Annotated in this window: 48 protein-coding genes, 2 pseudogenes and 1 riboswitch (1 of these 51 only partly in view); of the genes and pseudogenes, 22 read left to right on the top strand and 28 right to left on the bottom strand. The window is 70.4% G+C overall.

What is annotated here, in order from left to right:
• Positions 1-425: 425 nt before the first annotated feature.
• Together ACFYWI_RS35255 and ACFYWI_RS35260 are read right to left on the bottom strand one after the other, a co-directional pair.
• Complete coding sequence (locus tag ACFYWI_RS35255) at positions 426-662, bottom strand: hypothetical protein (RefSeq protein WP_389239868.1); 237 nt, start codon at positions 660-662, stop codon at positions 426-428.
• Positions 663-1,232: 570 nt separating this feature from the next.
• A complete protein-coding gene (locus ACFYWI_RS35260; protein WP_389239869.1) occupies positions 1,233-2,696 on the bottom strand; it encodes an IS4 family transposase in 1,464 nt (487 codons plus the stop codon).
• A gap of 658 nt (positions 2,697-3,354) precedes the next feature.
• Here ACFYWI_RS35260 and ACFYWI_RS35265 point away from each other — a divergent pair.
• On the top strand, positions 3,355-4,152 hold the full coding sequence (locus ACFYWI_RS35265; RefSeq protein ID WP_389239870.1) for a hypothetical protein: 798 nt from the start codon (positions 3,355-3,357) through the stop codon (positions 4,150-4,152).
• Positions 4,153-4,614: 462 nt separating this feature from the next.
• Here the strand turns inward: ACFYWI_RS35265 and ACFYWI_RS35270 are convergent.
• Positions 4,615-4,773 (bottom strand): annotated as a pseudogene (locus tag ACFYWI_RS35270) (site-specific integrase); the annotation flags it as partial.
• A 187-nt stretch (positions 4,774-4,960) separates the two neighbouring features.
• Here ACFYWI_RS35270 and ACFYWI_RS35275 point away from each other — a divergent pair.
• Positions 4,961-5,254 carry a hypothetical protein gene (locus ACFYWI_RS35275; protein ID WP_389239918.1) on the top strand — a complete coding sequence of 98 codons (294 nt, stop codon included), beginning with the start codon at positions 4,961-4,963 and terminating at the stop codon, positions 5,252-5,254.
• A gap of 159 nt (positions 5,255-5,413) precedes the next feature.
• Here the strand turns inward: ACFYWI_RS35275 and ACFYWI_RS35280 are convergent, their stop codons facing one another.
• From ACFYWI_RS35280 to ACFYWI_RS35290, 3 genes are all read right to left on the bottom strand, one after another.
• Positions 5,414-6,778 (bottom strand): glutamate decarboxylase, encoded by a 1,365-nt coding sequence (locus ACFYWI_RS35280; protein WP_389239871.1) that lies wholly within the window; start codon positions 6,776-6,778, stop codon positions 5,414-5,416.
• Positions 6,779-7,055: 277 nt separating this feature from the next.
• Entirely contained in the window at positions 7,056-7,265 is a 210-nt protein-coding gene (locus ACFYWI_RS35285) for a hypothetical protein (protein ID WP_389239872.1), read from the bottom strand.
• A gap of 97 nt (positions 7,266-7,362) precedes the next feature.
• Entirely contained in the window at positions 7,363-9,015 is a 1,653-nt protein-coding gene (locus ACFYWI_RS35290) for an alpha/beta hydrolase (protein ID WP_389239873.1), read from the bottom strand.
• Positions 9,016-10,123: 1,108 nt separating this feature from the next.
• Here ACFYWI_RS35290 and ACFYWI_RS35295 point away from each other — a divergent pair.
• On the top strand, positions 10,124-10,957 hold the full coding sequence (locus tag ACFYWI_RS35295; RefSeq protein ID WP_389239874.1) for a ribonuclease BN: 834 nt from the start codon (positions 10,124-10,126) through the stop codon (positions 10,955-10,957).
• 162 nt (positions 10,958-11,119) lie between these two features.
• Here ACFYWI_RS35295 and ACFYWI_RS35300 read toward each other — a convergent pair whose 3' ends face one another.
• The gene (locus tag ACFYWI_RS35300; RefSeq protein WP_389239875.1) at positions 11,120-11,494 is read right to left on the bottom strand and encodes a winged helix-turn-helix transcriptional regulator; all 375 of its coding nucleotides are present in this window, start codon (positions 11,492-11,494) and stop codon (positions 11,120-11,122) included.
• A gap of 96 nt (positions 11,495-11,590) precedes the next feature.
• Here ACFYWI_RS35300 and ACFYWI_RS35305 point away from each other — a divergent pair, with 96 nt between their 5' ends.
• Complete coding sequence (locus ACFYWI_RS35305) at positions 11,591-12,484, top strand: NAD(P)-dependent oxidoreductase (protein WP_389239876.1); 894 nt, start codon at positions 11,591-11,593, stop codon at positions 12,482-12,484.
• 67 nt (positions 12,485-12,551) lie between these two features.
• Here the strand turns inward: ACFYWI_RS35305 and ACFYWI_RS35310 are convergent, their stop codons facing one another.
• Both ACFYWI_RS35310 and ACFYWI_RS35315 read right to left on the bottom strand, forming a co-directional pair.
• A complete protein-coding gene (locus tag ACFYWI_RS35310; RefSeq protein WP_389239877.1) occupies positions 12,552-13,613 on the bottom strand; it encodes a fatty acid desaturase family protein in 1,062 nt (353 codons plus the stop codon).
• 534 nt (positions 13,614-14,147) lie between these two features.
• Positions 14,148-15,170: an alcohol dehydrogenase gene (locus tag ACFYWI_RS35315; RefSeq protein ID WP_389239878.1), complete on the bottom strand. Its 1,023-nt coding sequence runs from the start codon at positions 15,168-15,170 to the stop codon at positions 14,148-14,150.
• A 721-nt stretch (positions 15,171-15,891) separates the two neighbouring features.
• On the opposite strand from ACFYWI_RS35315, the gene ACFYWI_RS35320 reads away from it, so the two are divergent.
• The gene (locus tag ACFYWI_RS35320; RefSeq protein ID WP_389239879.1) at positions 15,892-16,248 is read left to right on the top strand and encodes a DUF1877 family protein; all 357 of its coding nucleotides are present in this window, start codon (positions 15,892-15,894) and stop codon (positions 16,246-16,248) included.
• 313 nt (positions 16,249-16,561) lie between these two features.
• Here ACFYWI_RS35320 and ACFYWI_RS35325 read toward each other — a convergent pair whose 3' ends face one another.
• Positions 16,562-18,025, bottom strand: a complete 1,464-nt coding sequence (locus tag ACFYWI_RS35325; RefSeq protein ID WP_389239880.1) for an MFS transporter — start codon at positions 18,023-18,025, stop codon at positions 16,562-16,564.
• Between the two features lie 320 nt (positions 18,026-18,345).
• Between ACFYWI_RS35325 and ACFYWI_RS35330 the strand changes: the two genes are divergently transcribed.
• Positions 18,346-18,567, top strand: coding sequence for a hypothetical protein (locus tag ACFYWI_RS35330; protein WP_389239881.1), 222 nt, complete (start codon positions 18,346-18,348; stop codon positions 18,565-18,567).
• A gap of 113 nt (positions 18,568-18,680) precedes the next feature.
• Positions 18,681-19,352 carry a hypothetical protein gene (locus ACFYWI_RS35335; protein WP_389239882.1) on the top strand — a complete coding sequence of 224 codons (672 nt, stop codon included), beginning with the start codon at positions 18,681-18,683 and terminating at the stop codon, positions 19,350-19,352.
• A gap of 127 nt (positions 19,353-19,479) precedes the next feature.
• On the opposite strand, the gene ACFYWI_RS35340 is transcribed toward ACFYWI_RS35335, so the two are convergent.
• Entirely contained in the window at positions 19,480-19,899 is a 420-nt protein-coding gene (locus ACFYWI_RS35340; protein ID WP_389239883.1) for a PPOX class F420-dependent oxidoreductase, read from the bottom strand.
• Positions 19,900-20,496: 597 nt separating this feature from the next.
• Between ACFYWI_RS35340 and ACFYWI_RS35345 the strand changes: the two genes are divergently transcribed.
• Positions 20,497-21,318: an alpha/beta fold hydrolase gene (locus ACFYWI_RS35345; protein ID WP_389239884.1), complete on the top strand. Its 822-nt coding sequence runs from the start codon at positions 20,497-20,499 to the stop codon at positions 21,316-21,318.
• 117 nt (positions 21,319-21,435) lie between these two features.
• Here the strand turns inward: ACFYWI_RS35345 and ACFYWI_RS35350 are convergent.
• Positions 21,436-22,140, bottom strand: a pseudogene (locus ACFYWI_RS35350) (DNA polymerase beta superfamily protein); the annotation flags it as partial.
• A gap of 244 nt (positions 22,141-22,384) precedes the next feature.
• The gene (locus ACFYWI_RS35355; RefSeq protein WP_389239885.1) at positions 22,385-22,810 is read right to left on the bottom strand and encodes an OsmC family peroxiredoxin; all 426 of its coding nucleotides are present in this window, start codon (positions 22,808-22,810) and stop codon (positions 22,385-22,387) included.
• A 499-nt stretch (positions 22,811-23,309) separates the two neighbouring features.
• Here ACFYWI_RS35355 and ACFYWI_RS35360 point away from each other — a divergent pair, with 499 nt between their 5' ends.
• The 4 genes from ACFYWI_RS35360 (at position 23,310) to ACFYWI_RS35375 (ending at position 27,072) form a co-directional block, all read left to right on the top strand.
• Positions 23,310-23,771: an SseB family protein gene (locus tag ACFYWI_RS35360; protein WP_389239886.1), complete on the top strand. Its 462-nt coding sequence runs from the start codon at positions 23,310-23,312 to the stop codon at positions 23,769-23,771.
• 1,209 nt (positions 23,772-24,980) lie between these two features.
• Positions 24,981-25,778: a CAP domain-containing protein gene (locus tag ACFYWI_RS35365; protein ID WP_389239887.1), complete on the top strand. Its 798-nt coding sequence runs from the start codon at positions 24,981-24,983 to the stop codon at positions 25,776-25,778.
• Between the two features lie 338 nt (positions 25,779-26,116).
• Positions 26,117-26,629: a GNAT family N-acetyltransferase gene (locus ACFYWI_RS35370; RefSeq protein ID WP_389239889.1), complete on the top strand. Its 513-nt coding sequence runs from the start codon at positions 26,117-26,119 to the stop codon at positions 26,627-26,629.
• Between the two features lie 146 nt (positions 26,630-26,775).
• The gene (locus ACFYWI_RS35375) at positions 26,776-27,072 is read left to right on the top strand and encodes a hypothetical protein (protein WP_389239890.1); all 297 of its coding nucleotides are present in this window, start codon (positions 26,776-26,778) and stop codon (positions 27,070-27,072) included.
• 138 nt (positions 27,073-27,210) lie between these two features.
• On the opposite strand, the gene cobN is transcribed toward ACFYWI_RS35375, so the two are convergent.
• Positions 27,211-30,810 carry a cobaltochelatase subunit CobN gene (gene cobN, locus ACFYWI_RS35380; RefSeq protein WP_389239891.1) on the bottom strand — a complete coding sequence of 1,200 codons (3,600 nt, stop codon included), beginning with the start codon at positions 30,808-30,810 and terminating at the stop codon, positions 27,211-27,213.
• 54 nt (positions 30,811-30,864) lie between these two features.
• Positions 30,865-30,937: riboswitch (cobalamin riboswitch) on the bottom strand.
• 114 nt (positions 30,938-31,051) lie between these two features.
• Between cobN and cobG the strand changes: the two genes are divergently transcribed.
• From cobG to ACFYWI_RS35395, 3 genes are read left to right on the top strand one after another with little or no spacing between them, the layout of a single operon-like run.
• Positions 31,052-32,584 carry a precorrin-3B synthase gene (gene cobG / locus ACFYWI_RS35385; protein ID WP_389239892.1) on the top strand — a complete coding sequence of 511 codons (1,533 nt, stop codon included), beginning with the start codon at positions 31,052-31,054 and terminating at the stop codon, positions 32,582-32,584.
• 11 nt (positions 32,585-32,595) lie between these two features.
• Positions 32,596-33,222: a precorrin-8X methylmutase gene (locus ACFYWI_RS35390; RefSeq protein ID WP_389239919.1), complete on the top strand. Its 627-nt coding sequence runs from the start codon at positions 32,596-32,598 to the stop codon at positions 33,220-33,222.
• Positions 33,219-34,718, top strand: a complete 1,500-nt coding sequence (locus ACFYWI_RS35395) for a precorrin-2 C(20)-methyltransferase (protein ID WP_389239893.1) — start codon at positions 33,219-33,221, stop codon at positions 34,716-34,718. The genes ACFYWI_RS35390 and ACFYWI_RS35395 overlap by 4 nt, the downstream gene beginning before the upstream one ends.
• Here ACFYWI_RS35395 and ACFYWI_RS35400 read toward each other — a convergent pair.
• A complete protein-coding gene (locus ACFYWI_RS35400; RefSeq protein WP_389239894.1) occupies positions 34,706-35,443 on the bottom strand; it encodes a cobalt-precorrin-6A reductase in 738 nt (245 codons plus the stop codon). The two genes, ACFYWI_RS35395 and ACFYWI_RS35400, sit on opposite strands and share 13 nt — an antisense overlap.
• 12 nt (positions 35,444-35,455) lie before the next feature.
• Between ACFYWI_RS35400 and ACFYWI_RS35405 the strand changes: the two genes are divergently transcribed.
• A complete protein-coding gene (locus tag ACFYWI_RS35405) occupies positions 35,456-36,595 on the top strand; it encodes a cobalt-precorrin-5B (C(1))-methyltransferase (RefSeq protein WP_389239895.1) in 1,140 nt (379 codons plus the stop codon).
• Between the two features lie 235 nt (positions 36,596-36,830).
• Positions 36,831-38,453 carry an alpha/beta hydrolase gene (locus ACFYWI_RS35410; protein ID WP_389239896.1) on the top strand — a complete coding sequence of 541 codons (1,623 nt, stop codon included), beginning with the start codon at positions 36,831-36,833 and terminating at the stop codon, positions 38,451-38,453.
• A gap of 175 nt (positions 38,454-38,628) precedes the next feature.
• Here the strand turns inward: ACFYWI_RS35410 and cobM are convergent, their stop codons facing one another.
• Positions 38,629-39,378, bottom strand: a complete 750-nt coding sequence (cobM, locus tag ACFYWI_RS35415; RefSeq protein WP_389239897.1) for a precorrin-4 C(11)-methyltransferase — start codon at positions 39,376-39,378, stop codon at positions 38,629-38,631.
• Complete coding sequence (cbiE, locus tag ACFYWI_RS35420; protein ID WP_389239898.1) at positions 39,375-40,610, bottom strand: precorrin-6y C5,15-methyltransferase (decarboxylating) subunit CbiE; 1,236 nt, start codon at positions 40,608-40,610, stop codon at positions 39,375-39,377. The genes cobM and cbiE overlap by 4 nt, the downstream gene beginning before the upstream one ends.
• Before the next feature lie 281 nt (positions 40,611-40,891).
• On the opposite strand from cbiE, the gene ACFYWI_RS35425 reads away from it, so the two are divergent.
• Together ACFYWI_RS35425 and ACFYWI_RS35430 are read left to right on the top strand one after the other, a co-directional pair.
• Positions 40,892-42,067: a low temperature requirement protein A gene (locus ACFYWI_RS35425; protein WP_389239899.1), complete on the top strand. Its 1,176-nt coding sequence runs from the start codon at positions 40,892-40,894 to the stop codon at positions 42,065-42,067.
• 329 nt (positions 42,068-42,396) lie between these two features.
• Complete coding sequence (locus ACFYWI_RS35430) at positions 42,397-42,687, top strand: DUF2277 domain-containing protein (RefSeq protein ID WP_389239900.1); 291 nt, start codon at positions 42,397-42,399, stop codon at positions 42,685-42,687.
• On the opposite strand, the gene ACFYWI_RS35435 is transcribed toward ACFYWI_RS35430, so the two are convergent.
• From ACFYWI_RS35435 to ACFYWI_RS35455, 5 genes are all read right to left on the bottom strand, one after another.
• Complete coding sequence (locus ACFYWI_RS35435; protein WP_389239920.1) at positions 42,614-43,342, bottom strand: DedA family protein; 729 nt, start codon at positions 43,340-43,342, stop codon at positions 42,614-42,616. The genes ACFYWI_RS35430 and ACFYWI_RS35435 overlap by 74 nt on opposite strands.
• 228 nt (positions 43,343-43,570) lie before the next feature.
• Positions 43,571-44,032 carry a DoxX family protein gene (locus tag ACFYWI_RS35440; protein WP_389239901.1) on the bottom strand — a complete coding sequence of 154 codons (462 nt, stop codon included), beginning with the start codon at positions 44,030-44,032 and terminating at the stop codon, positions 43,571-43,573.
• A gap of 52 nt (positions 44,033-44,084) precedes the next feature.
• Complete coding sequence (locus ACFYWI_RS35445; protein WP_389239902.1) at positions 44,085-46,070, bottom strand: FAD/NAD(P)-binding protein; 1,986 nt, start codon at positions 46,068-46,070, stop codon at positions 44,085-44,087.
• A 105-nt stretch (positions 46,071-46,175) separates the two neighbouring features.
• Positions 46,176-47,939 carry an alkaline phosphatase D family protein gene (locus ACFYWI_RS35450; RefSeq protein WP_389239903.1) on the bottom strand — a complete coding sequence of 588 codons (1,764 nt, stop codon included), beginning with the start codon at positions 47,937-47,939 and terminating at the stop codon, positions 46,176-46,178.
• An 89-nt stretch (positions 47,940-48,028) separates the two neighbouring features.
• Positions 48,029-48,682, bottom strand: coding sequence for an HNH endonuclease family protein (locus ACFYWI_RS35455; protein ID WP_389239904.1), 654 nt, complete (start codon positions 48,680-48,682; stop codon positions 48,029-48,031).
• A 210-nt stretch (positions 48,683-48,892) separates the two neighbouring features.
• On the opposite strand from ACFYWI_RS35455, the gene ACFYWI_RS35460 reads away from it, so the two are divergent.
• Positions 48,893-49,654, top strand: coding sequence for an ABC transporter permease (locus tag ACFYWI_RS35460; RefSeq protein WP_389239905.1), 762 nt, complete (start codon positions 48,893-48,895; stop codon positions 49,652-49,654).
• Positions 49,655-49,897: 243 nt separating this feature from the next.
• Complete coding sequence (locus tag ACFYWI_RS35465; RefSeq protein WP_389239906.1) at positions 49,898-50,482, top strand: TMEM165/GDT1 family protein; 585 nt, start codon at positions 49,898-49,900, stop codon at positions 50,480-50,482.
• Positions 50,483-50,869: 387 nt separating this feature from the next.
• On the opposite strand, the gene ACFYWI_RS35470 is transcribed toward ACFYWI_RS35465, so the two are convergent.
• Together ACFYWI_RS35470 and ACFYWI_RS35475 are read right to left on the bottom strand one after the other, a co-directional pair.
• Complete coding sequence (locus tag ACFYWI_RS35470; RefSeq protein ID WP_389239907.1) at positions 50,870-51,547, bottom strand: HAD-IA family hydrolase; 678 nt, start codon at positions 51,545-51,547, stop codon at positions 50,870-50,872.
• 162 nt (positions 51,548-51,709) lie between these two features.
• Positions 51,710-52,615, bottom strand: coding sequence for a peptidoglycan-binding protein (locus ACFYWI_RS35475; protein WP_389239908.1), 906 nt, complete (start codon positions 52,613-52,615; stop codon positions 51,710-51,712).
• A 240-nt stretch (positions 52,616-52,855) separates the two neighbouring features.
• On the opposite strand from ACFYWI_RS35475, the gene ACFYWI_RS35480 reads away from it, so the two are divergent.
• The gene (locus ACFYWI_RS35480) at positions 52,856-54,934 is read left to right on the top strand and encodes a DHA2 family efflux MFS transporter permease subunit (protein ID WP_389239909.1); all 2,079 of its coding nucleotides are present in this window, start codon (positions 52,856-52,858) and stop codon (positions 54,932-54,934) included.
• A gap of 9 nt (positions 54,935-54,943) precedes the next feature.
• Here the strand turns inward: ACFYWI_RS35480 and ACFYWI_RS35485 are convergent, their stop codons facing one another.
• The 4 genes from ACFYWI_RS35485 to ACFYWI_RS35500 all read right to left on the bottom strand — a co-directional run.
• Positions 54,944-55,423 (bottom strand): GNAT family N-acetyltransferase, encoded by a 480-nt coding sequence (locus ACFYWI_RS35485; protein ID WP_389239910.1) that lies wholly within the window; start codon positions 55,421-55,423, stop codon positions 54,944-54,946.
• A gap of 58 nt (positions 55,424-55,481) precedes the next feature.
• Complete coding sequence (locus ACFYWI_RS35490; protein ID WP_389239911.1) at positions 55,482-55,814, bottom strand: antibiotic biosynthesis monooxygenase family protein; 333 nt, start codon at positions 55,812-55,814, stop codon at positions 55,482-55,484.
• Positions 55,815-55,969: 155 nt separating this feature from the next.
• Entirely contained in the window at positions 55,970-56,653 is a 684-nt protein-coding gene (locus ACFYWI_RS35495) for an O-methyltransferase (protein WP_389239912.1), read from the bottom strand.
• Positions 56,654-56,705: 52 nt separating this feature from the next.
• A protein-coding gene (locus ACFYWI_RS35500) for a DUF2330 domain-containing protein (RefSeq protein ID WP_389239913.1) crosses the window boundary here: on the bottom strand, positions 56,706-56,919 show its end. 914 nt of this gene lie beyond the right edge of the window; 214 of the gene's 1,128 nt are visible here — the last part of the coding sequence; its start codon lies beyond the right edge, outside the window; it ends in the stop codon at positions 56,706-56,708.

The following is a 56,919-nucleotide window of genomic DNA, read 5'->3' on the forward strand; positions in this document are numbered from 1 at the left end:
AGCTACCTCGCCGGCCTCCACCTCCGCGCCTCAATGATCTGGATCGACGACCTCCTGAAGGCCGCCGACTGATCACAACCCCACACAGGCCCTAGTCCTCGATGTCATGGTGAAGGACACTGGCGCGATTCGACTCTACGAACGGCTTGGTTGGATCAAGCTGGGCGTCACAGCTCACGGCTACGGCGACGGGCAGGAGACTGACGCGGTTTGCTACGCCTCACCAACTACTACGTGACGCCAGCTGCTGGGCCTGCTGAGCCCTCAGAACCCGTTTCTGACGTCGGGTTATGAATCTCTTGGCGGGCTAGGTTCTGGGGGTGGCCGGTTCCGGCGGACGGCGTTGTTGGGAGTGCGGTCGCTGGCTGAGGCCGGGAGTTCGTACGGAGTGAGCAGCCAAGTTTCCCTACAGCTTCGGGTTCTCATCATGCGTGGCTATGAGCAGAGCGTCGGAGACGTCCGAGCAGATGCCCCACGAGCGGCGGAACGATGTCGAGGCGGAACGATCCGAAGTCCAAGTCAAAGAAAAGCTCCTGGCGGGTGACGCGGAGGCGGACCGATGGCTGGACCATCAGCACCTTGACGAGCTCGGGGCGCCCGTCGCCGCGCGGCGCGGTGTCGGTGGGCGGTGTCTCCGGGAGTTGGTCGGGAAGGGCGATCACGTTGATGCCTCCTCGTTGCGCTGGACCGGATCTATTCTCGCTTGTCATGAAAGCGTCAGGCAGGGGGAGCACGGGCAGGAGTGTGACCGTGTTCGGCCAGCAGCTCCTGATGGAGATCGCCGAGCACTGCCGCTGAAATCCTCCACCCTCTGCGTTGCGTCGCAGGGACCAGATCCGCGGCCGCCCCGGCTCACTGGGCCGAAGACGAACAAGCCGCTTGAACAACCCCCAACATCAGAAACGGGTTGTCAGACGGGTTGCCAGCAGTGCGCGGACAGACTTTCCCTACGTTCATCAAGAGCTCGCTCCGCTCGCCGATGCTCCCGGCCTCCTGGAACTGCAAGCAGTCTGATGCAGAGATCAGAGGTGCCGCGCACACCGCGGCGGCGCCGGCCGGACGCCGACGCGCCGCCCTCGCCATGTCTCCGCCAGCGGGGCCGCGCGTCGTCGCCCGCCCGCGCCCACAAGGGGCGAAGACCAGGCCGGGGCTGGGGATGGTGCGACACCACCAGTGAGAACGGGTCGTGGCTGAGGCGGTCGGCTCCGCGGCTTTAGGCCAAGACCGGGAAGTTAGGGTCTGGCGCTGGTCAGGAGCGTGACGTGGCTGGTGACTTTGCTTTTTCGGCCGACGCTGCCTTTGCTCTTGTTGTAGGCGTAGGGCGACAGGGTGCGCTTCACGCAGCGTGGGCTGGCGCGACAACGCCGCTTTGGGGCAGCGAGGTTGCGGACGTGAGTGAGGGCGCCGGTCAGGCGGGTCCAGTCGACGGCGTCAGCGTTGATGACGGTGTGGCGGGCGGTTCTCAGAGCGATGGTGAAGGACAGCCGATCGGGGTCGATGCCTGCGCCGGTGGCCGCGTGGGTGATGGCCATGCGCGTGATCTGGAAGACGGCCAGCATCGCGTAGAGCTCCTGCTCGACGCCGTCGACGGTGTGGGACCGCAGGACACGGTCGGGGCCACGCAGGGTAACTTTCAACCCGTAGTAGGCAGTCTCGATCTCCCAGCGCTGGTGGTAGAGGGCGGCCAGCTCGGCCGCGGGGTGCCTGTTCGGGTCCAGCAGGGTGGTGACCAGACGGACAGTGCTGACGCGGCTGGTGCCGTCCGCGGCGGTGACGGTGATCTGGTAACTGATCACGCGCATGGTGATCGCGGTCAGGTTCGAGGGCTGTTCGGTGACGCGACCGCGATGATGCCACTGGGCGAGCCGGTCGCCGGAGCGGCGGTCGCAGATCAAGGTCAGATGGGTGCCGTCCGGCAGCGGGGTGATGACCGGCAGCAGCCGCCCGGCGGTCACGCGCCAGAGCAGGTCGGCACCGGTGTTCGCAGCGTCCCGGATCGCCTGGTAACCGTCGTAGCCGCGGTCGGCCAGCAGCAGCATGCCCGCTTCCAGGGCGGGCAGCAGGTCGTGGGCCTGCGGGAGTTCCTTGTGCCGCAGCGGCCCGAAGACCGCGTCGATCACGGCCCGGGTCCCGCATTCGACCAGTGCCGTCAACCGCACCTGGGGATAGCCGGCCGGACGCGTGGTGCGCACGCCGTGCCTGGTGAAGTGAGCGACGTTCGCGGGGCTGTCGGCGACCTCCAGGCAGGTTCCGTCCCAGGCCACCAGCCGCAGCCCCCGCCAGAACACGCCCAAAGTGTCAGTGGTGCCGAGCGGTCCGCGCAGCCGGTCGAACAGCAACGCCAACGGCTGCACACCGAGACGGCGTCTGGCCTGCCGCAACGCTGCCGTCGACGGATCGGGCAGCGAAGGTCCGGGCAGCCCGGCGGTCAGCGCCGCCCACACCCCGCGATACCCGCAGTCCGTGAACAGCGCCATAGCCAGAACGAAGTAGACCGTTACCCGGGCCGGCAACAGCCGCACCCGTCGCTCCTTCCGGCCCGCCGCCCGGACCACTTCATCCACCAGCGACGGCGGAACCCACCGCGTCAGCACCCCTAAATGACCCGGCAGCCACACCCGCGACCGATCCCGAACCACGCCGGCGGTGGCACACTGAACAGACAACGGAGCCCCCTCGAACCGTGACCTCGACACTCACAGTTCGCGCCGGGCTCCGTTGCCACGTCAACCAGCCCGACCGCCCTAACTTCCCGGTCTTGGGCTTTACGCAGCCACCATGGGGCGAGCCTCCAAGATCATGGCCCCGATCGGGCAATTGCGGGCAGGCAAGGAGCCAGCCCGATTCGCGGCCAGCGTAAGGGCCCCGATCTCTCGCCCCATGGCAGCTCCCGCCCAAAGCCGCTACGCCGACCTTGTGTCAGGCGTCGGCGCATCGCCGTAGCTTTCGAGGTCCGCTGGCAGATTTGAAACTCTCCCATGCGCTGGCTGGGATACGTGCGCGGGGCGCTCTGAGCCCGCCCAATTTTGCCGGGCGCGCTCCCGGGTGCGAATCAGCGGATGGAAGGCCCTCATCCAGATATGCCGGTTACTCCGATTTGCTGATACTCGCCGTGTGTCGAACAGGCATGACGATCGATCGGCTTCCCACGGAGCAGGCTCGCCCTGCGGTTCGGACAAGGAGTCCCCAACCGATCGAACGAGGAGCGTGTACATGAGTCCTGACAACAGGACAGGTTCCCCGCTGGGGCCTCTGCCCCGTCGAGCCAAGTGGAGGGCCGGCGGCGCGATCGCCTCACTGGCGCTGGTCCTGGCGGCCGGGGTGGTCAGTCCGGTCGCGGCCGTGGCTCCCAGCATGAACGAACGCGTGAGCGCGACGAGCGGCCCGGGCGACAAGTGCAAGGATGGGCCGCGCCGCGGCGACAAGGACAACTGCAAGAAGGGCCCGAAGGGCGCAACCGGAGCAACGGGGCCCACGGGTCCGACGGGCGCGCAGGGTGACCCGGGTCCGACCGGTCCGACCGGTCCGACCGGTCCGACCGGACCGACAGGCCCCACCGGCGCGCAGGGTGACCCGGGTCCGACCGGTCCGACCGGACCGACAGGCCCCACCGGCGCGCAGGGTGACCCGGGTCCGACCGGTCCGACCGGACCGACAGGCCCCACCGGCCCGACGGGTGCGACCGGCGCTGACGCACCCGTCGTTGATGTCGGCGCGAGTGTCTTCGCCTCAAGTAACCAGGACATCCCGACCAACGCCATTACTAAGATCAACTTCGATGGCGTCGCCCACAACTCGGGCATGACGTTCGATGACGCGAACGACAGCCTGGTGGTCAACACTCCCGGGCGCTACCTCCTCAAGGCAAGGCTGGCCTGGCTCTACACCACGTTTACCGGGGGGACTCGCAACCTACGCATCCGGGTCAACGGGGTCGTCCTCGCCTTTGACGCTCAGGACACCACGGTTAATGGCGGGGCCGCTGCAATGTCGCAGGAGGTGTCCACGATTGTTGAACTGAACACCAATGACGTGATCGACCTCGCCGCTGCCCAGAACACCGGAAGCAACGCTGTCTCGGTTCCCGTGTCTGACGGGCCCGGGTTCCCTATCGTATCGCCGCAGCTCCAGGCGGAGTTGCTCGAGCCGTAGACAGCTCCCTCCGGGAGCCGGGCGCGGGTGAGCATGGCCGCGAGGGCCTGGGCGTCGCTTACGCCCAGGCCCTCAAAATTGACATCTACAGCTGACATCAACGGCGGTGGACCACAGCGGTCATGCGCCGCTCCTCGCAGCACGGCCGGCCATGGGAGTACCAGCAATACAGGACATCCGAGCGAACTTACAAGGCAGGTGTCGGCGACGCCGCCGTGCCAGATCCGTGCCAGATTGAGCGGTCAGTCACGGTCAATTGGGGTGTGAGGCGGTGCAGGCATGCGCCGACATGCTCAGCGCTGTTGTACGCCTGTTGACCAGCCAAGACCGGCCTGTGGTCGGCGCCAGGCTTACAAAGCAGATGTCGGCGGTTCGAAACCGTCCGCGCCCACCGGTGAAAAGGCCCCCAGCCGATCAAGGCTGGGGGCCTTTGACATCCATATCTGACATCAACCGGGGCGGTCACTCATGGCCGGGCCGCCTCTTGAGCAGTCGGTACATGTGACTGACAGCTTCGCTCTGCGTGTCCTGGACGACGTGCGTGTAGACGTTCATCGTGGCGGCGATCTGCCTGTGCCCGAGGATCTCCATCACGACGCGGGGAGCGACCCCGGCCGCGGTAGGAGCGGAGATTCATGCGGCTCGCTGGGTTCGCAAAGCTCACGCCACCAGCCCCAGCCCCACGGCGTTCGCGTCCTACCCCGGACCAATCGGCTACGTAGCCGAGGACCGAGTTCGCGTGTGGACGTATCCGGGCGACCAGCCGAAGATCCCGCTCCAGAAGACCAAGTCCGATGTCCGGACTGCTGTGGCGCTCATCGGACTGGGTGATGACGGGGCTGTGCTCCAGGCGATCGGCACACAGGTCGATGGTCTCGTGGTCGCCGCCTTCGGCGCTGGGCACGTCCCCATGGCTTGCGTGGACACGCTTACAGACCCTGCCAAGCGAATGCCGGTGATCCTCGCGGCGCGTACGGGGGCAGGGCCAGTGCTCCGAGACACTTGCCGGACAGCGTTCGCGGACGAGGGGCGACCTGTAGAGGTCAATGAGATGACCTTGGACGCCGCCTCCTATGTGCTGGAGTACGACTTCGACGCCTAGGAAGTCATCTCATTTTGCGAGTCGGCGGTAGCAGATGAGGGTGCAGGCGATGGCTGTGAAAGCGAGCGCAAACCCATGTGAATCCGGGCCCGGGGACATTGCTTCTCGCCAGCAGGGAGCGACTTCGTCGCCCGCCCCTGAGGGTGCCGGTTGCGGGCGTTAGTAGCCGGTGCCGCGCTTGATCTGGGCCCGCTCGACCTCGGTGGTCGCACCCTTGTGGTCCAAGGTGTCGCACGCGTCGGCGATGTCCTGGGTCAGACGCTCGATCTGCTCGCGGCTCAGGGTCTCCTTGACCAGGGCACGCAGGATCTTCACCCGCTCCGCGTTGGGCGGGAGCGTGTACGCCGGCACCATCCAGCCGCGCTCGGCCGAGAGCTGCCAGGCGATGTCGGACTCGTCGTAGGCGTGCTTGCCGGCGAGGCGGAAAGCGACCAGCGGCAGCTGCTCGAGGTCGCTGCCCATTACTTCGAAGCGGCCGCTGCTACGCAGGTTGTCCGCCAACGCGTGGGCGTTCTTCTGCATCGTCTCCATGACGTAGGTGTAGCCCTGACGACCCAACCGCACGAAGTTGTAGTACTGGGCGAGCACCATCGACGCGCCGGTCGAGAAGTTCAGCGTGAACGTCGCGTCGGTCTTGCCCAGGTAGTTCTCGTAGAACACGAGGTCCTTGGCCAGGTCGGACTCCTCGCGGAAGACCAGCCAGCCGATGCCGGGGTAGACCAGGCCGTACTTGTGTCCCGATACGTTGATCGAGCGGACCTGCTCGAGCCGGAAGTCCCATTTCGAGTCCGGATAGAGGAAGGGCCACACGAAGCCGCCGCTGGCGCCGTCGACGTGGATGGGGATGTCGAGGTCCCGCTCCTTGCGGATGCCCCGCAGGAGCTTGTCGATCCCGACGACGTCGTCCTTGTGGCCGGTGAACGTGGTGCCGACGACGGCGACGACACCGATCGTGTTCTCGTCGATGTGGGGCTCCACGTCCTCCGGGCCGATCGTGTACTTGTCCTCGGCAAGCGGCACGATCCGCGGCTCGACGTCGAAGTAGCGGCAGAACTTCTCCCACACGACGTGGACATCGCCGCCGAAGACCAGGTTGGGCCGGTCGACCGACAGGTTGGCCGCCTGGCGACGCTCCCGCCACTTCCACTTCAGTGACAGAGCGCCGAGCATGATCGCCTCGGACGAGCCCTGAGTCCGACATCCGGTGGTCTTGCCCGGTGCGTGGAAGAGGTCGGCGAGCATGCGCACGCAGCGCTGCTCGATCTCGGCGGAGATGGGGTACTCCGCGTGGTCGATGAAGTTGCGGTGGAGGTTCTCGGCGATGATCCGTTGCGCCTCCGGCTCCATCCAGGTGGTGACGAACGTGGCGAGGTTGCGCTGCGGGTCGCCCTCCATGACGAGGTCCTCATCCAGCAGCCTCATGGTGTCCGTCGCGGTCATGCCCTCCTCGGGGAAGGTCTCCGAGGGAGCGGGCTCGGTCAGGAAACGGTTTCCGAACAGGGCCGCGACGTCTCTTTTGATCATGCCGACGATTCAACCGTTTCCCGAGCGGGAGCCATGCTCAGGACCTCGGGTCGGGCTTGGGATTCACGAGAACGGCGCACCTTGATGACTTCTAAATGCGATCACTCCCGTGCCCACGTCCGGGAGCTGCGAGCCACTGCGTAAATGCGCTCGATCTGGTCTCTAGAGAGAGTGGGCGACAGCCCGGATAGCGTCCGGTCCACTTGGTCAGCCGACAGGACTATGACCGGGGGCGTGGCGTTCTTCACGGTGAGCTAGGCAGCGTGGACCACAACAATCACCGGGCGAACAGATACATCGATGCCGCTGTGCCTCCACTGACCTGCCCGCAGTCAAGCTGCGTCGGCGCCTTGCTCATATCAAAGATGGCCGCAAGGTCCACACTCCAGTAGAGGCCCACGGGCACCTCGGCAAGGTCCGCCTGATCGCCGAACCGGCGTTCCGCCTCGTCCAGGAGTACGGAACAGGCCCGGCGAAGGTCGGCCATCCTCAAGACGTGATCGCTCTGCATCATGCGCGCGACGACCCCGGATCGCCTTGACTCATGTCAGGCGAGCGATCTTGGGTCGGTGGGCGCCGAAGCGTCAGCGCTGGGCCGTCCCTGGGCCGTGAAGGGGTGCCAATGGTTCTCGGGGAACGTTGTGAGCGTTGGCGAGTCCACCGCCGCCCGCCGCGATGCCACCGATCGGCTTGGCGGGGGTGAAGGGCGGGGTGTCCTGGCGGCAGGAGGCCCCGACAGGCGGCAGGGCACCAGTGGTGAAGTAGCGCACGGCGTACAGGTTCACGCATGCGCTGGGATTGACCAAGGCGGTGTGGCCGTAGCCGTGGAGGGTCAGCAGGCGCGCGTCGGCCAGTTCGCGGGCCATGGCCTCGGCCGCCTGATAGGAAGTGGCCGGGTCGTAGGTGGGGTTGACGACCAGGACCGGGTGGGCAGTGGGCCGGTTCCACGGACCGGTGTAGCGGTGGGCTGCTGTGGCCGGCCACTGTGCGCACCACTCGTAGTCCCACACCCAGCGACGGCCGAGGTCCCCCGCGCGTGCTGCGCTGAATGCCTCGAGTTCGGCGTAGCGGCTGCGGACACGGGGGTTGGGGCTCTCGGAACAGACGACCGCGGCCTCTTGCTCAAATCCGGGATAGGTCCGGCTTGAAGGGGGTGCGGGCATGCGCGGGACGCGCCCTTGCCACAGCTCCTGCAACATCTCAGCAGCGTCGGTCCACCCCGGGTCGACGAAGTACAGCGCGGTCCGCAAGGCGTCCACGGTCTTGGCGTAGGTCCACTCCTCCACCGGTTGACGTTGGAGCCGTTGCATCAGGACGGCCAGTTTGGCGCGGGTGGCCTGGGGGCTGCCCGCGGAGAACGCGCAGCGGGATGCTGCGGCCTGACCGCACAACTCGAGGAACTGCCCCAGAGTGGCGGCCGACCCCAGATCCGAGCCCATGCGCAGAGAGGTGGTCAGCCGCGGTTCGCTGTTCATGGCACCGCCCGCGTAACCACGAGGGTCGACGTTCCCGTCCAGGAGCAGGCCGCGCACCTTGTCGGGGAAGAGATTGGCGTAGACGGCACCGAGAAACGTGCCGTACGAAATACCCCAGTAGTTCAGCTGCCGATCCCCCACAGCGTTGCGCAACCGGTCCAGATCGCGGGCGCTGTCGGGGGTGGAAACATGCGGCAACAGCGTCGAGGCCCGCTGCCGGCAACCGCTGGCCAGGTCCGCCCTTCCGGCGAACCAGGCTTGCCGTTCCTTCTCCCCCACGGGGAAACCCGCCGGCTGACGTGCCCACCAGGCCGTCGCCTCCTCGGCGTTACGGAAACAGTGCACCGCAGTGCTGCGGCCCACACCCCGAGGATCCCAACTGACGATGTCGAAACGCTGGCGCAGCCCGGCTGGGAACCGTTCGTACCAAGCCGGCAGAGCAGCCGTGCCGGCGCCGCCCGGGCCACCAGGGTTGAAGAACAGCGAACCGATCCTTTCGGACGGGCTGGTGGCTTTGCGCCGGATCACGGCGAGATGGATGGCATCACCCGCCGGATGGCCGTAATCGAGCGGAACGTCGAACGTCGCGCACTCGAATCCCCGCTGCGCCGGTTCGCCGCACGGCCGCCACTCCAGCGCCGATGTCCCGGCGGACCCCCCACGAACGGTCTGCGGTGCGGCGGCGGAGAGGAGTACGTACGGCAGCAGCATCGCCGTGCACCACGCCAGACCGCCTCGTCGTCTCGGTATCAGCCCTGACATCAGGTGTCTCCTCGCGGCAACGTGTCGACCCCGCATGGCCGGAGGCCCGACAGTCTCCCCTCACCCAATATCCCAACGGTCCGGACCGCACCCGCTGGGCACCCGAAAGCGGTACAGAAAGAACGTCGGTCGGCGGGATTGGCCGAGGGCGCCTGAGCCTTCTCGTCAGGGCTCCGACCAGCCGGAGCGCCCACCGTCCTGGGCCGTCTGTGGGCCGTCTGAGGGCGCCCGGCAGCGATCAGCTGTTCGGTGCCTCTGCCGCGTCCCACTCGGGCGATCTCCGGACGGCGATCGTCGGGTTGCGCGACAGGGCGTAGGCCAGTGGGACCATGCGGATCAGCGGCGTCAGGCCTTGCGCGCCACGCACGAGCGGTACGCCATCGCACCTGCCGCGGCCAGGCCCACAACCGTGATCGCGCCGCGCCGGCCGAGACCAGAAGCGTCGCGCTCGCGCCGAACGCCGCGACCAGCGGCCCGCCTCTTGGCACATGTTGATCCTGTTGACGTGGCGGCAGTCTGTCGGTGACTGCCGGGTCGTGGAGAGACTGCTCGACGATGAGCTCATTGACGTGAGGTTCTCCGGCGGTACGGTCGACTTCCGCGGCGCGGAGTTCTCCCGGGGCAGCGTCGGCTTCTCTGATACGGGACGGGCCGCGCCGTCTGGCCGTGTGCCTTCGGGCGGACAACTGCTGTCGGCTGGGCTGAGCGTGTCTCAGGCGTCGTACCCGCCGGTGCCCTGACGGCACACGGACCCTGCGGGCAGGCGCCGACGGAGGCGCGCGTGCCAGATCCGTGCCAGATGAGCGGTCAGTCACGGTCAATCGGAGCATCTGGGAGCGCAGCCCCTCGTCAGCAGACCCGGCGTCGTTCTACCTCTGTTGACCAGTAGGAACCGGTTCGCGGTCGGTCGGTGCCAGGCTTGCAAAGCAGATACCGGGGTTCGAAACCGGCCGCGCCCACCAGTCAGAACGCCCCGCAGCAACTCCCTGCGGGGTCGTTGACGGTAGTAGGAGACGGCATTGGTCAGGTCTGACTGTGGCGCGGTAGATGTGACCAACTGCGCCGTGCCCTCGAGCGGTGCCCGTATCGACCGTGGTAGTCGACAAGCATGCCGATGAAGCCGTCCACCGCCGCGAACCGTTCATCTCTGCTCGGGCGGCTACGCCGAGCGGTCAGCCGTTCGCCAGTCGGGCGCGGATGGCGGCGGAGCAGCGATCTCGAACTGGGGCAGCGCGCGTTGGGTTTCGCGGCGCTCGGGTTCCTCACCCTGGTGCCTCTGCTGCTCATTGTCTCGTCGGTCGACCCGGAGCACGGGCGGGGGTTCGCACAGTGGCTGGGGGACGGGCTCGGCGTGTCGACGGCCTCCAAGAAAGAAGTCGAGGAGCTGTTCGCCCGGCCCGGACAGGCCCTGCGGACCACGACTGCCTTCGGTGTTGCCACCCTGGCCGCATTCGGCCTGACGTTCGGGACAGTGGTACAGACCGGTTACGAAAGGGTCTGGGACCTGCCGGCTGCCCGCTGGCACGCCAGGTGGCGGCATGTGGTGTGGCTCGGCGTACTCACCGGGTACCTCTTCGTCTCCGCCACCACCGGGCTGTGGCGAGGATCCGTGGTCGGTGCGTGGGCCGCATTCCTGAGCGCCATCCTCTTCCTCTGGTGGTCGCAGCGGCTGTTGCTCGGCGGGCGGATCGGCTGGCGTGCCCTGTTGCCCGGCGCGGTGGCGACCGGGATCGGGCTGCTCGGCCTCAGGGTCTTCTCCCAGGTCGTCTTCTCGCCATTGATCGCTTCCAACGCTGTCACCTACGGTCCCTTCGGAACCGTCCTGGTCCTCCAGTCCTGGCTGGTCGGCGTCGGCGTCGTCGTATTCGGCGGCGCACTGGCCGGGCGGCTGCTGCACGAGGAGCTCCCACATCTGGCACATGCGCTGAAACGGCGAAGGTGAGCTCCGCATCTCCCGGGCGCCTGCCGTGCTCGGTCAGGAAGAACATGATGGCCCAGGCCCGTCGGCCCGCGGCGGCGACCGCCGGCCGGATCAGCAACCGCACTCCGCTATGAGGCGACCGTGCTGGTCGCAGTCCTCAATGAGTGGCTGTGACCAGCACGTTCACCCCACGCTCCAGCCCGTCCTCTTCTCCAGCCGTCGAGCGGCCGGCCGCTCGCGCCCCCAAGCGGCCAGCGGCTGGAGTGCGTCGTTGAGGCGTGTGCCGTCCTCGGTCAGTGAGTACTCGACGCGGGGCGGCACCTCGTCGTAGGAGACGCGGTGCACGACGCCGTCCGCTTCCATCTCGCGCAGGTGGGAGGCGAGCACCTTCTCGGTGATCCCCGGAAGCAATCGGCGCAGCTCGCCGAAGCGGCGGTAGGGGTGCTCGTGGAGCGCCCAGAGGATGAGCACCTTCCACTTGCCGCCGATCACCTCCATCGCGGTGTCGATCCCGCAGGCGTGTCCGTCTGGTGCGCCCGGCCGGTTCAGCGTCGTCATGCCCCACCCTTCTGACCTGCTCGCTCACCCCGGGGTAACCACCCACTCCGAAGTGCGTACTTGATCACCTCCGGGCCTGTGGCCAGCCTAATCGGCATGACACAGAACACTGTTAAGAAGACCTCCGTCACGCTGCTGGGCCTCGGCGCGATGGGCACCGCGCTGGCCCGTACCTGGCTTGCCGCCGGCCACCCGCTCACCGTCTGGAACCGCACCCCGGCCCGCACCCCGGCCCGCGCCGCGGCGCTCGCCGCCGAGGGTGCGAGGGTCGCGGACAGCGCCGCTGAGGCGGTCGCAGCGAACACCCTGGTCGTCGTCTGTCTGTTGGACGACGCCTCGGTCGACGAGGCGCTGGCCGGCGCCGACCTTGTCGACAGGGACCTGGTCAACCTGACGACCAGCACCCCTGCCCAGGCCCGCGCCCGCGCCGAGTGGGCCCGCGAGCGCGGCGCCCGCCACCTGGACGGCGGGATCATGGCTGTCCCGCCGATGATCGGCGTCCCGGAGGCCGGCGGCTACGTCTTCTACAGCGGCTCGCGGGAGCTCTTCGAGCGGTACCAGGAGACGCTGGGCGTCCCGGCCGGCACCACCTACGTCGGCAAGGACGCGGGTTTCGCGGCCCTGCACGACGTGGCCCTGCTCAGCGCCATGTACGGGATGTTCGCCGGGGCCGCGCACGCCTTCGCCCTGATCCGCAAGGAGGACATCGACCCCGCGTCGCTCGCCCCGCTGCTCGCCGACTGGCTCGTCGCGATGGCCCCGGCAGTTCACCGGACCGCCGACCAGCTGCGGAGCGGCGACTACACCAAGGGTGTCGTCTCCGATCTCGCCATGCAGGTGGCCGGCACGCCGACCATCCTGAGCACCGCCGAGCAGCAGGGCGTCAGCCCGGAACTGCTCAGCCCTTACTTCGAGCTGATGCGCCGCCGCCTGGCCGAGGGCAGCGGCGAGGAGGACCTGACGGGCGTGATCGACCTGCTGGTGCACTGACCGGCCGCTTGCCCCAGAGACGACCGTGCTGGTCGCAGTCCTCAATGAGTGGCTGTGACCAGTACTTTCACCGCGCGCTCGAGGCGGGGGCAGCGTGCCGAATCGGCGCTCCGGCCTGGTGGAGGCTGGCGAGGGCCTGTCGGTAGGAAGTGACCAGGCTGGTCTCCAGGTAGTTCACTCCCAGCTCCTGGCAGTGGCGGCGGACGATTGCCTGCGCCTTGCGCAGATGCGGACTGGGCATGCTCGGGAACAGATGATGTTCGATCTGGTAGTTCAGTCCGCCGAGTGCGACGTCGGTGAACCATCCACCGCGGACATTGCGTGAGGTGAGCACTTGGCGCCGCAGAAAGTCGGGGCGGTCGTCGCCGGTCAGGATCGGCATGCCCTTGTGGTTCGGGGCGAAGATCGATCCCAGGTAGACACCGAACAGGCACTGGTGAACCAGAAGGAACGCAATGGCCATGCCGGGCGGCAGCACCAGGAACAGGGCACCCAGGTAGAGGGCGAAGTGCGCGAACAGCAGACTTCCTTCCGCCACGCGGTTCTTGAGCGAGCGGTCGGCCAGCGACTTCACACCTGACAGGTGCAGGTTGAAGCCTTCGAGAGTGAGGAGAGGGAAGAACAGGAACGCCTGAAAGCGGCCGAGCAGACGGGGAAGCCCTTTTGCGGCGTGGGCCTGATTCTGCGACCAGACCAGGATGTCGGGAATGAGGTCAGGGTCCAGTTCCTCATGATTGGGGTTGGCGTGGTGGCGCGTGTGCTTGTCCTGCCACCACCCGTAGCCCATCCCTATGCCGGCGTTTCCGGCAATACGGCCGGTTCGTTCGCTCGCCTTGCGGAGCCGGAACACCTGCCGGTGCGCCACGTCGTGCGCGAGGAGCGCAACCTGGCCGAAGACGACGGCGAGGAACGCCGCCACCGCGAGCGTCCACCAGCTGTCGCCGACCAGGACGAACGCGATCCACCCGCAAACGTAGAGGGCAGTGACCGCAGCGATCCGGGCAGCGTAGTAGCCCGGGCGTCGGCCCATCAGGCCGGCGTCGGCAATCTTCTTCGACAGCCGGGCGAAGTCACTCCCCGCCGCTTGTCGGATTTCAGGCAGGGGAGGGCTGACGGTCTGCGAATCCATGGAACGAGCTCCCTCAAGGGGTGTCGGATGCGGTCGGCACTGACGGCCGCAGTGGTCAGGAACGGACCTTGATCCATCGCCCCGTACGAATCGGCCGTCGCTGCCAGGAGAAAAGGCCCTCGGAGGGCACCCATCCATGCAGCAAGGCGGACCGACATTCAGAGGGTCTCGGCGCGCGGCACACCGCGCGCTTTTCAGCCACCGCAGGCTCCCCGGACATGACGGGCCGTTCCAGGGCCCACGGGTCACAGCGACTGACTCACTCCCTTCAACGAGTATCAGCCACCGGATGTTCCCGGGACACGAGCCGGCACCCCAGCCGCGGGCTCACTGTCGTCGGGACCGGCTCGCTCATTGCGGTGAGCCGGAGGCTCTCACCTGCTGTCTGCCCCGAGTCGCCACAGGCGCAGCGGACGCGTACGCCCTCCCTCGTCGGCATGGACCACGGGGCATGACGTGGTCCACGAGCGGTGTGCCGGAATCGACATCGGCAAGGCCGACGTGGCCCGCTGCCCCGCGGCCGCCCCACAAACGTCAGCGGGTGGTGAGCACCATCCGGAACCGGGCGGCGCCGGACATCATCTTTTGGTACGCCCCATCGGCCTGGTCCAGCGGCACGGTCTCGACCATGGGGCGGATCCCGTGCAGGGCGCTGAACGCCATGGTGTCCTGCACGTCCTGCGCGGTGCCGGACGGGTGGCCACGGATGATCCTGCCGCTCATGAGCAGCTGGTTCGGGCTGATCCCCAGCGGCTCGACGTCCGCGCCGATGACCACCAGCTCACCGCGGGGGCGAAGCCCTTCCAGGGTCGCCGTGGTGGCGTCGGAATTGGCGGCGGTGGCCAGAACCACCCTGGCGCCGCCGAGGGACTGCAGCGCGTCCGCGACGGCAGTCGCCGCCGTGCTGTCGATGTAGTGGTGCGCACCGAGCTGCTTGGCGAAGTCGGCCTTGTCGGATCCGCGGGCGATGGCCACGGTCTCGAGGCCCATGGCGACCGCATACTTCACCCCCAGGTGGCCCAAGCCCCCGATGCCGAGTACGGCGACCAGATCGCCCGGCCGTGCGGAGCTGCGTCGCAGCCCGTTGTACGTGGTCACCCCCGCGCAGGCCAAGGGTGCCGCATCGCTCGCCGCCAGTGCGTCGGGGATCCGGGCCAGTGCGTCGGCCGGTGCGATCACCGTCTCGGCAAAACCGCCGTCGTATGCCCATCCGGGAACCTTCAGGTTCTCGCACACGATGAAGTCGCCCTGTCTGCAGGGCGTGCAGTGGCCGCAGCTGCCGCCGAACCAGCCCACCGCCACCCGGTCGCCCACCTGCCAGCCGCTGTATGTTCCCTCGCCGACCTCCTCGATGCGACCTGCGATCTCATGCCCGGGGACCAGCGGAAACCGTACGCCCGGCACCAGGGCGTTCACGAAAATGACGTCGCTGTGGCAGACCCCGCAGGCCTCCACGGCAATCCGTACGTGGCCTGGTCCCGGCTGCGGTACCTCCCGCTCGACGATCTCCAGCGGACCGCCCGAGGCGGCGACCTGCGCAACTCGATAGGTACTCATCTGGATCTCTCCGGGGTAGGGGTACAAAGGCGCCCCCAGAACCAGCAGACCAGCTCCAGCCCGATCACGCGCGCCGAAATCCAGGCGAGCACTCGGCATCAGCCGCCGGGTACCGGCGCACATGCACCGGCGCCAAGAACGAGGCCACCAACATGTCGCGTGGGCGGGCACCGATCGAGGCCAACCCGCGAGCCAGGGTCGACCCGGGTCTGCCGGCCCCCTCACCGGGCACGATGTGACGACGGACAGACAAGCAACGGGCTCGCACCCCGGCGTCGGCGCATGGCTGCCCGAGAACATCGACGGAGGCTGCGGTGGTCTTCCTCCACCCCGAACTGGCGTGAGGACTTCCCCCCCCCGCAGGGCACAGGAGCGGAGTCGGGCACTCGCCGGACACAGCGGACGAGGCGAGGAGGAAGATGGAGGCATGACAAACTCCGCAGGAGTAGAGGCAGTTGTCATCGGAGTCGTCGGGCTCGGCGCGGTCGCAGCGCTCGCCGTGCTGTGGGCCTTCGGCATCTCCGTGTACATCTTGGTCGGCTGACCGCCCACCAGTGCCGGAAGCGATTTGTGCGGAACTTGGGGGAAATTTCTTCATGGGCCAGGACATACAGTTCGTCCGGGTAACGTCAGAGGAGCTGGAGCGGGCGGAGCAGGACCCGGACTGGGCGGAAGAGCTGGTCATCGAACGCAGCGAGGAAGGCGAGGAAACGACGACCTCGTGGGGTTCCTCGGTAGGGACTGGGCCGGCCTCCAGTACCTCTTCGACGCCGCAGAGGTCCCGGTCATGATCCTGGACGACGGATCCATCATCGACGAGCAGGGCATCTACGCCGGCTGGGACGCCGAAGCCGTCAAGAGCGTGGCGGAAGACCTGCGGAAGACGGCCTGGGAAGACCTGGCCGGCCACTACGACCCGGACCAGATGAGGGACGAGGGCATCTACCCCGGTCACGGCTACTGGGACCGTGACGGGAACGGTCTCGACTACCTGGAGGGTGCCCACGTGACCCTGCTGCACTTCTTCACCACTGCCGCGGCCTCAGGCTCCGCAGCGATCCGGGAATTCAGTTTCTGACCGAACGGGACAGCAGTGCGCCCCCCTGCCTGAGACGGCCCCGTCCGTCAGCGTCCCTATGGGGCCCGAAGCGGCCTGTGTGACGGTCGCTGACCGATCCGGCCGGAGCTACGGATCAGATGCTGTCGGCTGCGTCCGGCTCAGCGCCTTACGTCGGCGGACAAAGCCATCCAGGTCGTGCTTGACGGTCATGACTTCCTCGGCCGGAATGCGGAGGGGTCCGCAGTACTGACCATCACACGACCGGGGAAAGCTGCCGTCGATGAGCGGGATACCGCTCAGCACCACACCACCGTCATCGTTGATCTCCGTGTCAGCAGCGACGGGTCTGGTACGGCACGGGGGCGGGCCCTGGTTCGGACGGCGTCGGGCATCGGCTCAGGGCGACGAGGAAGGTCAGCATGATTCCGCCTGCCACGACGAAGAGCGTGGTGCGGATCCCGTCGGCGGTGGCGATTCGAAGCTGTTCACCGGAGAGGCCATCGAGGCCGGCAGTCGCTACCAGGACGAGGATGGCCAGGCCGACAGCGGCGCCCACGCCTGAGCCGGTGGAGGCAATGCCGGAGGCGATGCCTTGTTGTCGGTCGGAGATTCCGGTGGCGGCGGCGATGAACATGGTGGTGAAGACCACCCCGTCGCCGATGCTGAGCGCCACGAGGCCGGGGATGAGTTCGATGTATGTGCCGTTCGGCGAGATCGCGAGGCCGAGTGCGACCGCACCGAGCGCACCGACGGCGAGGGCTGCGGCCAATGTGCGCCTGAGGCCGAACCGCGTCACGAGCTGGCCTGCGGTTGTCGAACCGGCCACCACCACTGCCGTGGGGATGAGGAAGCCTGCGCCGGTCTGCAAAGCGTCGTAGCCCAGAACCTCCTGGAAGTAAAGGGACAGGAAGTAGAGCACGGAGCCGAAGGTCGCCATGAACATGAACGCGATGACGACGCCGGTGATCAGGTTGGGGTTGGAGAGCAGCCGGGGTGGCATGAGCGGGTCGTAGCTGCGGCGCTCGATGACGACGAAAGCTCCGATCAGCAGGAGGCCCGCCGCTGCGCTGACCAGGATGCTCGGCGAAAGCCAGCCCGATCCGGGGCCTTGCACGAGGGCGAACACGATGAGTGTGACACCGAGAGTGACGCTCAGCGCACCGGGTAGGTCGAACGTGCGGCCTTTTTCGTGTTCACCGTCCCGGGGGATCAATACGAAGGCAAGCAGCAGCGCAGGGCCGGCCAGGGCGACGTTGACGAGGAAGACCGCTTCCCAGCCGAACGCCTGCGTCAGAAGACCGCCGAGCAGCACACCGATGACGAGTCCTGCCGCGCCCGACCCTCCCCAGATTCCCAATGCGCGGTTGCGGGCGCGGCCTTCGGCGAAGGTGGTGTTGATGAGTGCCAGGGTGGTGGGGAAGACGAGGGCTCCGCCGAGACCTTGGAATGCGCGGGCGGCGAGGAGTATTCCGGGGCTGGTCGCGAGTCCTCCCACGAGCGCTGACCCGGCATAGAGTGCGAGGCCGGTGACCAGGATGCGGCGTCGGCCGAGCAGGTCGGCGGCACGCCCGCCGAACAGTAGGAAGCCGGCCGAGGCTACTGCATAGGCGCTGATGACCGACTGGAGCGTCTGCGGGGAATAGCCAAGGTCGCGTGCGATGTCGGGGAGTGCCACGACCACGATGTACTGGTCGAGCGAAACGATCAGCATGGCGAAGGACAGGAGCGCCAGCGTCGCTGTCTCGCGGTTCCAACCGAGGCTGCCGGGCGCGGATGATGTCCCTATGGGTCGCACGGCAGCACTCCTGATGATCGGTCAAGTCTGTGCTTACGGCCTGCCGGGAATGTCCGTCTGGTTCGGGGCGGGCGGGCCTCACCGAGAATGACGGTTGCCAAGACCCTATACAGCTCGCCCTCACCAATCCCGTCAACGACCCACGCTCGTCGGACGGCGCGCTCACGCGCCCCGGTCCGCCCGTAGATCCGGGCGAGCGATTCGGCGGAGCGGGGGAGGGACGTCGTGCCACCCACCTGCCGGGCGCTTCGTCGTGCCGTGCCGTGCCGTGGTGTGCGTGTGCGGATGCGGCCGGGCCGGGTCGGCGGGACGCTGGGGGTATGTCGGTGCTGCCTGTGGTCGTGTATCCGACGTCGCCGACGGGTGGCCGACGGGTGCGCGTGGACGGAGAGATCCTCGGCTTGGCGCACAGCCTCGCGGATGTGGCCGAGTTCCTGCGCCGGGCCGGGATGGAGGGCATGGAAGCCGATAACGTGGCACGGTCGGAGCTGATCGAGTGGCGGGGCGGCGGCCCGCAGGTGTGGGCCGAGTCGCCGCCGTGACACCTACGTGCCCGCGCCCGATGTTCGAGCGGCACGGAGGGGGTGGTCTGAGTCATCGTGATCTCGTGCAGGCGCCGCATCAACGGAAGTTGACGAGGCGATAGCGTGCACCGATGGGGACTGAGCAGCGTCAGGCGGACCGGGCGGACCGGGCGGACCGGGCGGACCGGGCGGACCGGGCGGACCGGGCGGACCGGGCGGACCGGGCGGACCGGGTGGCCCGGCCGTCCCCGCGCATACTCTTGGCCACGGGCTGTGTGCTGCTCGCGGTCGTAGCGGGCTGGAGCGGACTGTTGCTCGTTGTCGTGGGGCACGTGGTCCCCGGCTGGGCGGTGAGCTCTGCGCTGCTCATGGCCTCTCTGTTGCTCATGCCGGCCGGCGCCGTACGGCGCCGCTCAGTGGCCGATGAGACCACGAAGGGGCGCCGTGTTCTGCTCCGATCGACGCTTGTCCTGCCGGCCGGCGCGGCAGGGCTGGGCAGTGTGCTCGGCGCGGTGGGTGACCTGGGTGCGGACTACCACGTGCTTGAACCACGAGGCCCGGGCGGCTGCAGGGCTGTTGCGCGGGAGGTGTCGTACTTGTTCGCGGGCAGTGGCGAGGTGTACGCGGTGGGGGCCGGCGGCATGGGTTTGCGAGTGAGCTCCTGGACGGCCGACGACGGCTACCGCCCCGTCGCCTCCGGCTCGTACAAGCTGCACTGGGGACCCGATGGCGGTGTCCTGACGGTCAGCGGCAGCGGCGTCAATCCGGTCTGGCCCGCCCTTCACGAGGTCGAATGCGGTTGATTCCTGTCGTCGTGGTCCGGCGACATCGTCCGGCGGCGCTGGGGCCTCTCAAGGCAGGGCGGAAGGGCCTTACTCCCGGGCCCTGTATCCGGGGGGTCTCGCGCCTATGGATCAGACAGGGCGGACATCACCCGGCCTGGCTGCTGTCCTTCAAGGTGCCCCAGCCGTGCCAGCGGTCGATCGCGATCCATGCGCTGACCCGGCGGCGGTCCCGCTGCGGGTACGGCTTGCCGAGGTACTGCCGGGACAGCCGGTCGATGTCGGCAAGGTCCTTGTCCTCGCGGATTTCGGTGACGCGGCCGATGATGCTGATGTGCGTGTACCAGTTGCCCTCGTCGAGCACGGAGAGTGCCACCCGCGGGTCGTTGCGCATATGCTCCAGCCGCTTACGCCCCTCGTCCATATTGACCATTACGCGGCCGTCGTCCCAGAGGTACCAGGTGGCCGTGGACACCGGCTGGCCATCCGAGCGCAGGGTCGTGATGGAGGACGGATTGGCCTTCGTCAACATCGCGACTGCCTCTTCGGGAAGCGGTGGTTTCGACATGGATCACCCTCCGTGACGCGTTGCTGCCTCATGCAGACGATCACCAACATGATCGTCTGCACCCGAGCTGTTCCACGCTTTCAGCGGCTTTCGAATTCCTGTACGCCACCGCACCGGGCGGGCAGCAGCCCGATAAAGCCGTCCGGGGTGCGCGCCGTCCCGCGGGTCGTCGACGATTCGGCACGGCAGATCCCCGAGGCCCGTGGCCTTGACGATCACCGTGTTGTGCCGCTCCGGTGGTAACTGGCCAAGCCGGTGATGGAGTTGAGCGGTTCCCCGGCTCCGGGTCCCACTGATGAGCCCGTACGGGCCGGTTCATGACGACGTCGCGGGAGCCGACCTCCCTCTGCCGCGTAGTTGGGGCCGCCGCAGGTGGGGGCGATCAGGCGGCGCCGAGGCTGCGTGTGCAGTCCGTACGGGTGGCGTCTACCGTCGAGAGAGGGGCTTCGCCGCAGCGGCATTGCCCTCACGGGGCTCTCACGGGGTTCATCGCGGTCGACAGGACCCCGCAGGGGAGGGCGGAGTGGGCCGCGCGGAGGGTCTGTCGAGTCGGCGACGTCAGGTGTGGATTCAGCCGGAGGAAGGGCAGCCAGCGCCATGGGAACCGTCACCGCTGAGGATGGCACCAAGATCTTCTACAAGGATTGGGGCACCGGACAACCGGTCGTGTTCAGCCATGGCTGGCCACTCAACGCCGACGCCTGGGACAACCAGCTGCGCCTGGTGGCCGAGAACGGGTACCGCGCGATCGCCCACGACCGTCGGGGACACGGCCGCTCGGACCAGCCGTGGAACGGCAATCACATGGACACGTACGCCGACGACCTGTCCCGGTTGATCGAGAGCCTGGACCTGCGGGACGCGGTCCTCGTCGGCCACTCCACCGGCGGGGGCGAAGTGGCCCGCTACATCGGCCGGCACGGCACCGGACGCGTCGCGAAGGCCGTACTGCTGGGGGCTGTGCCTCCGCTGATGCTCAAGACGGAGGCGAATCCTGAAGGCTTGCCGATCGAGGCCTTCGACGCCATCCGGGCGGGTGTCACCGGGGACCGTTCCCAGTTCTACTGGGACCTGGCGGACCCGTTCTACGGCTTCAACCGCCCCGGCTCCAAAGGCAGCGACGGCGTACGCCGGGCGTTTTGGCTGTGGAGCATGCAGGTTGGCCTCAAGGGAGCCTACGACTGCATCGCACAGTTCTCGGAGCAGGACTACACCGAGGACCTCAAGCGCATCGACGTCCCCACGTTGATTGCACACGGTGACGATGACCAGATCGTGCCCTACGTGGCCTCGGCTCAGAAGTCCGCTCAGCTCGTGAAGGACTCGACGCTGAAGACCTATTCGGGATGCCCGCACGGCCTCGTCGGTGACTACGAGCAGCAGTTCAACTCGGACCTGCTGGCCTTCCTCCGAGGCTGACCGGGAACGCACAGGATGCGGGGTGCCTCGGGCGGTTTCTCGTCCGTCGGCTCCATGCCCTGCCGATTCGAGCGCGGCCGGCGTGGACAGGGGCGCGCCCACCTACCGCTGCACCCTTCACCCCGAGTGCGGCCCTGCCGCGTAGTGCGCGGCACGGACCCGGTGCAGCCACGCCTCGACAGGGGCCTCGTCCGGTTGGGCCGGCAGGACGCTCTTGGTCCCGTCGAACCGCTCCTCGAACCGCTGCAGGAGAGGCAGCGCTGCCATCGCGTCCGCCGCGACCTCCTCGCCGAACTCGTGGAAGGCGTCGGGGTTCTCCACACGGACGTTGAGCCGGCCGGTGGCGTACAGCTCGAATCCCTGGTGGCACAGCCGCATGAGGTGCCGGGCGTGTTTCTCGGTCCGCTTGCGGGTGTCCGCCGAGAACGATCCGTCACCGCGGTCGTACAGCCGCTTGAACTGCTGGGTGGCGTAGCCGAGGTAGGCGTCGCGGATGCGCTTGGCGGACAGCAGCGAGCTCCGTATCCCGATCAGTTCGTCACCCAGGGGAGTGCGTATTTCGTAGAGGTCCTCGGGGAGCCAGACCAGTTCCGTGGCGGTGGGGTTGCCGTTGAGGGCGAGCCGGCACCACTTTGCTGCCTCGTGCAGGGTGCGGTCCGGTGCGGTGGTGACGTGTGATTCGGTTGGGCGGTGAAGGCCGTGGAAGGCGGTGGTGTCCGCGGCGAACAGGCCGAGGCGGTCGATGTCGGATCCCGGCCTGGCCAGGCCATAGGCGGTGGAGCCGACGATCCCTGACAGCAGCACGTTCATGGTTCGGCGTCTCCGGGAAGGACGGGTGCGGGGTGGCTGAACGTTACGGCAGCCGGTCCGCGCGGCGTCGGGAATTTCGGCACGCGCATGCACGAACGGCCGCTCCGGTGAGGGCGGGCCCCAAGGCCACTCACGGCAGGGTCCTTATGCGGACAGTTCCGAACGTTCGGCCGCGCCGACCTCGAATCCCACAGTTGCGCCCACTGGCCGTGGCCGCCGCCCGGACCGGCTCGGGCGGCGACACGTGCCTGCCCCGTCAGTCCAGGGTGGAGGTGAGCGTGATCGTGGTGCCCGTGAGGGCCTGGCTCACCGGGCAATTGACCTTCGCGTCCTCGGCCGCCGTCTTGAAGGCGGCCTCGTCGATACCCGGTACCTGGCCCTGCACCGTGAGGTGGATTCCGGTGATGCCGGTGCCCGGCTCGAAGGTGACCGCGGCCTTCGTCGTGAGCAGCGTCGGCGGATTTCCGGCCTTGGTGAGGGTGTTCGCCAGGGCCATCGAGAAGCAACTGGAGTGGGCGGCGGCGATCAGCTCCTCGGGGCTGGTCTTTCCTCGAGGCTCCTCAGCGCGAGAAGCCCAGGTCACGGGGAAGTGGCCGACTCCTGAGGAGTCGAGCGTGACCTCTCCGAGGCCCTTGAGCAGATCGCCTTCCCACTCGGTGTGAGCGTTGCGCGTGGTGGCCACGATGAATTCCTCCTGTGTACGGACGACATCTCCCCGATCGTCCGCCTACGACGGCCCGAGCGGGCCTCCGACGCGCCGTACCGCACGACTCGCCGGTCCGTCCGGGAGAGGCGTCGCCCGATCACGGTCGATCCATTCGCGGTTGTCGGTCCGGTACGCCCTCCGGCGGCCCGGCAGCCGAGCGTGGGGACGCGAGCCCAGGTGCCCGGATCCGTGATCGGTTCCGGCAGCAGGCCGGCAGGGCTGCCGTCCGGGTGACGCTGCCGGCCAGGGGGAGCCGCAGGGGTGGAGCCGCTGTCCGGGACGGAGGACCGGTCACGCCCACCACCGATTCCCCGGCGAGAACATGGCACAGAACGCCGGGCGGCATAGCCTTGGTGGTATCGAACGCTTGCCCCGGCCCCGTGCCGCTGGGCGGCATCCGGCGGCGACTGCGGCAAGCCGAGCCCACCCGTGTCGAGCGGGGGGCTGGTGAGCAACGCCGACGAGAGGACAAGCCATGAGCACCTCGACCCCCGACGAAAACGCTCCCCCCACCGAGGGAGCGCCGTCCGCAGCGGACGCGGCACAGACCCAGGCCGTCCTGATCGATATCGCGAACAGTGTGGCCCTGCTGCCGCAGGCGCCACCGGCCGAGGGTGAGGAGGAGCGTCCCGAGGGCGCCATCGCCCTGCCGGTGATCGAACAGGACGGCACCCGGTACATCCCCGTCTTCACGACCGAGGACGCACTGAAGGCGGCCGGGGGAGACCCCGAGACCGCGCTCCGCATCCCCGTCCTCGAGCTGGCCGCGAACTGGCCGGAGGACGACCTGTGGCTGGCGGTCAACCCGTCCACCGACGAGGGGCTCGCCCTTCCTGCCGACCTGGTGCGGGCGCTGCCCATCGTCAGCAGGCGCGGCGGCCAGGCCGGCGGGGAGGAGGGTGGCCCCGGAGAGCCCGGCGGGCCAACGATCGTATGATCCGCTTCCGTTCGCCGTGCGACGCGGTCCGCGCCGCGGCAGCACGGCGGCGGTGAGTGCCGGCTCCTCGACCCGGCTGCGGATCTTTGATGCGATCGGTACCCCGTCGGCCGACCTTGTACAGGGAGCAGGCCGTGGTCGGCCCGGGACGGGGCGGGTGCGCGTCGTCGTCGGCGAGAGATCGGGCCATGGCTCGGTCGGCCGCGCATGCGTCGCCGCGTGTCTCCGGCCGGCAACTGGCCCCTGTTCGGGGGCCGGCAGCAGCGTGCCCCGTCGGGCGCTGTACCGACGGGGCCAGAAGCAACCACCGCACTTTCTCGGTGGATTGATGGGCCGATCCTATGGGCGGCCACTGACAACAGGGGCCGTTCGCGACAGCCGCATGGTCTGCCGCTGATGCGTTGCTGTCCTTTGCGGTCCGCGCGCCACCCCGCATCTGCACGGTGAAGCCGGGGTTCTCCTGTTCCGGATGCTCAGGAGCGGGCTTGAGCGGTTCGCAGCCCGAGATGCTGACGACACCGTCCGCCCTCGACAGAGTGATGATGATCCGCTCGTCGGCGTTCGCTGACTTGAGCTGGGGGAACTTGCTGTCGTCACTGCCGCCGCAGGTGGCGATGGCGATGGCGATGGCGAGGGTGACGGGGGCGGGGGCGGCGTGGCGGTGGCGGCCGGGGGTGGTTCTTCGCCGCCCGGTCCGGTCCGGGTGAGGGTGGTTTTCCCTTTGGTCACCTTCCGGGCCGCCCGTCTGTGCGCCCATAAGCGGCGAAGTAGGGCAGAGCGGCCACGTGGGAATGTCGACGCATCCATGGTTCCGTGACATCGGCCACACAGCTTTTGGCACTTAGGTCGCTGAGTAGTAGATGGCGCCTTGGCGACATAGCGATATTTGTCCGTCTTGATGCCGACATATCTTTTGCAGGGTTTGGTCCTATTCGCTCCGCTCGGCACTTTCGCCCGTTCGGTGAGCGAACAAGGGTTTCTGATGGCGTGTCAGCGCTTTCCGGAACTTCCGGAGCCGGACCAGCACGCCTGTGTGTCCGATTCAAGGGTCGTCCGTGCCTACGAGACGAGGTAGTACGGACGCTCGTTGCCCTGTCCTGACCCCGGTTCTAACAATGGCGACCGCAAAGCATCTCAGCAGCTCAGGCGCAGGATCTGCGCCGAGCCGGTAGGGCTGGGGCGCTCCGCGAATATCGAGCGAGGTCACGCATGGGTAAGCACCGTAGGAAGACGTACTACCGGCAGATAGCCATCGCTGTCGTTGCCGTGGGAGCCGTGGGCGTGCCCTCCGCCGCCATGGCCTGCATGAATCCTGAGGAGGATGCGGGCAGGCAGTCCCACCGTCACTGGAAGGGTGAGGACGCCGAGCAGCGCTGGGCGGGTGCCTCATGGGGTCACGAGCGGGGGGCGGGAGAGTGGCGGAAGCACACGGCGGCGCCGAGTGCGCCGAAGGCCACCGCGTCCCCGGAGAAGCCGAAGGCGACCGCGTCGCCCAGTACGCCGAAGGCCACGGCGACGCCCAGCGCACCCAAGGCCACCGCGACGCCGGCCAAGCCGAAGGCGACCGCGACGCCGAGCGCGCCCAAGGCGACCGCGACGCCCAGCGCGCCGAAGACCACCGCCCCGGCGTCCGGGGCCACGGCCCGCGTTCTGCAGCTCGTCAACAGTGAGCGCAGCAAGGCCGGGTGCTCGCCGGTGACTTTGAACGCAAAGCTGTCAAAGGCCGCACTTGACCACAGTAAGGACATGTCTTCCCATACGAACATGTCCCACACGGGCTCCGACGGGTCGAATCCGGGCGACCGGATCACGCGTGCCGGGTACAGCTGGAGCACCTACGGCGAGAACGTCGCCTACGGTTACACCACCCCCGAGAGCGTGATGGCGGGCTGGATGGACAGCCCCGGCCACAAGGCCAACATCCTCAACTGTGAGTTCAAGGAGATCGGCATCGGTCTCGCGCAGCCCGGCAATTACTGGACACAGGACTTCGGAACGGCCCGATAGAGCCACCAGGAATCCGACCATGCTTCCCCGGGTCCGACTGCGGGGACGGCGCGCATCCTTCATCGGATGAAAGGTCTCGACCGGTTCGCCGGTCGGGGCCTTCGGTGTTCGGTGCTCCCCGGCGACGCCCGTCAGCAGGGCGTCCTGAAACAGGTCCGCCGAGACCCTCCCCTCCGTACAGTGACGAAAAGTGCGCGAAGAGTAATCGATATGGCGCAAACGGCCCTTGAGTCGGCCGGGGGGTGGCCAAAGACTGCTCCTGTGCCGGAAAGCGGACGCGCCCGGAGCGGGTTCGCGGCACACCCGTCACGTACATGAGTCATGAGTGAGGAGGGCGCATGCCCGACGCCGGCCATTTAGGCACACACCCGATCACGCTGACCGACGGCACACCCACCCGGACACGGGAGGTGACCCCAGCTGACCTCGGACCGGTCCAGGCGTTGCACCGCCGATGCTCCCCGATCAGCCGAGCTCTGCGCTACCACGCGGGTAAAGCCGAGCTGTCCTCGGCCGGCTGGCGCGTGCTGTCCGACCCGAAGCGCGGCACCACCCTGGTCACCACCACCGCCGAGTGCACGGACCGCATCATCGCCATGACCAACGTCATGCGCACCGATCAGCAGGGGGTGGGGGAACTGGCCGTGCTGATCGAGGACGAATGGCAGTCCAAGGGGCTGGGTACCGCGCTGGCCGCACACGCGGCCCATGTGGCCCGCAGGGCCGGGCACCACACCCTGACGGCCGCGGTCGCCACGGTCAACGCACCGATGCTCCACGTCCTCGAGGCCCTGGACGCGCCGCCCGTCCTTGCCACGGGTCCCGTCGTCGACATCCACATACCGCTCTGACAGCGCCCCGCGTGGTGGTGCGGGCACGGCTTCCCTGCACAGGCAGTGACCCCGGTCCTCGCCCGACGCTGGAAGCCGGGAGTCCGGGTGTGCCATCATCGGCCGCGTTCGGCCCCACCTGGGGCCAGGTAGTCAGGGTGGAGCGCATGAACTGGTACGTGGGAGTCCCGGTCGCCGGATTGGCGGTGCTCGTGGCGGTCGCGGGAGCCGCTGCGGTCAGGACCGGGTGGGTGCTGCCCGCGCAGCGCGGGCACGTCCTCAGGCCCCGCCTGTTCGGTTACGCCCTGCTGGTGCTCGCGGCGTGTCTCGGCCTTCAGCTGGTCGGGGCCGCCTTCCTCGCCGACTCCGCTGTGAGGTCCGTCGTCACCTACTCGGGAGCGGCGCTGATGCTGGCTGTCGCGGGGCTGATCCTGGCCGCACAGCGCCCGCCCCGCGTCCGCTGACCCACGGCCTGCAGTCGGCCGGCGACGCCAGGAGCTCGCCGTCGACAGGGGACACCGCGTGGTGTTCATCGCGCAACGTGGACGCGGAGTCCGGTCGGACCGGACTCCGCGTCCACGCGTGCACCACCAGGCCCGCGCCTATGCCTCGTCGTCCTCCAGGTCGCCCTCGGTCTCGAGGAACACCTGCCGCAGCGCCTCCAGCACCGACGGGTCCGGCTTCCCCCACATACCGCGGGACTCCGCCTCGAGCAGGCGTTCCGCGATGCCGTGCAGGGCCCAGGGGTTGGCCTCCTGGAGGAAGGCGCGGTTCGTCGGGTCGAGGACGTACGTCTCGGTGAGCTTGTCGTACATCCAGTCCGCGACCACGCCCGTCGTCGCGTCGTAGCCGAACAAGTAGTCCACCGTCGCGGCCAGTTCGAACGCGCCCTTGTAGCCGTGGCGGCGCATCGCCTCGATCCAGCGCGGGTTGACCACGCGGGCGCGGAAGACGCGGGACGTCTCCTCCACCAGGGTGCGGGTACGGACCGTCTCCGGGCGGGTCGAGTCGCCGATGTACGCCTCGGGGGCCGTGCCGCGCAGGGCACGGACCGTGGCCACCATGCCGCCGTGGTACTGGAAGTAGTCGTCCGAGTCCGCGATGTCGTGCTCGCGCGTGTCCGTGTTCTTGGCCGCGACCGCGATGCGCTTGTACGCCGTCTCCATCTCCGTACGGGCCGGACGGCCTTCGAGGCCGCGGCCGTAGGCGTAGCCGCCCCAGACCGTGTAGACCTCCGCCAGGTCCGCGTCGGTGCGCCAGTCGCGGCTGTCGATCAGCTGCAGGATGCCCGCGCCGTATGTCCCCGGGCGCGATCCGAAGATACGGGTGGTCGCCCGGCGTTCGTCGCCGTGCGCGGCCAGGTCGGCCTGGGTGTGGGCGCGCACGAAGTTCGCGTCCGACGGCTCCTCGAGGGAGGCGGCGAGGCGCACCGCGTCGTCCAGCAGACCGATCGTGTGCGGGAACGCGTCCCGGAAGAAGCCCGAGATACGCAGCGTCACATCGACCCGCGGCCGGCCCAGCTCCTCGAGCGCGATCGGCTCCAGGCCCGTCACCCGGCGGGACGCGTCGTCCCAGACCGGGCGGATGCCCAGCAGCGCCAGCGCCTCCGCGACGTCGTCGCCCGCGGTACGCATTGCGCTCGTGCCCCACAGGGACAGGCCCACCGAGGTCGGCCATTCGCCGTTGTCGGCGCGGTAGCGCTCGAGCAGCGAGTCGGCCAGCGCCTGGCCGGTCTCCCAGGCCAGGCGCGACGGTACGGCCTTGGGGTCCACGGAGTAGAAGTTCCGGCCGGTCGGCAGCACGTTGACCAGGCCGCGCAACGGCGATCCGGACGGGCCGGCCGGGACGAAGCCGCCGTTCAGGGCGTGAACGGCGTGGTCGATCTCGTCGGTGGTGCGGGACAGGCGGGGGACCACCTCAAGGGCTGCGAAGCGCAGGATCGCCGCGACCTGGTCGCCGTGGTCCGTCGGGACCGCCTCCGGGTCCCAGCCCGCGGCCTCCATCGCCTCGACCAGCTCCCGGGCCGTGGCCTCCGCCTCGTCCGCCGTCGTACGGGTCGCGGCCGACTCGTCCAGGCCCAGCGCCTCGCGCAGGCCCGCCAATGCGGTCGTACCGCCCCAGATCTGGCGGGCGCGCAGGATCGACAGGACCAGATTGACCCGCTCCGGGCCCGTCGGGGCGCCGCCCAGCACATGCAGACCGTCGCGGATCTGCGCGTCCTTGACCTCGCACAGCCAGCCGTCGACATGCAGCAGGAAGTCGTCGAAGCCGTCGTCGTCCGGGCGGTCGTCCAAGCCCAGGTCGTGGTCGAGCTTCGCGGCCTGGATCAGGGTCCAGATCTGCGCCCGGATCGCGGGCAGCTTCGCCGGGTCCATGGAGGAGATCTGGGCGTATTCGTCCAGGAGCTGCTCCAGGCGCGCGATGTCACCGTAGGACTCGGCACGCGCCATCGGTGGTACGAGATGGTCGATGAGCGTGGCGTGCACCCGGCGCTTGGCCTGGGTGCCCTCGCCCGGGTCGTTGACCAGGAAGGGGTAGACCAGAGGCAGGTCGCCCAGTGCGGCGTCGGGGGCGCAGGCCGCGGACAGGCCCGCGTTCTTGCCGGGCAGCCACTCCAGGTTGCCGTGCTTGCCGAGGTGGATCATCGCGTCCGCGCCGAAACCGCCGTCCGACGCCGCGGCGGAGATCCAGCGGTAGGCCGCCAAGTAGTGGTGCGAGGGCGGCAGATCGGGGTCGTGGTAGATCGCGATCGGGTTCTCGCCGAAGCCCCGCGGCGGCTGGATGAGGATCAGCAGATTGCCGCGCCGCAGGGCCGCGAGGACGATGTCGCCCTCCGGGTTGCGGCTGCGGTCCAGGAACATCTCGCCGGGCGCGGGACCCCAGTGCTCCTCGACGGCCTCCCGCAGCTCGGCGGGCAACTGGGCGTACCAGCGCTTGTAGTCGGCCGCCGGGATACGTACCGGATTACGCGCCAGCTGCTCCTCGGTGAGCCAGTCCTGGTCGTGGCCGCCCGCCTCGATCAGCGCGTAGATCAGCTCGTCGCCGACGCCCGACGAGAGACCGGGCACCTCCTGCGTACCGAAGTCGTAGCCCTCCGCCCGGAGCCGGCGCAGCAGGGCGACGGCGGAGGCGGGGGTGTCCAGACCGACCGCGTTGCCGATACGTGAGTGCTTGGTCGGGTACGCCGACAGCACCAGCGCGAGACGCTTCTCGGCGTTCGGGATGTGGCGAAGGCGGGCGTGGCGTACGGCGGTTCCGGCGACCCGGGCGGCCCGCTCGGGGTCGGCCACGTACGCCGGGAGGCCGTCCTCGTCGATCTCCTTGAACGAGAACGGGACACTGATCAGCCGGCCGTCGAACTCGGGCACCGCCACCTGGCTCGCCGAGTCCAGGGGGGACAGGCCCTCGTCGCTCTCCTGCCACGCCGAGCGCGAGCCGGTCAGACAAAGGGCCTGCAGGATCGGTACGTCGAGGGCGGCCAGCGCGCCCGCGTCCCACGACTCGTCGTCGCCGCCTGCCGAGGCCTCGGCGGGGCGGGTGCCGCCCGCCGCGAGCACCGTGGTCACCAGGGCGTCGGCGGAGCGCAGTTGCTCCAGCAGCTCGGGCTCCGGGGCGCGCAGCGAGGCCACGTACAGGGGAAGCGCACGGCCGCCCGCGTCCTCGATGGCGCCGCACAGGGTGTCCACGAAGGCGGTGTTGCCGCTCATGTGGTGGGCCCGGTAGTAGAGCACCGCGATCAGCGGGCCCGTGGTGGTGTCGCCCCTGCGGGCGGTGCGCCGCAGCACGCCCCAGGTGGGCGCGGCGGCCGGCGGCTCGAAACCGTGGCCGGTGAGCAGCACGGTGTCGGACAGGAACCGGGCCAGCTGCTCCAGGTTCGCGGGGCCGCCGTGCGCGAGATAGGCGTGGGCCTCGGCCGCGATGCCGATGGGGACCGTGGAGGCTTCCATCAGCTGGGCGTCGGGAGCCTGTTCACCCGTGAGGACGATGACGGGGCGGTCCTGGGCGAGGAGTACGTCGATGACCTCCTGCCAGGCACGCAGGCCGCCGAGGAGGCGTACGACGACGAGCTCGGTGCCCTCGAGCAGCCCGGGCAGTTCTTCGGTCGTCAGACGCGCCGGGTTCGCGAACCGGTACGGGACCGGGCCGTCCGCGGCACGTGCGCTGAGCAGGTCGGTGTCGGACGTCGACAGGAGCAGAATCATGCGGCGTCTGGCCTTCCTCGGGGTTTCCGCGCCCCGGGCGGTGAAGGACGGCGGGAGTTCCTGACTCGCCCGGCTGCTGCCGGGCTCACAGTGGCGGGACCGCGCCGGAATCTCACCGGGCTTCCTCCCCTGACGCCGTCTTCGGCGGTGACGGGCCGAATGGCCCGCCGAGGAGCATAGTAAGGGCCGTCACGCCGCGGGGAGCAGGGCGCCATGTGTGATGGTCGGTATGCTCGCCGCCATGCCACCGGCCCCCTCGAACCACCCGAACGCGGGTGAACCTCCCATACGGGACCGCGGTGATGCCTGCCCGGGCGCGCTGCGTCTGCACGCCGCGGACGACGGTGCGCTGGCGCGCGTACGCATTCCCGCGGGCGTACTGAGCGCGGCGCAGGCGTACGCCCTGGCGGACGCGGCCGAGCGGCTCGGTGACTCGGCGCTGGACATCACCTCGCGGGGCAACCTCCAACTCCGGGGCCTGGACGGCTCCTGCGGCGGGGAGTTGGCGGCTGTGCTGGGCGCCGCGGGGCTGCTGCCCGCCCCCCGCCATGAACGCATCCGCAACGTCGTCGCATCCCCCCTGTCCGGACTGGACGAAGCGGGACATCTCGATGTGCAGCCGCTGGTAAGGCAACTGGACGCCCTGCTGTGCTCGAGCGAGCGGGCCGCATCGCTGTCGGGCCGCTTTCTGTTCGCGCTCGACGACGGCCGCGGGGACCTCGCGGGGCTCGGTGCGGATGTGATGTTGCTCGCAGAGCCGGACGGCCAGGTGCGGATCCGCCTCGCGGGCGGGGAGCAGGGACTGCGGGTACCGGCACACGAAGGGGCCCGTACGCTTCTGCTCGCCGCAGAGGCCTTCCTCGACGCCGTGGACGCGAGCGGCACACGGGCGTGGCGGGTACGCGAACTGCCCCCGGAGCACGCGGTGTCGGCGGGTGAGCTTGCCCGCCGGGCGGCGCGGGCGGGCATCGCGGCGCGCATCGTGACACTCGGGGCCGGTGCGCATCCTGGCGGCCGGGCGGGCGCCGCGAGCGCGGAAGGTGACAACCCGCGCGAAGCGGACGCCGTTCCGGCTTTCGTCGGTACTGCGCTCTCGGCCACGGGCGACGCGGGCGAGGTCGCCGCGATGCAGGCCACAGGCGGTGAAGGCATCGCCGGGCAGACAGAGCCCGCCGCCGCGGACGACGGCGGGGCGGTCCCCGCCGCCGGTCCCGTACCCGGCGTCGTGCTCGGCGCCGACACCGCCACGCTGTGCGTACTCGCCCCCCTCGGGCGGCTCACGGTCATCCAGTGGCGGCTCCTCGCCGACCTCGCCGGCAGGCACGGCTCCGGCGAACTGCGCGTCACACCCTGGCGCGGAGTCGTCGTGCCCCACCTCCCCGTACGGACCGCCGCACGCGAACTGCACGCCCTCGCCGGCGCCGGGCTGATCACCGATCCCGCGTCCCCCTGGCTCGGCGTCGGCGCCTGTACCGGCAGGCCCGGGTGCGCCAAGGCCCTGTCCGACGTACGCGCCGACGCCACCGCCATGGTGAGAGCGACCGGACCCGGCGGGCTGCCCGTGTACTGGTCCGGCTGCGAACGCCGCTGCGGGCACCCCCAGGGCGCCTGGGTGGACGCGGTCGCGACCGGCGACGGCTACGACCTCTCCGTACGCGGAGCACGGGGATCCCGTCCGCCCGCGCGGCACGGGGTGCCCACCGCCCGACTCGCCGACGCCCTCCTGGCGGCGCGAGGCACCTCTTCCACCGACTCCCATCGACCCACCAAGTGAGCGAGAGCACAGTGTTCGAGTACGAGAAGGACGGCGCGGAGATCTACCGCCAGTCCTTTGCCACCATCCGCGCCGAGGCGGACCTCGTCGGTCTGCCCGCGGAGGTCTCCCAGGTCGCGGTCCGCATGATCCACGCCTGCGGGATGGTCGATCTCGTACGCGACCTCGCCTACTCCCCGGACGTGGTCACCCGCGCCCGCGCGGCCCTGCGCGCCGGTGCGCCGATCCTGTGCGACGCCCGCATGGTCGCCAGCGGCGTCACCCGTAAGCGGCTGCCCGCCGACAACGAGGTGATCTGCACCCTCTTCGACCCGTCCGTCCCCGAACTGGCCGCCAAGATGGCCACCACCCGCAGTGCCGCCGCCCTCGAGCTGTGGCGCGACCGGCTGGAGGGCTCCGTCGTCGCCGTCGGCAACGCTCCCACCGCCCTCTTCCGCCTCCTGGAGATGATCGAGGAGGGTGCACCCCGGCCCGCCGCCGTCATAGGTGTGCCGGTCGGCTTCATCGGCGCGGCCGAGTCCAAGGACGCACTCGCCGCCCACCCCCTGGGACTCGACCACCTGGTGGTGCGCGGCCGCCGGGGCGGCAGTGCCATGGCCGCCGCCGCCATCAACGCGATCGCGAGCGAGGAAGAGTGAGCGACAACCTGACGACCGGCCGGCTGTACGGAGTCGGGCTCGGCCCCGGCGACCCGCAGCTGATGACCCTGCGCGCCGCGCAGATCATCGCCGAGGCCGATGTGATCGCGTACCACTGCGCCCGGCACGGCCGCAGCATCGCCCGTTCCATCGCCGCCCCGCATCTGCGCCCCGACCACATCGAAGAGCGCCTGATGTACCCGATCACGGTCGAGACGACCGACCATCCCGGCGGGTACCGGGGCGCACTCGACGACTTCTACGAGGAGGCCGCGGCCCGCCTGGCCGAGCACCTCGACGCCGGGCGCACGGTCGCCGTCCTCGCCGAGGGCGACCCGTTCTTCTACGGCTCGTACCAGCACATGCACAAGCGGCTCGCGCACCGCTACCCGACCGAGGTCATCCCCGGCGTCACCTCCATCAGCGCCGCCGCCGCCCGGCTCGGCACGCCGCTGTGCGAGGCCGAGGAAGTGCTGACGATCATCCCCGGCACCCTGCCGGAGGAGGAGCTGACCGCACGGCTCGCCGCGACCGACTCGGCGGTGGTGATGAAGCTCGGCCGTACCTTCCCCGCCATTCGCCGGGCGATGGAGACCTCCGGCAGGCTGGCCGAGGCCCGGTACGTCGAACGCGCCACGATGAGCGGCGAGCGGACCGGCGAACTCGCCGACATCGACCCGGAGTCGGTGCCGTACTTCTCTGTCGCCGTCGTCCCCAGCCGTATCGCCAACCCGCGCCCGGCCACCGGCGCCGGCGATGTCGTGGTGGTCGGCACCGGGCCCGCCGGGCCCTTGTGGCTCACGCCCGAGACGCGCCGCGCCCTCGCCGACGCCGACGAACTCGTCGGCTACACCACGTATCTGGACCGCGTCCCGGTCCGCCCCGGCCAGATCCGGCACGGCTCCGACAACAAGGTCGAGTCCGAACGCGCGGAGTTCGCCCTCGACCTGGCCCGCCGGGGCCGGCGCGTGGCCGTCGTCTCCGGCGGTGACCCGGGCGTCTTCGCCATGGCCACCGCCGTCCTGGAGGTCGCCTCCCAGGAGGAGTACCAGGACGTGCCCGTCCGCGTCCTGCCGGGCGTCACCGCCGCCAACGCCGCGGCAGCCAAGGCCGGCGCGCCGCTCGGCCACGACTACGCGGTGCTCTCGCTCTCCGACCGGCTCAAGCCCTGGGAGGTCATCGCCGAACGCCTGCACGCCGCGGCGTCGGCCGACCTCGTCCTCGCCCTGTACAACCCCGGCTCGCGCAGCCGCACCTGGCAGGTCGGCAAGGCCCGTGAACTCCTCCTCGAACACCGCGCCCCGGACACCCCGGTCGTGCTCGGCCGGGACATCGGCGGGCCGCAGGAGAGCGTACGGATCGTACGGCTCGGCGACCTCGACCCGGCGCAGGTCGACATGCGCACGATCCTGCTCGTCGGGTCGTCGCAGACCCAGGTGGTGCGGCGGGGCGGCGGCGAGGAGATCGTCTGGACCCCCCGCCGCTACCCCGAGTAGGTCCTCAGCCAGGTGGCCGCCTCCTCGAAGGTGGCCACCTCCGGGACCCCGGCCGGCACCGGCGGGCGGCGCACCACGATCACCGGGATACGGGCCTCGCGTGCCGCCGTCAGCTTGGGCGCGGTCGCAGCCCCGCCGCTGTCCTTCGTCACGAGCACGTCGATACGGTGGCGGCGCAGCAGTTCACGCTCCCCGTCGAGCGTGAACGGACCGCGGTCCAGCAGTACCTCCGTCCGCGGCGGGCACGCGCCCTCGGGCGCGTCCACGGACCGTACGAGGAACCAGGGCTCCTCGAGGTGGGCGAACGCGGCGAGGCCCATCCGGCCTGTCGTCAGGAACACCCGGCCGCCCAGCGCCGGGATGGCGTCCGCGGCCAGGGGCAGGGAGCCGACCGGGTGCCAGTCGTCGCCCTCGACCGGGACCCAGGACGGCCTCCGCAACGCGAGCAGGGGAACATGGGCCTCGGCGGCGGCCCCGGCCGCGTTGAAGCTGATCGTTCCGGCGAAAGGATGGGTGGCGTCGATGACCGCGTCCACCTGGTGCTCCCGCAGCCAGCGGGCCAGGCCATCGGCACCACCGAAGCCGCCGACGCGGACCTCGCCCGGAGGCATCCTGGGAGTGGCCACCCGGCCGGCGAGCGAGCTCGTGACGCGCGTACCGGCGGCACACAAAGTCTCGGCGAGGCGCCGACCCTCGGTCGTCCCGCCAAGAATCAGTACGTGCATCGAGGTCCATCCATGAGTTCGGAAACGGGCGGCGGGCGCAGCGCCCAACTCAAGCACACCGGTCTGCGGCCCGGGTGGACGACCGGGGCGTGCGCGACCGCGGCCACCACGGCCGCGTACACCGCGCTGCTCACCGGGGAGTTCCCGGACCCGGTGACCATCACCCTGCCCAAGGGGCAGATGCCCGCCTTCGCGCTTGCCGCCGAGTCCCTGTCCGGGGACGAGGCCATGGCGGGCATCGTCAAGGACGCGGGCGACGACCCCGACGTCACGCACGGCGCGCTGATCCGGGCCACCGTCCGGGTGCTGCCGCCCGGCTCCGGTGTCGTCTTCCGGGCCGGGCCCGGCGTCGGTACGGTCACCCGGCCCGGGCTGCCCCTCGACGTCGGCGAGCCCGCCGTCAACCCCGTCCCGCGCCAGATGATGCGCGACCACATCGCCCTCGTGGCGGGCCGCCACGGCGGCACCGGCGACGTCGAGATCACCGTCTCCGTCGACCACGGCGAGGAGATCGCCCGCTCCACATGGAACCCGCGCCTCGGCATCCTGGGCGGCCTTTCCATCCTCGGTACGACCGGGATCGTCGTCCCCTACTCCTGCTCGGCGTGGATCGACTCGATCCGGCGCGGCGTGGACGTGGCCCGCGCGGCCGGCCGCACCCACGTCGCCGGGTGCACGGGCTCGACCTCGGAGAAGACCGTCGTGTCCGTGTACGGGCTGCCCGAGGACGCGCTGCTCGACATGGGCGACTTCGCGGGCGCGGTGCTGAAGTACGTGCGCCGGCACCCCGTCGACCGGCTCACCATCTGCGGCGGGTTCGCCAAACTCTCCAAGCTGGCGGCAGGTCACCTCGACCTGCACTCGGCACGCTCCCAGGTCGACAAGCCGTTCCTGGCGGACCTGGCCCGCCGCGGCGGCGCGGACGAGTCCCTGGCGTCCGAGATCGCGGTGGCCAACACGGGCCTCGCGGCACTCCAGTTGTGCCGGTCGGCGGACGTCCCCCTGGGCGACCTGGTGGCTGCGGCTGCCCGCGACCAGGCGATGGGAGTACTCCGGGGCGCGCCGGTGACGGTGGACGTGATCTGTATCGACCGCGCGGGCACGGTGGTGGGCCGATCGGCCCCGGCGGGGCCCTTGGCCGAACTGGGCTGAGGTCCCGGTCCGCCGCCGGAGGGCGCGGCGCCCCGAGGGCACGCACCGTGGCGGTACCGCCCCCGGGCGCGGTACGCCGCGGCCGACGACGTACGGGCCCTCGAGCAGCTCGGCCCATTCGGCCGCGGTTGGCTGGCGCGCCCCGTCGGGCCGCGGTGGTGTTTATGCCGAAGCGTACCGACGTCCAGCGCATGGGTGGCTCGGGCGCTCGGCCAAGAAGGAGGAAGGACGGAGTATGCACATACCCGGATCCATAGCGGGCCGCCGGCATCACGCGGCGGCTCTCGCCGCGGTGGTGGTCTGCTCGACGATGTTCACCGGGCCGGATCTCGCTCCGGCCGGTGGCGCGCCTTCACCTTCGGTGCCCGCCCCGAAGCTGGACTGGAAACCCTGCGTCCAGGGCAGTCCCTTCGACTGCGCGACCGCGAAGGTACCGCTGGACTACCGCAACCCCGGTCGTCGCACCATCGAGCTGGCAGTCATCAAGCGGAAGGCGACCGGCCCCGGACGGCGTATCGGCACCCTGTTCCACAACCCCGGCGGCCCCGGCGGGCCCGGAACAGTGCAGATGCCACAGAACTACGAGTTCTTCCCGCAAAAGGTGCGGGAGCGGTTCGACATCGTCAGCTGGGACCCCCGCGGGATCGGCAGCAGCACCGCCATGAACTGCTTCGAGAATCGCCAAGAAGCCGACGCCTGGGCTGCGAGCAAACCGGCAGGCTTCCCGGTGGGCGAAAAGGAGCGGACGGCCTATGTCGCTGCGTACAAGGATCTGGCCCGGCGCTGTCAGCAGCGTGACCCCGAACTGCTGCGCCATGTGTCGACCGCCGACACCGCGCGCGACCTCGAGCAGCTCCGCCAGGCGGTGGGCGACGAACAACTCTCGTACTTCGGGATCTCCTACGGCACTTTCCTGGGCGCCACCTATGCCAACCTCTTCCCCGACAAGGTCCGCGCCATGGTTTTCGACAGTAACGTCGACCCGCAGGTCTGGACCCACGCCTCCGACGACGACCCCCGGCTCCCGACCTTCCTGCGCATGGGCGCGGACCGCGGCGCGGCAGCGGTCCTGGACAAGTTCCTCGCCCTCTGCGGGTCCACCACCACCGCCCGATGCGCCTTCTCCGCGGGCAGCCCCAAAGCAAGCCGGGAGAAGTTCGACCAGCTGATGCAGCGGCTCCGGAAGCATCCCGCGGGCGCGTGGACCTATGGCCGTACGGTCGGTGACGTCGTGAACAGCCTCTACCAGGTCCAGGGATGGACGGGGCTCGCCGGCAGGCTGCAGACCCTGTGGCAGGGCCGCGTTCCGGAGCCGGTCGCTTTTCCGCCCGGACCACCGGTCCCGAACCCGAATCCGTACCTGGGCGATGAACAGGCCGGTGCGGTGTTCTGCAGCGACAGCCCCAATCCGCGTGACCCCGCTGCCTACCACGCCGCGGAGGAGGCAAGCGCGCCCCGTGCGGGCGACGCCGGACGCTTCTGGGCCTGGGCCGCCGAGGGGTGTGCCGCCTGGCCGGCCACAGTGGCCAACAGCTATCGCGGCCCGTGGAACAAGCCGACCGCGCACCCCATTCTGCTGGTCGGCACCACCTACGATCCCGCCACCCCCTACTCGGGCGCCCAGGCCATGGCCAGAGAACTGGCCAACGCCCGCCTGCTCACCAACAGCGGGTACGGGCACACCGCGCTGGTCAACCCCAGCAGCTGCGTCAACGAGCACGAGAGCCGTTATCTCATCGACGGCACCCTCCCGCCGGCCGGAACAACGTGCCGACAGGACACGCCCCCGTTCTCCGCAACCAAGCCGCGCGGCGGGGTGGGCACCGGCGGCGGCGGAACGGCCGACATCGTCTCCTGAGTCCGGCTTTCCGAGGAAGGCCATGCGTCCCGGGCTCGCCACGCCCGAGAGATGTCGGCCTGCCCCCCGGGGCGTTGCCGACACGGTCCGGGCCGCGGAGGCGCCGGTCCGCCCCGGGGCATCGCCGGCCCCGGCAGGGCCGCGCCCGGGGGCGCGCACCCGCCCCGGAGAGGTTTCAGCACACGTGGCGGTCGCGCTCCGCGGAGTACAGGTGGCTGTCCCTGAACTGGGACGCCGACAGCGTGCGGCCCACCAGGATCACCGCGGTGCGGACCACGCCCGCCGACTTCACCTGGGAGGCGATGTCCTCCAGCGTGCCCCGCAGGATCAGCTCGTCGGGCCGGCTGGCCATCGCCACCACCGCGGCCGGGCAGTCGGCCCCGTAGTGCGGAAGCAGCTCGTCGACCACCCGGTCCACGTACCGTGCGGCCAGATGCAGCACCAACAGTGCCCCGCTGCGGCCCAGAGTCGCCAGGTCCTCGCCCTCCGGCATGGGCGTGGCCTGCTGGGCGATACGCGTCAGGATGACGGTCTGGCCCACGGTCGGGACCGTGAGCTCCCGCTTCAGCGCCGCCGCCGCGGCGGCGAACGCCGGTACGCCGGGGACGACTTCGTACGGCACCCCCGCCGCGTCCAGCCGCCGCATCTGCTCGGCGACCGCGCTGAACACCGACGGGTCCCCCGAGTGCAGCCGGGCCACGTCGCGGCCTTCCTCGTGCGCGCGGACCAACTCCGCGATGATCGCGTCGAGATCGAGCTGAGCGGTGTCGATCAGGCGTGCGTCCGGCGGGCATTCGGCCAGCAGCTCGGTCGGCACCAGCGACCCCGCGTACAGGCACACCTGGCAGAAGGCCAGCGTTCGCGCGCCGCGCACGGTGATCAGGTCGGCGGCTCCGGGACCCGCACCGATGAAGTACACGGTCATGGCAGTTCTCCAGTCTTGGTGACGGACCATTGGGTGACGGGCATGGCCTGGCGCCAGCCGGTGAATCCGCCGACGGGGACGGCGTGCGCGACCGCCAGCCGCACGAGCTCGCCGCCCAGCGCCCGGTAGCGTTCGGCCAGCAGCGCCTCGGACTCGAGCGTCACCGTGTTGGCGACGAGGCGACCGCCCTCGGGGAGCGCGTCCCAGCAGGCGTCCAGCAGCCCGGGTACGGTCAGCCCGCCGCCGATGAACACCGCGTCGGGTGCGGGCAGTCCGGCCACCGCGCCGGGTGCGGCGCCGCTCACGACGCGCAGGGCGGGGACGCCGAGGGCGTCGGCGTTGCGGGCGATGCGCTCGGCGCGCACAGGGTCGCGTTCGACGGTGATCGCGCGGCAGGAGCGGTGGGTGCGCATCCACTCGATCGCGATGGAGCCGGAGCCGCCGCCGATGTCCCACAGCAGTTCGCCGGGGGCGGGCGCGAGGGAGGCGAGTGTCGCGGCGCGTACATGGCGTTTGGTGAGCTGACCGTCGTGCTCGTACGCCTCGTCGGGCAGCCCGGCCGCGGCGGACAGCCGCAGCGCCCCGTCGGCTCGGCGGCACTCCAGGGCGATGACGTTCAGCGGGTCGCCTGCGGGCTTGGTCCAGGTGTCGGCGAGGCCGTCGACGTGGCGTTCGATGTCCGCGCCGAGCTGTTCGAGAACCCGCATCCGGCTGGGCCCGTACCCGCGGTCCCGCAGCAGTTCCGCGACCTCCGCGGGGGTGTCGGCTCCGGCGCTGAGCACCAGCAGCCGACGGCCGTGGTGGAGCGCGGCCGTGAGCTGTGCGGCGGGGCGGCCGACGAGGGTGACGACCTCGGTGTCTTCGACGGGCCAGCCGAGGCGGGCGCAGGCGTACGAGACGGACGAGGGGTGCGGCAGTACGCGCACGGACTCGGGGCCGGCTTCCTCGCAGAGCGCACGGCCGATGCCGTAGAACATCGGGTCCCCGCTGGCCAGTACCGCCAGTCGCCGTCCCGCGTGGGCCGCGAGCAGGCCGGGTACGGCGGGCCGCAGCGGGCTCGGCCAGGCCACGCGCTCGGCACCGCACTCGGCAGGCAGCAGGTCCAACTGCCGTGCACCGCCCAGGATCACCTCGGCGTCGCGCAGGGCCTCCCGCGCGCTCCCGCCGAGTCCGGGCCAGCCGTCGGCGCCGATCCCGACGACGATGACGGCTGGTGAGGGCGGTGCGGGCATCACTGACGAAGTACCTCGGGCATCGGGAGAAGATCGAGCCGCACTCTACTGGCCCCATGGCCCGCCGGAGCCCGCGGCCGGGGTGGGGACGCTCACACCGCTCCCGCAGGCCGCGGCCCGTACGCGGGTCCGCGCGTCGCCGCCGCTGGGGCACGGCCGTCCACGACTCTCGCCGACCTTGCACGCCGGAAGGGCACGACATGAGATCTTCGACCGCGGGAGCATCACCAACAGGGGTGTGAAGGGGGAGAGTTGTGACGACGGGCAGGGACCGGTCCCGGATGATCGCCACCGATGACAGTCATCGGGTGACTCCGGCCGAGCTGTTCTTCGACCTGGTCTTCGTGTACGCGATCACCCAGGTCACCGCGTTGATGGCGGCCGGCCCGTCGATCCTGAGGCTGGTCGGCGGAATGGTGGTGCTGGCTCTGCTGTGGTGGTGCTGGTGCTGCTTCGCCTGGCTGGGCAATGTCGTCAGGGCCGACACGGGCTCACTGTTCGGTGTCCTGGTCGCCGTCATGGCCGTGGTGCTGATCGTCTCGCTGACGGTGCCGGGGGTGTTCGCGGATGCCGAAGGCGGCCTTCCCGCACCTTTGCTGTTCGTCCTCTGTTACGGCGCGGTCCGGATGCTGCACCTGGTCACCTACTGGCTGGCGAGCCCGGGCGACCGGGCGCTGCACGCGACGCTGCGGCGCACCGCGCTGCTGTCCGTGGCCCCGCCGTTCGTGCTGTTGCTGGTCGGCAGCGCCTTCACGGGCCTCACCCAGGTGCTCATCTGGCTCGGCGCGGTCGCCATCGACTACGGCGGGATCTACATCACCGGCTCCTCGGGCTGGCGGGTCGTCTCGCCGGGGCACTTCGCCGAGCGGCACGGACTCATCGTGATCATTGCCCTGGGCGAGTCGATCGTCGCCATCGGGGTGGGCGTCTCGGGCCTGCCCGTCGACGTACCCGTGATCGTCGCTGCCGCCGCCGGCCTGCTGGTCGTCGCCGGACTGTGGCGGCTGTACTTCCGTCAGGTCAGCGAAGCGGCCGAGCACCGGCTGTTCGCTCTTACCGGCGACGACCGCACCCGGCTGGCCCGCGACGTGTACACGTTCCTGCACCTGCCGCTCGTCGCCGGCGTCGTGCTCTGCGCACTGGGCATGAAGAAGGTCCTGACACAGGTCGCCGACTCCGGGCACTACAGCCTGTCCGAGCCGCTCCACGGAGTCGTGGCCTGGGCGCTCACCGCAGGCGTGGGCATCTTCCTCCTCGGCTCCGCAGCCATCATGCTGCGCACCACCGGGCGCGTCCCCACTGTCCTGATCGCGGGCGGGCTGGTCTGCCTGGCCGCGGGCGCGGTCGTGGTCCTGATGCCCGCCCTGGTCGCCCTGGTGCTCCTGGGCGCAGCGGTGGCGACCATGCTGATCGTGCACGGCCGGACCACCCGGGCCGTGGAGGCCGGCCCCGCCTGAGGGCCGTTCTTCCGATCGTGCCGGGCTCGCGTGCCCCTGGCGCATCCGCCACGCCTTGCTCCTCCGCCTTGCGATCTCCCCCCGTGGCCCGTCCGGGCCCCGAGCGACCCGCGCCTTGAAGGCGTCATGCTCACCGGCCGGGCCACGCCCGGGAGGGGTCCGCGGCCCGCCCGGGGGCATCGACCGGGAGCGGCCCGACGTCACGCACGCGGACCGAGCGCAGACCGAGAACCCGGGCCTGCCCCGGGGGCGTCGGACCGAGGGACCGGGCGCAGCCCGAGGACGCCGACCGGCCCGCCGCCCGCCCGAGGGCAAGGCACACTGAAGTCATGTGCCGCAGCATCAAGACGCTCCGTCCGCCCGTGCTCCCCGAAGAGGCCACCGAGGAGGACATCCGGGCCGCCGCCCTGCAGTTCGTGCGCAAGGTGTCCGGTTTCCGGGCGCCCGCCGCACACAACCGTGAGGTGTTCGACCAGGCCGTCGACGAGATCACCGAGGCGACCCGCAAGCTGCTCGAAGGTCTCGAGGTGCGTGGATCGGGTGCGGCTAAGCGCCCGGCTCCTCGGCCGCAGGACCAGCCGGACGCCGCATGGCCGCAGGACCAGCCGGACGCCGCATGACGTACGCGGCCAGGGAGCCCGCCGCGAACAGCGCGAGCACCGATACGGCCGCGCCGATCCATGTCGCGCCCAGCCACTGGCCGCCGAAGTAGCCGAGCCCCACGCTGTAGCCGGCCCAGGCCACCCCGGCCAGGGCCGACCACGGCAGGAATTCCTTGACCTTGCGGTGTGCGGCGCCCGCGCCCAGGGAGACGACCGAGCGGCCGGCAGGTGCGAAGCGCGCGATCACCACCAGCGCGCCGCCACTGCGGCTGAGCGCCACGCCGAGACGTTCCTGCGCCCGGGTCAGCCGGCGCGAGCGGGCGATCGCCCGGTCCAGGCGGTCACCGCCGCGCCAGGCGAGCCGGTAGGCGACAAGATCGCCCAGGACGGAGGCGGTCGCGGCGCACAGGACCAGGGCCAGCAGCGAGGGGACCTCGCGTGGCACCTGGCTCGCCGTGCCCGCCACGGAGGCGGCGGCGGTCGCGGTGTCGGCCGTCGACCCGGCGGCGGCCGCGGTGGCCGCGGTGATCACCAGCACTCCGCTGGGCAGTACGGGCAGGAAGACGTCGAGAAGGACGGACAACGCCACTACGGCGTAGATCCATGGGCTGCCGAGCAGCGACCCCAGACTCTCGAGATTTTCCAGCACCTGAACTCCCCGTTGCCGTGACATTGCCGCGACGTCGCAGGGGAGCGGCAGGGGCGGCATGACAGCTGTACAGCGTACGCCCGGCGTATGGGCCGAGATCGGCAGGGTGCCGATGATGTCGTACGTATCGGCCATGTCCGAACGGACAAGCGGCGAACGCCCGGACGTTGCACGACCGCGGCACCGGGTCGCACCTGCGCCGGGCCCGGCCCTCGTCAGGAGGACCGGGCGCCCGGCGCAGGTGGGAGTGGGTCAGGCAGTGGCCGCGGCGGCCTGGTCGTTGCCCTCCTGCCGCGCACCCGAGCGCTCACCGCGCGGGGCGAACAGCTTGTCCAGCGCCAGGGCGCCCGGACCGGTGAACACCAGCAGCAGGAACGCCCAGCAGAACATCACGGACAGTTCGCCGCCGTTCTGCAAGGGGAAGAGCGACTTCGGCTGGTGCTCCGTGAAGTACGCGAACGCCATGGCGCCCGAGGCTATGAACGCGGCGCTGCGGGTGCCGATTCCGGCGAACACCAGCACGCCGGCGACCACCTCGATGGCAGCCGCGTACCAGAAGGGCCAGGTGCCGGTCGGCACGGAGTCGCGGCCGAGGACGCCGAAGAGCGAGGCGGCACCCTGGCAGGTGAAGAGCAGCCCGACGACGATCCGGAACAGACCGATGGCATAGGGCTGGGCCTGGTTGAGACGCGAGGGCAGCGAGGGCGCGGCCATGGGGGACTCCTTCGGTTGGGGACATGCACCGAGGGCGCCAGGTTAGGCGGCCCTAATCAATGCTTGCAAGTTCAACATTTGTGTCCTCGTGGACTCCTGTGTGGCCTTCACCGTTCATGGCGGCGGCCAGTGTGGCCCGCGCCACCGCATCCGCATCCGCCAGCGTTACGGAGTCGACCCCCGGCCGGGCGCCCGCCGCGGTGACCCAGTGCACGCCCTCGGTCGGCACCCCGAACGCGTAACGCCGTGCGTGTGCCCTCCCCTGACGGTTGATGAGCCTGTACGGGCGCGGAGTGACATCGACGCCCCCGGTCTCGTAGCCGTCGATCGAGTGAGGCCGGCAATGGCCGGTCTTCAGCAGCCGTCCGAGCAGTTCGTCGGTGGTCCTGCGCAGGTCCGGCTCCGGCAGCCGGGCCTCTATGAGCGTCGTCGCGGTCACCGCCGAGCCGGGCACGTCGGGCGACTCGGCGGTGAACAGCCCGTCCGCCATTCCGATCGCCGTACGCGGCCCGACCACCTCCAGCACGCCCGCCTCGATCAACGCTGTCATCTCCTCGATGCGGCGGCGCGGCGGGCCGATGGAGAGGAAGGCGTTGAGCGGCGTGTACCAGCGCTCGAGATGGTCGCGCCGGGAGGTGCCGCAGAGCCCGGCATGGTCCACGATCAGGCGCAGTTCGTTGCGCACATCGCGCAGCACGTCCAGCGCGGCCTTGAGCGGGCCGGCGACATTGCCGAGTGCGGCCTGCGCGGCGTCCCGGCGCAGCCGGCGCACCAGCCACGCCCGGTGCGCCTCGGGACAGGTGAACACCTCGCCCGCGGCCGGCCGGGAGAGCCCGTCCCACGACCAGCGGTCCGCCGCCGCGATCCCGAACGAGGCCAGTACGGCTGACTCCTCGGCGCTGCCATGGGGCGCGTCGAGGAACCGGGCCCGAAAGCGCCCGACCCTTGCCTGCTCGTTCCTTGTCCCTGCCTGCGTGTCCCCGATACCTGCCCGCTCGTCCCCGGTCGTGGCCAGCAGCGCCGTGTAGTAGACCGTCTCCACCTCCTTGGCGACCAGGGGCCATATCTCCGCCAGGAAGTCGGGCGGATCACCCGCGTCCGCGCGCTTGCGGAAGGCCGCGATCACATCGGCGGTGAGCATCAGCGGCTCGTGGCGGTCCGACGCACCCTTGGCGTTGTCGCCGCGCGCGTGGTACGGCACGCCGCGACGGGACCCCGCGTACAGCCGCGGCTCGCGCCCGGACGGCCGGTACACCAGGGCGCCGCCCTCCGACCGGGTGAACGAGCCGCCGCGGCCCGTGGTCAACAGGGCCATGTGGTCGAAGAAGTTGAGCCCGAGGCCGCGCAGCAGTACCGACTCGCCCGGCGCGATCGCCGAGAGGTCCAGATCGGCGGGGTTGGCGGGCGGGAAGTAGCGCAGTCGCGGATGACGGTCGGCGTAGTCGGCCAGATGCGTCGTGGACTGGCGGGAAACCACCGGGAGATGGCCCTGTGCGAGCACCACCGCATCCAGGCCGCTGAGCACCGTGCCGTCGTCAAGGGTGAGGGTCTGGCACGGGACACCCTGGCCGGGCAGCGCGTCCCGGTCGTCCTCCAGACGTACGGCACGGGCCCGGTGGACCTGGACCGTGACCGTGTCCGGGGCGCCTGTCGCGGCTTTTCGGAACGCCCACTGCAGATAGCGGCCGTAGCAGGCGCGCGTCGGGTAGTCGTCGGGACCGAGCCGGTCGTCGCCGTGATCCGCTGCCCACTCGTACAGGCTCGGCCCCGGGCGTATCGGGCCCTCGCAGCGGACGCTGTCGTCCGTGAACAGGGTGACCTGCGAGGCGACGGTGTTCATCAGCAGCTCGGCGGGCTGGTCGGTGCGCCACACCAGGCCCGGCCCGGCGGGGGCCGGGTCGACGACATGCACGGTGAGCCGGGTGTCCGGGGCCAGTTCGGGCACGGACGCGCAGAGCCGTTCGAGCACCGAGGTGCCGCGGGGGCCGGCCCCGACCAGGGCGATCGCGGAGGGAAGCGCGGGGGGAACTGCGGACAAAGCACTGACTCCCGGAGCATGTGGGGTGCGTGGCGGCCGTGGAAGCGGATCGTCCGCCTCATCATGCCCGTCCTGCCCCGGGAGTCGAAGGGCCGGGACGAGGGATCACCCTGCGCTGCGGCCGCTGTCACCGTCCGCAGCCGTGGGGCCGCCTCCCTGATCCGGCGTCAGGACCCGTTCGTCAGCGGTGACCAGTCGCGCACCCTCGCCGCGTACGTCCCCATTCGCCTGCTCTTGCGCCTGTTGCAGCCGCAGTGATGCCGAACGCCCGCGCAGCGTCAGCGTCATCAGCTGGTTGCCGAACCACGGCCCGCCCGTCTTGCGCCAGCTGATCAAGGGTGCGGGCGCCCGGCCGTGCCTGGCCAGCAGGCGGCCCAGCCGGCGCCCGGCCCGGCTCCACCCGAAGCGGAACCCGAGCCTTATCGGACGCGGGATGGAGTTGTGCAGGGCCGAGCAGGTCAGCTGCAGCACCCGGGCATCCGGGGGCGCGACGCCGGCCGCCCGGTCCGCAGCGTCGCCGGCCCGCCCCGCGTCCGCGGGCCATCGCGGCTCCGCGACGTACGCATGATGCACATCGCCCGACAGCACGCACACCGTCGCCGGGGCGTCCCGCCCGCTGCCCACCTCCGCCATCAGCCGGGTCAGCTTCTCGAACGAGGACGGAAAGGCCCCCCAGTGCTCCAGGTCGGAACGGCGGCGCACCTTCTCGCCGAAACGTGCCCACCGCGCCCCGCGCTCGCCGCGGCACAGCGCCGTGTTCCAGCCCTCCGCGTCATGGATGAGCGGCGGCAGCAGCCAGGGCAGCGAGGTGCCGACGAGCAGGTGGTCGAACGAGCCCGGCGTCTGAAGTGCCTGGTCGCGCAGCCACTGCTCCTCCTGCGTGTCGAGCATCGCCCGCTGCTGCTCGTCAAGGACACGGGCGGCGCGGGTGTCGACCATCAGCAGGCGGGTGCGGCCGAAGTCGCGGCGGTAGCTCCAGCGGGCGGCGGACGGTTCGGCGTCGGCCTGCTCCGCGAACCGGCGCAGCGCGTCGGTTCCGTCGGGCGCGGACCGCACCGCGGCGTACAGCGGATCGGCGGCCAGCTCGGCGGGGGAGAGATTGCCCAGGTGCTGGTAGACCCAGTACGACATCAGCGCGCTGAGGATCCGCTCCTGCCACCAGGGCGTCGCCCGCATCTCCGCGAGCCACGCGGCGCTGGTGTTCCAGTCGTCGATCACATCGTGGTCGTCGAAGATCATGCAGCTGGGGACGGTGGACAGCAGCCAGCGGACCTCGGGGTCCTTCCAGGACTCGTCGTAGAGCCAGGTGTACTCCTCGAAGTTCGCGATCCCCGCGCCCGGGGGCTCACGCAGATCGCGGTGGGCGGCGATGCGGTCACGCGTCGCCTCCGACGTCTCGTCCGCGTACACCTGGTCGCCGAGCAGGAGCAGTACGTCGGGGCGATCCTCATCGGGGGTGGCGGCCAGCCGGATTGCCAGGGTGTCCAGCGCGTCGGGTCCGACCGGGTCGTGCCCGTCGGCGGGCGCCGCGGCCCAGCGGCAGGAACCGAAGCTGACCCGTACGCTGTCGGCGGGAACGGCCGGGGTGCGGATCGTGCTCGGAGGGAAGCGGGAGCTGTCGAGCGGCCAGACACGGCGGCCGTCGAGGAGCACCTCGTACGCCGTCGACGAGCCGGGGGTCAGTCCTGTCACGGGGATCAGCGCGTAGTGGTGCCCGGCGATCTTGAACGTACGCGCCGAGCCCGCGCCGCCGGACTCGCAGCGCACCTCGGCCGTGCAGGGCTGGTCCGTCTCGACCCAGACGGTCGCGTTGTCGCCGGACTCCCAGTCGATGTACCGCAGCAGCGGTCCCAGGCGCAGCTCGGTCATGTGTGCCCCTCTCCGTCGCTCCGTAGGGTACGGAACGACGGAGAGGGGCGGACGGTTCCGGTCGGTCTGCGTGTGTCAGCAGCCGTTCGTCAGCAGCCGTTCAGGATCGACTGGAGCGCGCTCTTCTCCGCCGAGTCGACGCTCAGGTTCCAGTAGTACTTCACGTGCACCCACATCCGGGCGTACGTGCAGCGGTACGAGGTGACCGAGGGCAGCCACTCGGCCGGGTCCTGGTCCCCCTTGGCCTGGTTGACGTTGTCGGTGACGGCGATCAGCTGCGGGCGCGTGAGGTCGTTGGCGAACTGCTGGCGCTTGGAGGTGGTCCAGCTGTTGGCGCCCGAGCGCCACGCCTCGGAGAGCGGCACGATGTGGTCGATGTCGATGTCCGAGGCGGCGTACCAGGTGGCGCCGTCGTACGGGGAGAACCAACTGCCGCTGGTCGCCGCACAGCTGGAGTCCTGGACGACGTTCGAGCCGTCGCGCTTGAGGACGACCTCGCGCGTGTTGCAGGCGCCCGACTGCGTGATCCAGTGCGGGAACAGGTCACGGCTGTAGCCGGAGCCGGAGTTCTCCGCAGCCACGGGCAGCTGGCTGAGGTAGGTGCGTGCGGTGGCGGCGCTGACTGGGGTGGGCGGCGCGGCCTGGGCGGCGGGGGCGGTGGCGAGCAGACCGGTGGCGGCGAGGGCGGAGGCGGCGGAGAGTACGGCTATTCGGCGGATTCGACGCGCGTAGACACGGAACATGCGAACTCCTTTGTGGTGGGGGGTGCTTGGCCTCCCCCTACGCCCTTCGCGCGCAGGAGGTGCCCTTATGGGCGCGGCCATGCTGGCGCCCGAAGGTTTCTCGGGGATGGGCGCCAGGTAACAGGGTGGCGACATGGGCACGTCAGATCAAGAGTTTCGCGTGGCTTCTGACGCACCGCCACGAACGTTCACGCGGCGTAGGATTGACAAGTGCTGCTGCCGGTCAACCTCACTTTCGGGGCCGTACTCGCCGCCCTTCTGGTCCTCGCGGCGACCGTGGCCGCTCTCGCCCACCTCGGGCGCTCCCGCGAGATCGCCGTCGCAGGCGTACGCGCCGCGGTCCAACTCGCCGCCGTTTCCCTGGTGATCGGGTGGGTGGTCAAGGCGGTGCCGCTGCTGCTCGCCTTCCTGATGCTGATGTACGCGGTCGCCGTGCGCACGGCCGGCCGGCGCATCACCCGTAACGAGACCTGGTGGTGGGCCGGCGTGCCGATCGCCGCGGGCGTGGTGCCGGTCGTCGCGACCCTGCTCCTCACCGGCCTGGTGCCGGTGAAGGGCATCGCCCTGATCCCGGTCACCGGCATCCTCATCGGCGGCGCGCTCACCGTCACCGTGCTCGGCGGACGCCGTGCGCTGGACGAGCTGGAGCAGCGCCGCGGCGAGGTGGAGGCGGGCATGGCGCTCGGGCTGGCGGACCGTGACGCACGGATGGAGGTGGCGCGCGAGCCCGCGTCCGACGCGCTGCTGCCGGGCCTCGACCAGACCAGGACCGTGGGTCTGGTCACCCTGCCCGGTGCGTTCGTCGGGATGCTGCTGGGCGGGGCGTCACCGCTGGAGGCGGGCGCGGTGCAGCTGTTCGTCCTCGTCGCGCTGATGGCGGTGCAGGCGGTCGCGGTCGCGCTGGTGCTGGAGCTGGTGGCGCGGGGGTGGATGCACCGGGGCGCGGGGGAGGGCGGGACGCACCGTCCCTGACGGCACCGGGCGCGGGTCACGTAGTCTGTAAGCGCAGAAGGGGAGTAGCTCTTCGCCGGACCGTCGACATACTGCTGGGCTCGTGCCCGGCCGGCGCCCGGAGGCGGCCTTGTCGAGGCCGCCGGCGAGACCTTCGGCCGCAGTGCCCATGTATGTGTTCATGGCGCTGCCGTGCCGAAGCGACCCCTGAGACGCTCAGGACTCTCGGCAGGGCAGCGCCCGACCGATTGAGGAACTCCATCCATGATCAGCTTCACCGTCATGGCGATCACGTTCGGCGTCGTCTTCCTCGCCGAGCTGCCCGACAAGACCGCGCTCGCCGGTCTCATGCTGGGCACCCGCTACCGCGCCTCGTACGTCTTCGCCGGGGTGGCCGCCGCCTTCGCCGTCCATGTCACGCTCGCCGTCGCGGCGGGAAGCGTGCTGACCCTGCTGCCGCACCGGCTCGTGCAGGCGCTGGTCGGCGTCCTGTTCCTCGCGGGTGCGCTGATGTTGCTCATGAAGGGGGGCGACGAGGAGGAGGAGCACATCAAGGCCCCCGCCGACCAGTCGTTCTGGAAGGTGTCGGGAGCGGGCTTCATGCTCATCCTCGTGGCGGAGTTCGGCGATCTGACCCAGATCATGACGGCCAACCTGGCGGCGCGTTACGACAGTCCCGTCTCGGTCGGCGTCGGTGCGGTGCTGGCGCTGTGGGCGGTCGCGGGCATCGGGATCCTGGGGGGCCGGACGCTGATGAAGTACGTCCCGCTCCGGCTGATCACCAAGGTCGCGGCCTGCCTGATGCTGGCGCTGGCCGGCTTCAGCCTCTACGAGGCGATCGCTGCCTGACCCAGGCCGGAAACGGCCTGCAGCTGTTCTGGTTCACCGCGTGCGCAATCGTGCTCGCGGCCTCGGCGGGTCGGCCGGCGGCGGCAGCGGTGCGCGCGTCGCGCGGAAGCTGCCGGGCCGGCCGGCTGCGGTCATCGCGGAGCACGTCGGGGCCCGGTCCCGGAGTTCCCGGGGCCCCGCGCCGGCTGCACGGAACATCCGACGGAGTTCGCGGGGGTACCGGCGTGGGCACTGGCCCTCCGGTCGATCCGGCGGGGGGTGACCGGGCGGGGCGGCGGTCGGCCGGGTGCGCGGGCGACGGGGCCGTGAAGTTCGCCCCGGGGTGTGACCGGGCCGGCCGGTTCAGGCGGCGGCGTGATCGCACGCCGCCGGCCGCCCGGCGAGGGCTCAGGCGGCCGGGGCCGTGACCCGCAGGTCGATCGTCCCGTCCGGGCCGACGCTCACGGCCAGCCCCGTCAGGTCGTGCACATGCACGTCCGGCGCGAACGCCGCGGCACGGGGGCCCACGCCGACCACGCGCATGCCTGCCGCGCGGGCCGCGGCGATCCCGGCCTCGGAATCCTCGAAGGCCACGCAGTCGGCAGGGGCGAAACCCAGTTCGGCCGCGCCCTTGAGGAAGCCCTCCGGGTCCGGCTTGCTCGCGCCGACGCACTCCGCGGTCACGCGGACCTGCGGCATCGGCAGTCCGGCCGCGGTCATCCGTGCCTGGGCCAGGGCCTCGTCGGCCGACGTCACCAGGGCGTGCGGCAGGGCGGCGACGGTGGCCATGAAGGCGAGGGCGCCGGCGACGGGGACCACGCCGTCGGTGTCGGCGGTCTCCTGGGCGAGGAGTACCCGGTTCTCCGCGTGGTTCTGCTCCATGGGGCGGTCCGGGAGGAGTGCCGCCATGGTGGCGTAGCCCTGCCGGCCGTGGACGACCTCGAGGGCCTCGTCCGGGTCCAGGCCGTGCTCCACCGCCCAGGCGCGCCAGCAGCGCTCCACCACGGCGTCCGAGTCGACGACGGTGCCGTCCATGTCCAGCAGGAGGGCACGGGCGGACAGGACGGGCGGGGTGGTGGCCGGCATCGGCTGCTCCAGGGCGCGTGAAAAAGAGAACAAGCGGCTCCGCCCGCCGGTCAGGGAGAACAGGCGGAACCACTTTGTTCCTTCACGATACAAAATGGGGACACGGGGCGCCACCCCGCCCGTCGTGGGCCTTGTCTCACCGCTCCCGGCCTCCGGCTCCCGTCACGGCTGTCGGGTCTCCGACTCCAGCGCGCGGCGCGTGTGCTTGCCGTACACGCCCTCGGGGTCACGATCGATGCCCCGGGCCCACTGGTAGCGCCGTACCGCGTCCTCGACCTCCCCGTCGTACTCGCCGTCGAACGGGCCCTCGTACAGCCGCAGCTGCTCCAGCCGCAGCTGGAGATCCTCGACCGCCGGACCGCTGTCCCCCGGCCGCAGGGTGTCCCGGCTCGACTGCCTCGACGGTGCCTGCAGTGCCGAGGCGGTGGCGACCGTGGTCGAGGGCGCCACGGACGACGGGTCGGCGGGGCCCGAGCCGCCCGGAGCCGTACCTGCAGCGGACCGGGAGGCTGCCGCGGACCCGGATGCCGGCCCCGACGCCGGCGCCGACGACGATGACGATGACGACGATGGAGACGAGGACGTGGCCGACACCGAAGGGGACGCCGCGGACCCGGACACCGACGCGGACGGCAGACCGGGCCCGAGGCTCACGCTCGTCGCGGTCGCCCTGGAGTCCGGCGCCGCCCGTTCGCTCTCGCCGTCACCGGAGAACAGGCCGCCGGCGAACGCCACCGTCCCGGCCACCGCCACCGCTGCGGCGCCCGCCATCAGCCCGGTGAACGCCCGGCTGCGCCGCGGTGGTGCGGCATGCTGCCCCGCGCGTGCGACGCGGACCAGCTCCAGCTCCTGCGTGTCCGGCTCGTTCACGAGGTCCGGGAGCGGCCCCGGCCCTCCCGCAGGTACCGGCACCTGGACCTGGGTGACCGCCTGCGGTATCGGCGCGGGCGGCGGCCCGGCCGCTTCCGCCCGCATGCCCTCCAACGTCACATACGGCCGGATCCGCAACGGGTCGAACTCCTCCGCCGCCATCTGCGCGTGCCGCCCCGCCTGCAGCGCATCCCCCATGCGCTCGGCACAGCGGCACCCTGGCCCTGCTCCCCCGCCCGTACTCCACGGCGTGCCGCACTGCGGGCATCCCTGTCCGGTCATCGCCGGTCCCCTCCCATTGGAATCCCAGCGATTATGCAGGCGCCGTACGGCACCCCAACGGCCCCACCCCCCCTCTCGGCAGGCCATAACGGGGCACAACCACCACGATGGAACGAGAGGGGGGACAACCGGCGAACGGACCCCGAGGAGACCGGTATGGCTCAGGAAGTGGGCAGTCCGGAGGTGAGTCCGGCCCCTGGCGAGGCCCAGGACCGGCGCACCGTCCTGGTCGCCATCGGCGCACTGCTGCTCGGCATGCTGCTCGCCGCCCTCGACCAGACCATCGTCGCCACCGCCCTGCCCACCATCGTCAGCGAACTCGGCGGCCTGGACCATCTGTCATGGGTGGTCACCGCCTACCTGCTGGCCTCGACCGCGGGCACCCCCCTGTGGGGCAAACTCGGCGACCAGTACGGACGCAAGCAGCTCTTCCAGATCGCCATCGTCATCTTCCTCATCGGCTCCGCACTGTGCGGGGTCGCCCAGAACATGCCTCAGCTGATCGGATACCGCGCGCTCCAGGGCCTCGGCGGCGGCGGGCTGATGGTGCTGTCCATGGCGATCGTCGGCGACATCGTCCCGCCGCGCGAACGCGGCAGGTACCAGGGCCTGTTCGGTGCGGTCTTCGGCGCCACCAGCGTGCTCGGGCCGCTGCTCGGCGGCTTCTTCACCGAACACCTCAGCTGGCGCTGGGTGTTCTACATCAACCTGCCCCTCGGCATCGTCGCCCTGCTCGTCATCGCGGCCGTCCTGCACATCCCGAAGCGGCGGACCCGGCACATCATCGACTACCTCGGCACGTTCCTCATCGCCTCCGTCGCCACCTGCCTGATCCTCGTCGCCTCCCTTGGCGGCACCACCTGGGCCTGGGGCTCGCCACAGATCATCGGGTTCGCCGTGCTCGGCGCCGCACTCCTCGTCGCCTTCGTGGCCGTGGAGCGCAGAGCGGCCGAACCGGTGCTGCCACTGAGGCTGTTCCGCATCCGGACCTTCACCCTCGTCGCCGTCATCAGCTTCGTCATCGGCTTCGCGATGTTCGGGGCGATGACGTATCTGCCCACGTTCCTGCAGGTCGTCCAGGGCATCTCACCGACCCTGTCCGGTGTGCACCTGCTGCCGATGGTGCTCGGCCTGCTGATCACCTCCACCGCGTCCGGCCAGATCGTCAGCCGTACCGGCCGCTGGAAGGTCTTCCCCGTCGCGGGCACCGCCGTCACCGCGATCGGCCTGCTCCTGCTGCACCAGCTGGAAGCGTCCAGCTCCACCTGGCAGATGAGCGTCTGCTTCTTCGTTTTCGGCGCGGGCCTCGGCCTGGTCATGCAAGTGCTGGTGCTCGTCGTGCAGAACGCCGCCAGCTACGAAGATCTGGGCGTCGCCACCTCCGGTGCGACGTTCTTCCGTTCCATCGGGGCCTCGTTCGGCGTCGCAGTCTTCGGCACGATCTTCAACAACCGTCTCGAGGACAAGCTCGCCGATGCGCTCGCCGGACAGCGGGTGCCACCCGGCGCCGGCGCCGCGGACCTGGCCGCCGATCCGCGCGCCATCGCCCAACTGCCTTCGTCGCTGCGCCCGTCGGTACTGGACGCCTACTCGACGTCCATCACGGACGTCTTCCTGTACGCCGCGCCCGTCGTCGCCATCGCCTTCGTCTTCTCCTGGTTTCTCAGGGAGGACAAGCTGCGCGGCTCGGTCACCGCACCCGACCACACCCAGACCCTGGCCTCCAACCCCGTCGAGCGCTCCTCGCACGACGAAGTCGCACGGGCCCTGTCGCTGCTCGGCTCGCGTGAGGGGCGTCGGCACGTCTACGAGCAGATCGCCGAGAAAGCCGGCTACGACCTGCTGCCCGCGTCCAGTTGGCTGCTGCTGCGCATCAAACGCGACGGCATGGTGGAACCTGCCCGCCTCTCCGACACCACCTTGGTGCCGCTGCGCACCATCACCGAGGCGAGCCGGCAGATCGAGGAGCAGGGGCTCGCACGCCGCGAGGGCCTGGACCTGCACCTCACCGACGGCGGCGAGGCCGTGGCCGAACGGCTGGCCCAGGCGCGCGAGGAGTCACTGGCGCAGCTTCTCGGCGACTGGTGGGGCCCGGACCGTCCGACCGACCTCGCGCAGCTGGTGCACGAGCTCACCCGCGAACTGTGCGGCTCCGACGGCGAACGGCCCGACGGCCCGCAGCCCGAACGGGATCACGCAGCTCCCCACCGCCACAACGATCACCATCACGGCTGACGGCGTCGGTCAGAGCTCCTTGCCGTACCAGACGTCCATGTACGGGCCCGTGCAGTACGCCGGGATCTCGGCGTAGCCGTGCCGCACATACACGGCGCGCGCCTCGACCAGGTCCAGGCGCGTGTTCAGCACCATCCGCCGCGCACCGAGCGCCCGGGCCTCGTCCTCCAGGACGTTCATCAGCAGCCCCGCGCCCTTCAGGCCGCGGAACGCCGGGCGCAGGAACAACCGGGTCAGCTCGGCGCGCTCGCCGTCCAGCATCAGCACCCCGCCGCAGGCCGCCGCCTCGCCGCCGTACCGGCCGACGACGAACTGACCGGTGGGCGGGGTGAGTTGCTCGGCACCGTCGCCTGCGAGCCCCTGGCCGATCTCCTCGGCGGTCGCGGGCCGCTTCCAGTAGCGGCTCGCGACGTCGTCGTAGTAGTCACGGCGCAGGGCACTCGCGTCGGGGGAGTCGAAGGCCTCGGGGGCCAGGGTCCAGGTGCTCATGCACCTGTCGTAACCCTGCGGAGGCCCCCGCGGCCAGCGAATTTCCGCCCGGGGCCGCTCAGGCCTTGGGCGCCGCCTGCTGCACCACCTCGAACGACCACAGCGTGGACCCGGTGGCGGCAGGCTTGGGACGCTCGCCGCCCTCGCCCTCCGCGCCGCCCCCACCGTGGGACGCCTTCATCGAGCCCTCCATCCAGGCCTGGAACGAAGCCTCGTCGCGCCAGCGCGTGTAGACGAGGTACTGGTCGGTCCCTTCAAGGGGACGCAGCAGCTCGAACCACTCGAAGCCGTCCGAGTTCTCCACAGAGCCCGCACGGGAGGCGAAGCGCTTCTCCAGCACCTCGCGCTGTTCGGTCGGCACGGTCAGGGCATTGATCTTCACGATGCTCATGCCGCCATCCTGCCGTACCGCCGAAGCCCGCCGGGCGGATGCCGGGCGGACGGCCGGGCTCAGGTCTCCGCCGGAAGGTCCCGAGGTTCAGATGCGCGCCAGCCGAGGCGCCCCCGACTCACGACACCGCCCGGCCGAGGCGTCCGCGTCCCGGCTCAGGACACCACGCGTGCCAGCAGGAAGCCGTCGTAGCCCTTCGTGCCCACGGTCTGGACCGCGGTGGCATCCAGACGGGGTTCCGCGGCGATCAGGTCGTACATCTCGCGGGTGCCCAGGACCGACGGGTCCTGGTTCGCCGGGTCCGTCACCGCGCCGCCGCGCACCACGTTGTCCACGATGATCACGCTGCCCGGGCGGGTCAGCCGCAGCGCCCACTCCACGTAGCGCGCGTTGTTCACCTTGTCCGCGTCGACGAAGACCAGGTCGAACGGGCCCGCACCCGGCTCCGCGACCAGCCGCGGCAGGATGTCCAGCGCCGCGCCCGTCCTGACCTCGGTGATCTTCTCGAGGCCCGCCCGGGCCAGGTTGGCGCGGGCCACGTCCGCATGGGCCGGGTCGTACTCGAGTGAGATCAGCCTGCCGTCGTCCGGCAGCGCACGCGCCAGCCAGATCGTGCTGTAGCCGCCCAGCGTGCCGATCTCCAGCACCCTGCGCGCGCCCTGCATCAGCGCCAGCAGATACAGCAGCTTGCCCTGGTTGGGTGCGACATTGATCGCCGGCAGCCCCGCGGCCTCGCTCGCTGCGAGCGCCGCATCGAGTGCCTCGTCCGCGTGCACGAGCCGCTCCGTGACGTACCGGTCGACCGCGCTCCACTGCTCGTGATTGCCCTGAATCGTCATACGCCCCAACCTAGGGCCGATCCTGCCCGATTCGGGGCCCAGGCCCCCTGGTTCAGCCCGCCGGCAGCGGCACGGAACCCCGCTGCCGGGACCGTACGCGCCACAGCGCCGCCGTACCCAGCAGTGCGGCGGCCCCGCCCACCGTCAGCAGCCACACGGGCACACCCGCGACCGTCAGCAACTGGTTCCCGTACACCACCCGACGGAAGGGTGTGTCCTCGTCCGCCGCCCGCAGTTCGTGGTCCCCGTCGATCCGCTGCGGCCGT

Origin of the sequence: Streptomyces sp. NPDC002889, from assembly GCF_042888425.1 — a bacterium.
Taxonomy (GTDB): Bacteria; Actinomycetota; Actinomycetes; order Streptomycetales; family Streptomycetaceae; genus Streptomyces.

Coding starts and splice junctions, on each gene's coding strand:
- ACFYWI_RS35370 (WP_389239889.1), top strand. CDS start 26,117: ATGCCCGACGCCGGCCATTTAGGCACACACCCGATCACGCTGACCGAC.
- ACFYWI_RS35340 (WP_389239883.1), bottom strand. CDS start 19,899: ATGTCGAAACCACCGCTTCCCGAAGAGGCAGTCGCGATGTTGACGAAG.
- cobN (WP_389239891.1), bottom strand. CDS start 30,810: ATGATTCTGCTCCTGTCGACGTCCGACACCGACCTGCTCAGCGCACGT.
- ACFYWI_RS35450 (WP_389239903.1), bottom strand. CDS start 47,939: ATGACCGAGCTGCGCCTGGGACCGCTGCTGCGGTACATCGACTGGGAG.
- ACFYWI_RS35470 (WP_389239907.1), bottom strand. CDS start 51,547: ATGCCGGCCACCACCCCGCCCGTCCTGTCCGCCCGTGCCCTCCTGCTG.
- ACFYWI_RS35280 (WP_389239871.1), bottom strand. CDS start 6,778: ATGATCAAAAGAGACGTCGCGGCCCTGTTCGGAAACCGTTTCCTGACC.
- ACFYWI_RS35305 (WP_389239876.1), top strand. CDS start 11,591: ATGACACAGAACACTGTTAAGAAGACCTCCGTCACGCTGCTGGGCCTC.
- ACFYWI_RS35475 (WP_389239908.1), bottom strand. CDS start 52,615: ATGGGGGATGCGCTGCAGGCGGGGCGGCACGCGCAGATGGCGGCGGAG.
- ACFYWI_RS35365 (WP_389239887.1), top strand. CDS start 24,981: ATGGGTAAGCACCGTAGGAAGACGTACTACCGGCAGATAGCCATCGCT.
- ACFYWI_RS35465 (WP_389239906.1), top strand. CDS start 49,898: ATGATCAGCTTCACCGTCATGGCGATCACGTTCGGCGTCGTCTTCCTC.
- ACFYWI_RS35300 (WP_389239875.1), bottom strand. CDS start 11,494: ATGACGACGCTGAACCGGCCGGGCGCACCAGACGGACACGCCTGCGGG.
- ACFYWI_RS35490 (WP_389239911.1), bottom strand. CDS start 55,814: ATGAGCATCGTGAAGATCAATGCCCTGACCGTGCCGACCGAACAGCGC.
- ACFYWI_RS35430 (WP_389239900.1), top strand. CDS start 42,397: ATGTGCCGCAGCATCAAGACGCTCCGTCCGCCCGTGCTCCCCGAAGAG.
- ACFYWI_RS35410 (WP_389239896.1), top strand. CDS start 36,831: ATGCACATACCCGGATCCATAGCGGGCCGCCGGCATCACGCGGCGGCT.
- ACFYWI_RS35330 (WP_389239881.1), top strand. CDS start 18,346: ATGTCGGTGCTGCCTGTGGTCGTGTATCCGACGTCGCCGACGGGTGGC.
- ACFYWI_RS35480 (WP_389239909.1), top strand. CDS start 52,856: ATGGCTCAGGAAGTGGGCAGTCCGGAGGTGAGTCCGGCCCCTGGCGAG.
- ACFYWI_RS35310 (WP_389239877.1), bottom strand. CDS start 13,613: ATGGATTCGCAGACCGTCAGCCCTCCCCTGCCTGAAATCCGACAAGCG.
- ACFYWI_RS35455 (WP_389239904.1), bottom strand. CDS start 48,682: ATGTTCCGTGTCTACGCGCGTCGAATCCGCCGAATAGCCGTACTCTCC.
- ACFYWI_RS35375 (WP_389239890.1), top strand. CDS start 26,776: ATGAACTGGTACGTGGGAGTCCCGGTCGCCGGATTGGCGGTGCTCGTG.
- ACFYWI_RS35485 (WP_389239910.1), bottom strand. CDS start 55,423: ATGAGCACCTGGACCCTGGCCCCCGAGGCCTTCGACTCCCCCGACGCG.
- ACFYWI_RS35285 (WP_389239872.1), bottom strand. CDS start 7,265: ATGGCCGACCTTCGCCGGGCCTGTTCCGTACTCCTGGACGAGGCGGAA.
- ACFYWI_RS35335 (WP_389239882.1), top strand. CDS start 18,681: ATGGGGACTGAGCAGCGTCAGGCGGACCGGGCGGACCGGGCGGACCGG.
- ACFYWI_RS35345 (WP_389239884.1), top strand. CDS start 20,497: ATGGGAACCGTCACCGCTGAGGATGGCACCAAGATCTTCTACAAGGAT.
- cbiE (WP_389239898.1), bottom strand. CDS start 40,610: ATGCCCGCACCGCCCTCACCAGCCGTCATCGTCGTCGGGATCGGCGCC.
- ACFYWI_RS35290 (WP_389239873.1), bottom strand. CDS start 9,015: ATGTCAGGGCTGATACCGAGACGACGAGGCGGTCTGGCGTGGTGCACG.
- cobM (WP_389239897.1), bottom strand. CDS start 39,378: ATGACCGTGTACTTCATCGGTGCGGGTCCCGGAGCCGCCGACCTGATC.
- ACFYWI_RS35315 (WP_389239878.1), bottom strand. CDS start 15,170: ATGAGTACCTATCGAGTTGCGCAGGTCGCCGCCTCGGGCGGTCCGCTG.
- ACFYWI_RS35435 (WP_389239920.1), bottom strand. CDS start 43,342: ATGTCACGGCAACGGGGAGTTCAGGTGCTGGAAAATCTCGAGAGTCTG.
- cobG (WP_389239892.1), top strand. CDS start 31,052: ATGCCACCGGCCCCCTCGAACCACCCGAACGCGGGTGAACCTCCCATA.
- ACFYWI_RS35405 (WP_389239895.1), top strand. CDS start 35,456: ATGAGTTCGGAAACGGGCGGCGGGCGCAGCGCCCAACTCAAGCACACC.
- ACFYWI_RS35295 (WP_389239874.1), top strand. CDS start 10,124: ATGCCGATGAAGCCGTCCACCGCCGCGAACCGTTCATCTCTGCTCGGG.
- ACFYWI_RS35425 (WP_389239899.1), top strand. CDS start 40,892: ATGATCGCCACCGATGACAGTCATCGGGTGACTCCGGCCGAGCTGTTC.
- ACFYWI_RS35400 (WP_389239894.1), bottom strand. CDS start 35,443: ATGCACGTACTGATTCTTGGCGGGACGACCGAGGGTCGGCGCCTCGCC.
- ACFYWI_RS35360 (WP_389239886.1), top strand. CDS start 23,310: ATGAGCACCTCGACCCCCGACGAAAACGCTCCCCCCACCGAGGGAGCG.
- ACFYWI_RS35265 (WP_389239870.1), top strand. CDS start 3,355: ATGAACGAACGCGTGAGCGCGACGAGCGGCCCGGGCGACAAGTGCAAG.
- ACFYWI_RS35495 (WP_389239912.1), bottom strand. CDS start 56,653: ATGACGATTCAGGGCAATCACGAGCAGTGGAGCGCGGTCGACCGGTAC.
- ACFYWI_RS35440 (WP_389239901.1), bottom strand. CDS start 44,032: ATGGCCGCGCCCTCGCTGCCCTCGCGTCTCAACCAGGCCCAGCCCTAT.